This window comes from Micromonospora sp. CNZ296 (assembly GCF_007827635.1).
On record NZ_VISW01000023.1, the window covers coordinates 1 to 56,264 of the forward strand.

The window sequence follows — 56,264 nt, forward strand, 5'->3', positions numbered from 1 at the left end:
GAATCCCCACCCGGCCCAACATGTCCACCGCCCGCGTCCGCGCCTCCCGCCGACCGGCCCTCGGATGATGCACCCGGTACGCCTCAGCGATCTGCTTCCCCACCGAGTAGTAGGGGTGCAACGCCGACAACGGATCCTGGAAGACCATCGCCATGTCCCGGCCCCGCAGCCGCCGCACCTCCTCCTCACCCAACCCGACGAGCTGACGCCCACCCACCGAGATCTCCCCGGAGATGGTCGTGCGCCTAGCGTTGTGCAAACCGAGGATCGCCAGCGACGTCACGCTCTTACCGGAACCGGACTCACCCACGATCCCGAGCGTGCGACCCCGCTCCACGGCGAACGACACACCATCCACGGCCCGCACCACACCGTCCTCGGTGTCGAACCGCACCCGCAGATCCCTGACCCGCAGGTACGGGCCCTCGCCGCGACGCGGCGCCGGAAGCTCCACCATGTCCGTCTCCTCCCGTCAGCTCAGCCGGACCCGTGGGTCGATCACCGCGTACAGCACGTCGACGACGATGTTGGCGACCACGATGAACACCGCCGCCAGCAGCACCGTCGCCATCACCACCGGCAGGTTGAGGAACTGCACCGCCTCCACTGTCGCCTTGCCGAGACCCTGGAGGCCGAAGATCGTCTCGGTGATGAAGGTGCCGCCGAGGCTGGTGCCGATGTCCAGCCCGGCGATCGTGACGATCGGTGTGATCGCCGCCCGCAGCGCGTGCCGGGTGTGCACCTTCCGGGCGGGCAGCCCCTTCGCCCGGGCGGTGCGGACGAAGTCCTCCGACAGCGTCTCCACCATCTGCGCCCGGGACAGCCGGGCGTACAACGCCGAGTTGAGGAAGCCGAGCGTCATCCAGGGCAGAATCAGCCCGGCCGCCCAGCGGAACGGGTTCTCGGTCAGCGGGGTGTAGCTGGGGAACGGCAGCAGCCCGGTGGAGTAGACGAGCAGGTAGAGCAGGATCAGCCCGAAGAAGTAGACCTGCATCGACGCCCCGGCCAGTGTGACGCCGATCGCGGCGCGGTCGAACGCCGTACCCCGGCGTAGTGCCGACACCATGCCGAGCGAGATGCCGAGGCCGAGCCAGAGCACGGCGCCGCCGAGGACGATGCTGAACGTCACCGGGGCGCGCTGGGCGACGATCTCGGTGACGGGCTGGTTGTTGCGGAATGAGTAGCCGAGGCAGGGTGCCGGGCAGTCCTGCCGGAAGTCGCCCTCGCCGTAGGTACGGCCGGCGAAGACGCCGCTGACGAAGTCGGCGTACTGCCGGGGCAGCGGCTGGTCGATGCCGAGGCGGCGCTCGACCTGGGCGATGTCCTCGGCCGTGCAGTTCTTGCCGCACATCACCTTCGCCGGGCTGCTCGGCACCGCGAAGAAGAGACCGAACGTGACCAGGCTGATGACGACCAGGGTCAGGGCGGCGACGAGCAGCCGCCGTACGACGAAACGGAGCACGGGAGCACCTCCCCCGGGTGGGCGCGGGGGCGGCCGCCGTGGCAGCCGCCCTCCGCGCGGCTGTCACTTCTTCACGTAGATGCCGTTGAGCGAGATGATCCCGAACGCGTCGCTGAGGAAGGCGTTGCCGACCTTCGAGCCGTGCAGCTCGTAGGTGGCGTCGTAGTAGCAGGGCACCACCGGGGCGTACTTGTCCATGATCATGCGGTCGAGCGCCATCCAGCCGGCGTCCTGCTCGGCGGCCGGCAGGTCGCGGACCCGGTCGATCTCCGCGCTGACCGACGGTTCATTGAGGTACGACAGGTTCTGGTTGCCCTCGGCCACGATCTCCCGTCCGTCGTAGACCGGCGGGATCACAGTCGAGCCGGTGGGCCAGTCCGAGCCCCAGCCGGTGAGGTAGAGGTCGTACGGGTTGTCCTTGCGGCCGACCTCGTCGTAGTAGCTGCTGTTGTCGATCGGCTTCATCACGATGTCGAATCCCATGTCGGTGAGGTTCTTGCGCAGCGCCTCGGCCTGCTGGGTGCGCAGTTCCAGGTTGGAGTGGGCGAGCACCAGCTTCGGCCGCTTGCCGGCGAGCAGCTCGGCGGTCTTGGCCTTGTCGCCGGTGACCGGGGCGTTGTACAGGTCGTACGGGACGAATCCGGCGGTGGTGGGCGACATGAGCGTGGTGGCGGGTGAGCCGGCGGCCTGCCCGCCGAGCACCTTGAGCAGGGCGTCCTTGTCGACGGCGTAGTTCAGCGCCCGCCGGACGCTCAGGTCGGTGACCCGCTGGGTGTTGATGCTCAGCACCCAGTTGTACTGCGTCGGGCCGCGTACCACGCGGTCGGAGACGCCGGATCCGGTGGTGCGGGGCAGCACCGACGGCGGCACGTCCGACCAGCTCAGCGCCGCCTGGTCGGCCGGCCCGTCGGCGACCAGGCGCTCGGCGATCTGGGCCTGCTCCAGGCCGAACGTCATCCGGATCGCGTCCGGGTACGCGTTGCGGATCGGGTCGGTCGCCGGATCCCAGTTCGGGTTGCGTTCCAGCTCCAGCGACACGTCGCGCTGGTAGGTCTTCACCCGGTACGGTCCGGACGAGAACGGCCGCAGGTCGTAGTTCGCGCGGGTGTCCTTCGCGGCGGGCACGGGCGCGCTGGTCGGCAGCGCCGCCGCGTACGGCAGGTCGCAGTGCGGCTGCGGGAAGGTGAACCGGATGGTCCGGTCGTCGGGTGTGGCGACGCCGTCGGGCACCGGCTTGCCCCCGTCGTACGGTCCCTTGTAGGTGGCGTTGTACGCCCCGCCCGGGTAGAGCCACTGCTGGATGTAGTGCGGGCCCTCGTTGAGGTTCGCCGCGAACGACCGGGCGATGCCGTGGGCGACGTCCTTGCTGGACACGGGCGTGCCGTCCTCGTACTTCACGCCGTCGCGCAGGGTGAACTCCCAGACCTTGCAGTCGCCGTTCACGTCCTTGCCGGGGTTGGTGGCCAGGTCGCCGACGAGCAGCAGCTTGCCGCTGCCGTCCTCCTTGTAGCCGTTGAGCGCGCGGTACAGCAGCCCACCGGCGACCTGCTGCACGTTGACGTAGTTGCGGGCCGGGTCGAGGTGCTCGAAGTCGGCCGGCTGCATCACGGTGAGGGTGCCGCCGCGGGTCGCCCCGTCGACGTCCTTCGCCGGGCCCTGGTTGTCGGCGGCCTCGTACGAGATCGATCCGCTCTGGGTCTTGGTCTTCTGGTCGTCGCCGCCGCCGTCGTCGGTGGTGGGGCTGCAGCCGGCGGCGGCCAGCGCCGCCGCGGCGAGGACACCTGTCAGTGTCCGGGTTCGTGCGCGCACGGTGTGCTCCTTCCTGCCCGGCGGCCCCCGCCGGCCGGGCACTGATGGCCGTGGGACTACCGGGTGGAGCGGGGGTCCAGCGAGTCGCGCAGCGCGTCGCCGAGCAGGTTGAACGCCAGGACCAGCAGGAAGACCGTCAACCCGGGGAACAGGGTGTACCAGGGGTCGCTCGCGACGTAGCCGATGCTGTTGAAGATCATGCGGCCCAGGTCGGGCGTGGGTTCGGTGACGCCGATGTTGACGAACGCCAGCGCCGCCTCGATGGCGATGAACTGCGGCACCATCAGCGAGACGGTGACCAGGATCGGCGCCCAGATGTTTGGCAGCAGCTGCCGCAGCAGGATGTGCGTGGTGCCGGCGCCGGCCGCACGGGCCGCCTCGACGAACTCCCGCTCGCGCAGCGAGATCACCTGCCCGCGGACCAGCCGCGCGGTGTACGTCCAGCTGAACAGGCCGAAGGTCGCGACGATCAGGGCCACCCGGAAGGCCGGCGACGGCGCCTCCCGGTCGGAGTAGAAGCGGTCCTGGAGGATCGGGATGACCGCGAGCGCGAAGATGAGGAACGGGAACGCCAGCGTGAGGTCGATCAGCCAGTTGACGACGCTGTCCAGCCAGCCTCTGGCCCACCCGGCCAGCACCCCGACAGCGACACCGATGCCGGATGCCAGCAGGGCCGAGGTGAACGCGATGAACAGGGACGTCCGCAGGCCGTAGACCAGTTGCATCAGGATGTCCCGGCCGCTGCCGGGTTCGAGCCCTAGCCAATGGTCGGAGCTGATTCCGCCGGCGTACCCGATCGGCATTCCGAAATCGTTGAGGCGGTCCACGAACTTGTCGGTCGGGTCGATTCCGGTGAGCCGTCCCAGCAGAGGCGCGCCGAGCGCCACCAGGGCGGCGACGGCGAGCGTGACGGCGCTGGCCTTGGCCGTACGGTCGCGTTTGAGCCGTAGCCAGGCGAGCCGGCCGGGCGACCGGCCGACGAATTCGCCGGGCTGGCCGGCGGGGCCGGGAACGGCCTCGACATCGGGGCCGGGAGCGGCCGGTGGGTGCGACAGTTCGCTCATGAGCAGTCCTCCCGACGGGGACGAAAACGCCCTGCCACCCGACGGTAATGCGCTATGAGGTGCTCAAAAGAATCGTTCCGGTAACGGCCGTTCCGGTTGCCGTGCATTGACAACGATCCGGCGTACGGAATGCATCGGCGCAATAACGGCCCGATTCGGTTGTCAGCCTTTCAGGTGGCCGTACCGCCAATTCGGAATGCGCTCCCGCGAGGCACTCGGGCGGTTGTCAGCCGTTCGGGCATTCCCGTGCGCCGATGTAACACCGGACCGGCGGCGGGGTCGACTGGCGTAACACTTCGTGACTCTTCGCGTTCACACCGTCCACCTAGGGTTCTCGGCGGTCCGGTTCGCACGACGTGCCGGGCCGTCCACCGGCCCTCACCCGGGGCCCCGACGGAAGGACCACCCATGCCCTTCGCCCGACGTACCGCCGCTCTGGCCCTGGCCGCCGCGCTCGGCGGCCTCGCCGCGCCGGCCTCTCCCGCGCAGGCCGCACCGCGCCCCGGCCCGGAGACCCCCTCGGTGCTGCTGCTCACCGTCGACGACGGCGCCGGCCTGCGCGCCACGGTGCTGACCTGCGGGCCCACCGGTGGCCTGCACCCCGATCCGATCACCGCCTGCCGGCTCGTCGCCCGCGTCGACGGCGACCTGGACGCGCTCGACGTGGACGGTGCGCCGTGCACCTCGCAGTACGACCCGGTCGTCGCGCGTGCCGTGGGCATCTGGCAGGACCGCCCGGTCTCCTACACCCGGACGTTCGGCAACGCCTGCCTGATGCAGCGCACCACCGCCTCCCTCTTCACCTTCTGACCCCGCCTCACCTTGTCGCGTTGATCATGAGGTTGGCGGCGGTTCCGGTCCGTTTTGTCGCCGTCAACTTCATGATCGACGGGGTGGGTCGGGAGGTGGGTGGGGTGGGTGCGGAGAATGGGGGCGGGGTGTTCGGAGGGGAGACTGTGCGGGTGGACGGGCCGGTGGCGGGCGGGGGCGGCGGGCGGGAGTTGCGGGCGGACTGCTCGCGCTGCGCCGGGGTGTGCTGCGTCGCTCCCGCGTTCACCGCGTCGGCCGACTTCGCCATCGACAAGCCCGCCGGGCGGCCCTGCCCGAACCTGGGCGCCGACTTCCGCTGCGGCATCCACACCGAGCTGCGGCAACGCGGCTTCCCCGGCTGCACCGTGTTCGACTGCTTCGGCGCCGGTCAGCACCTCACCCAGCACACGTTTGCCGGCCGCGACTGGCGGGCCGACCCGGCCACCGCCCAGCGGATGTTCGACAGCTTCGCCGTACTTCGGCCGCTGCACGAGCTGCTGTGGTACCTGACCGAGGCGGTACGCCTCACCCCGGCCGGACCGCTGCGCGACGAGCTGACCGCCGCGCTCGACGAGACCGGCCGGCTCACCGACGGCACCCCCGACGACCTGCTCGCCCTCGACGTCGACGCGCACCGGGACCGCGCCAACCGCCTGCTGTCCCGCGCCGCCGAACAGGCCCGCGCCGGGAAGGCCGGGCCGGACCGCCGGGGCGCGATGCTGATCGGGGTGGACCTGCGCCGTACCCCGCTGGCCGGGGCGAACCTGCGCGGCGCCTGCCTGATCGGGGCCGACCTGCGGGGCGTACGCCTCGGCGCCGCCGACCTGACCGGCGCGGACCTGCGCGGGGCCGACCTGCGCGGCGCGGACCTGGGCGAGTGCCTGTTCACGCACCAGTCGCAGCTCGACGCCGCACGCGGCGACCACCGCACGGTGCTGCCGCCCGGACTACGCCGCCCATCCCACTGGTCCCTGACGCTGACCCCGACGCGCCCTCAGCCGCGCCAGCGCCGCCCCCGACCCCGCTGACGCCACCCCGCCCGCACCCGCACTCGCGCCCGCGCTCGCGCTCGCACAGCGGTGATCAAGGAGTTTGTGTCCGCTTCGGGGCCGGATCGGGACACGAACTCCTTGATCACCGCGAGACGGGCCGGGGCCGCGTTTGGTGGGGGTGGGGTGGGGTAGGCGGCGCGGACGACTGTTGACCGACAGGAGGGCCACCGGTGGGGTATCGGGCACGCGACGGTGAGGAGCCGGTCGACCCGGCGCACGCCGAGGACGAGGCCGGGCAGGTGCCGCTGGTGCAGACGGCCGCGGACACCGACGTGCCGGCCCCCGCTCCCGGTGCGCCGAAACCGGACGAGGTGACCGAGGACGACGGATCCGGCATGGCGGGCGGCGCCTCCGGCAGCAGCTCGGGCGGCTCCTCGATGCCGACCCACCCGGACGCGGCCCGCGGACGGGACGCCGCCCGCTGAACGTTTGCCGTCACCCGCTGCGGGCAGGAGTGCGACATGACCAGTGAAGAGTCCTTCGGCCGCGCGGCCGGCGACGAACCCGACGGCGCGACCGCGTACGAGGCGTCCCTGCGCCCGCCGGGCAAATCCCTGCACACCACCGACGACACCGGTGACGACTTCGCCGACCTGCCCGCCGAGGACCGGCGCTCGGCACGGGAGGTCAGCCGCGCCGGTTACGACGTCGATGCGGTCTCCGGCACCGGCGACCCGTCCGAGGAGCCGGAGGAGATCGAGGAGGGCCGGCCGCTGCGCTGAGCCGTACGCGGGGCGGCCGCCGCGCCGCTCCGCGCCTCGGTCATGCCCCGGTTCGCCAGCGCGTCGGCGCGCTCGTTCTCCGGGTGCCCGTTGTGGCCCTTCACCCACAGCCACGTCACGTCGTGCCTGGCGCACGCCGCCTCCAGCGCCTGCCACAGGTCGGCGTTCTTCACCGGCTGCTTCGCCGCGGTCAGCCAGCCGTTGCGCTTCCACGCGTTCAGCCAGCCGGTGATGCCGTTGCGCACGTACGTGCTGTCGGTGTGCAGCCGTACCGTCACCGGTCGGGTGAGGCTCTCCAGCGCCCGGATCGCGGCGGTCAGCTCCATCCGGTTGTTGGTGGTCGGGGTGGCCTCGCCGCCGCACAGCTCCCGCTCGTGCCCGCCCCAGCGCAGCACCGCACCCCACCCGCCGGGCCCGGGATTGCCGCTGCACGCGCCGTCGGTCCAGATCTCCACGACCCGGCCGGTCTCCGCCTCCGCCATGCCCGGCAACCTACCGGGTACGCGAGCACGCGGGACCACCCGACCCGCCGCTCCCGGCTAGCGTGCCGGTGTGACCACTCCCCCGGACTTCGCCACGCTCTGCAACTTCCGTGACCTCGGCGGCTGGCGGACCGGCGACGGCCGCACCGTCGCCCGGGGCCGCCTCTACCGCTCCGACTCGCTGGCCAAGCTCGCCGGTGAGGATCTGGAACGGTTCGCGGCGCTCGGCGTCCGCACCGTGATCGACCTGCGGTACCCGTGGGAGATCGCCGACCGCGGCCGGGCCCCGGAGAGCCTCGGCGTGACCTGGCTCAACCTGAGCATCGAGCACCGGCCGTACGTGCAGGCCGACATCGACCCCGACGTGGACCCGTGGCGCTACCTGGCCGACCGGTACGCCGAGGTGGCCGAGGACGGCGTGGCCGAGCTGCGCCAGGCGATCGAGGTGATCGCGGACGGCGAGCACCCGCTTGTGTTCCACTGCGCGTCCGGGAAGGACCGCACCGGGCTGCTCGCCGCGCTGGTGCTGTCCCTGCTCGGCGTGGACGACGACCAGATCGCAGCGGACTTCGCGCTCACCGAGCAGGCCACCGACCGGCTGGTCGCCGAGTGGCGGGACCGCAACGGCGGCGCCACGCCGGGCTGGCCGGCGTACGGGCGGGCGCCGGCCGAGATCATCCGGCTGGTGCTCGCCGAGCTGCGGGCCGCCCACGGTTCGGTGCACGGGTACGTGACCGGCCGGCTCGGCGTCGGCCAGGAGACGATCGCCGCGCTACGCGCCCGGCTGCTGACCGGCGACTCCATCCCGCTGCCCACCCAGGGCACCACCGGCAGTACGCCGACGCCGGCCGCCCGGTAGAGCACCGCCGGCCGCCGTCGCCGTCCCCCACGAAAAGCGGACGACGCCGATGCCACGGTCTGGCACGCTGCGGGATCGTGGACACGCGGTGGGACGGCCTGCGGGCCGAGGTACGGGCGACGATCGACGAGCTGGTCTCCTCCGGGCGGGAGGCCGGTGTGCAGGTGGCCGCCTACCTGGACGGGGTCGCGATCGTCACCGAACAGGCCGGGCTCGCCGACACCACCACCGGCCGGCCGATGACGGCCGACACGCCCGTGCACGCGGTCTCCACCGGCAAGGGCCTCACCGCCACAGTGGTGCACGTGCTGGCCGAGCGGGGACGGCTCGACTACGACCTGCCGCTGGCGCGGGTGTGGCCGGAGTTCGCCCGGCACGGCAAGGACGGCATCACGCTGCGGCACGTGCTCACCCACACCGCCGGTCTGCCCGCGCTGCCGGCCGACGTCACGCCGGAGGACTTCACCGACTGGACGCGCATGTGCGAGCTGCTCGCCGACGCGCGGCCGCTGTGGGCACCGGGCGAGCGGCTCGCGTACCACGCCTGGACGTGGGGCTGGCTGCTCGGCGAGGTGATCAGGCGGGTCACCGGCGCCCCGGTGTCGCAGGTGCTCGCCGAGGAGGTGGCCGGGCCGCTCGGCGTGGACCGGGAACTGTTCCTCGGCGTACCGGAGGCGGACCTGCCCCGCCTGGCCCGGCTGGAGGACGCCGGCCTGTCCGCGCTGATGACCTGGGCCGGGGTCAACCTGCCGCACTTCGACGCGGTCGCCCCGCCCGCGGTACGCCCGGACACCGTCATCGGCTCCCGCCCCGACGTGCTGCGCGCCGACGTGCCGTCGGTCGGCACGATGAGCGCCCGCGCGGTGGCCCGGATGTACGCGGCGCTGCTCGGTCCGGTCGACGGGGTACGGCTGATCTCCGCCGAGCGGATGCGGGAGGTGTCCGCCCCGGCGGTACGCGCCCAGGAGTGGGTGTTCGGGCAGGAGAGCACGTTCGGGCTCGGGTACGCGGTCGACGACGACGGATCGTTCGGCACCGCCGGTAGCGGCGGCAGCCTCGCGTTCGCGTACCCGGAACTGGGGTTGACGGTGGCGGCGGTGCGCAACCGGCTCGGCGCGGGCGACGGCGACCCGATGGAGCAACTGCGGACGCTGGTGCGCGACCGCGTCGCCGCGGCGACCGGCCACCGAGGCTAGCGGCGCAGGCGGGCGCGCAGCCGGCCGGCCGCGTCGCCGAGCACCGCGCCGGTCATCGGCAGCAGCGGGCTGGACCGCATCACCGCCAGATCCTCGGCGGGGCTGGTCACGCCGTCGAGGAACCGCAGCACCCGCTCCGGCGGGTTGCGGTCGAACAGCCGCTCGAAGAACTCCACCCCGCCGACGTGCCCCCGGTCCAGCGCGCGCAACGCCACCGCGTCCATCCACAGATGCCGGCCCGGGTACGCGGACGCGGGCACCGGCGGACGGCCGGCGGCGAGCGCCCCGGCCACCTGGTCGGCCTGGCGCAGCATCGCCGAGAACGTGAACCCGGTGGACGGGCGCGTCGCCCCGCCGGCGGTGCCCAGCCGCACCACGCGCGGGCTCGGGCGGGACTCGAACGGCCCGTCGGTCATCGGGATCACGCCGTCCTCGACCTCCCGCACCTGCAGCGCGGTCAGGTCCAGGCCGAGCAGGTCCGCGTACCCGCGCAGCGCCGCGTCGTAGCCCGCGTCGTCGAGCAGGGCCGGCCCGAACTCGGTGTACTCGACGAGCGCGAACCGGTCGTCGACCGGCAGCACGTACCCGAAGGAGACGCCGCGCTGCGGCTGGGGCGTGCGGAAGTCCATCAGCACCGCCCGCTGCGGATCGAACGTCGGCCGGTCGGCGGCCAGCCACCAGCCGCGGAAGTGCTGCAACCAGCTGGTCCGTCCCGGCCGCTTCGGCCGCCGGGGCCGGGAGTCGAGCACCCACCCGGCCCGCACGAGATCCCGGCCGTCCGGGTCGCGGACCGTGACCCGCTCACCGTCGTCATGCAGCTTCCCCGCCGGGGCGCTGATCCGGACCGCGTCCAGCCGCCGCTCGGCCTCGGCAGCCCGGTCGTAGACCGGGGCGGAGCGGAGCATGGCGTACCGCAGGGGGTCGAGCGACAGGACACGGCGGCCGGCCGGCGTGACCACGTCGACCTGCGACCAGCTCGCGCTCAGCATCGGGTCGAGGTCGTCGCCGGGCAGGCCCCAGAACGCCCAGGTGCGGTCCTGGCCGCGCTTGTGCACCGGGTCGACCACCGCGACCCGCAGCCCGGTCACGTCGTGGCGGTCCAGCGCGGCCAGGACCAGGGACGCGGCGCCGCCGCCGCCGACCAGCGCGAGGTCGACGTCGACCGGGAAGGATGCGTGCATCCGGCCACGCTGCCACATCGGCGGAGGCGGCCACCGGCCGACCCGCGCTCAGGCCACCGGCGCGGGCTTCTGCGGGGCCGGCTCGGCGTAGGCGGCGGCCACCGTCGCCCGGTCGAAGACCCGCCACGTCGCGGCGATCACCGCGACCGCCACCACGAAACCCACCCAGTACGGCGCGGTGATGCCGAACCGGGCCGCCACCACGCCGCCGAGCAGCGCGCCGACGCAGTTGCCGCCCGCCGCGACGAACAACGTGGTGCTGCCGACCCGGCCCATCAACGCGGGCGGGGTGAGGCGCTGCCGCAGCGAGTTCGCCACGATGTTCCACAGCGCGCTGTGCGCCCCGAACGCGAACAGCGCGAACCCGACCACGGCCGCGCTGCGGGACGCGGCGAGCGCCAGGTGCAGTCCCGCCTCGACCAGCAGCCCGGTCCGCACCGTCCAGGTGGGTGTGATGGCGGCGATCAGCCGGTCCCCCACCAGCGAGCCGAGCACCCCGCCGACCGCCATGCAGGTGAACAACGCGCCGTAGCCGACCGAGCCGAGACCGAGCCGCTCGGTGGCGAGCAGCACGAGCACCGCCACGGCCGCGGTGAGCGTGACGTTCAGCAGGCCGATCAGCACGGTCATGGTGCGCAGCAGCCGTTGCCGCCACAGCCAGCGGAATCCCTCGGCGACCTCCGCCCGTACCGAGCGCCGCTCGTCCGGCGCCGCCCCGCCGCGGTACGTCCCGGCGAGCAGTCCGACCAGCACGGCGCTCAGCGCGTACGTGCCGGCGTTGAGGGCGAACGGCAGCGACGCCGCCAGCACGAACAGGAACCCGCCGAGCGGGCCGGCGATCATGTTCTGCATCACCTGGGTGCCGCCGCCCAGCCAGCCGTTTGCGCGTTCCAGCAGGGAGCGCGGCACCACCGCCGGCAGCACCGCCTGCGCGGCGGTCCGGAACACCACCTCGCCGGTGTTCACCACGAACAGCACCGCGTAGAGCAGCGCGATCCCGGCCCGGTCGGCCAGCATCGCCGCGGCGAGTACCGCGAGCGCGCCGACGCGTACCCAGTCGATGAGCACCATCAGCCGCCGCCGGTCCACCCGGTCCGCCAGCACGCCACCGGGCAGCGCGAACAGCAGCCACGGCAGCCACGACACCGCCGCCCCGGCCGACACCACCAGCGGATCGTCGGTGATCGACGCCACGTACAGCGGCGCGGCCACCGTCGCCGTCCCGCTACCCAGCGCGGACAGCGTGCTCGCCGTCCACAGTCGGGCGAAGCGCCCGCCGAGCCGTTCCCCCGTCACGGCGAGGCAACCTACCAGCGGCGACGCGCGCCGCCGACCGGTTTATCCGGGGCGGCGGGTGTTGAGGCGGGCCGCCTGCCGGTTCAGGTGGTCGCGTTCGGCCAGGCTGGACGCGCGGCGGGCCGCCTCCGCGTACAGCCGGGCCGCCCGGTCCTGGTCGCCGTCGCGTTCGTGCAGGTACGCGGCCACCGCCGTGTACCGGGGCAGCGAGTCGTCGAGCGCCGCGAGCGCCGCCAGCCCGGCGCGCGGGCCGTCCGCCTCGCCGACCGCCACCGCCCGGTTGAGCCGGGCGATCGGGCTGCCGGTCAGGCGCACGAGTTCGTCGTACCACTCGACGATCTGCACCCAGTCGGTCTCGGCCGCCGTACGCGCGTCGGCGTGCAGCGCCGCGACGGCGGCCTGGGCCTGGAACTCGCCCAGCCGGTCGCGGGACAGGGCGGTCTGGAGGATGCTCACGCCCTCGGCGATCAGCGTGGTGTCCCACCGGCCGCGGTCCTGCTCAGCCAGCGGCACCAGGCTGCCGTCCGGCGCGGTCCGCCCGGCCCGGCGGGCGTGGTGCAGCAGCATGAGCGCGAGCAGCCCGGCCACCTCGGGGTGGTCGATCGCGGCGGCGAGCTGCCGGGTGAGCCGGATCGCCTCGGCGGCCAGGTCCACGTCGCCGGAGTAGCCCTCGTTGAACACCAGGTACAGCACGCGCAGCACGGTGGCGACGTCACCGGGCTGATCGAACCGCACCCCGGACACGGTGCGCTTGGCCCGGCTGATCCGCTGCGCCATGGTGGCCTCCGGCACCAGGTACGCCTGCGCGATCTGCCGGGTGGTGAGCCCGCCGACGGCGCGCAGCGTCAACGCGACGGCCGACGACGGGCTCAGCGACGGATGCGCGCAGAGGAAGTAGAGCCGCAGCGTGTCGTCGACCGCCGGCACCGGGCCGGGCGGCGGTTCCTCGTCCACGAGGTCCTCGCGCCGGCGCCGGGCGGCGTCGGCGCGCACCACGTCCAGGAACCGCCGCCAGGCCACGGTCACCAGCCAGCCCCGCGGATCGCGGGGCTGGTCGGCCGGCCAGACGCGCAGCGCCTCGATGAGCGCGTCCTGCACGGCGTCTTCGGCCGCCGCGAAGTCGGCTCCGCGGCGGACGAGGACACCGAGCACGCCCGGGATGAGGCTGCGGAGCGCGACCTCGTCCATCGGACGGATCACTCGGTGATGGTCGGCGGCGCGGTCAGGAACGGGCGCAGCTCCAGCCACTCGTGGATCGGCTTGCCGCCCTGCCCCGGCGCGGCCGACAGCTCGGCGGCCAGTTCGAGCGCGCGCTCGTAGCTGTCCACGTCGATCACCATCCAGCCGGCGATGAGGTCCTTCGTCTCGGCGAACGGGCCGTCGGTGACAGGCGGGCGTCCCTCGCCGTCGTAGCGGACGAACGTGCCCTCCGGGGCGAGCGCCTGGCCGTCGACGTACTCGCCGCTCTCCTGCAGCTTCGCCGCGAACTCCTGCATGTAGTGCACGTGCGCGGAGATCTCCTCCGGCGTCCACTTGTCGATCATCGGCATGTCGGACACCGGGGTCGGGCCGCCGCGGTAGTGCTTCAGGAGCAGGTACTTCATGAGTGTCTCCTCGTGGAGGGTGCGACCCATTCTGGCCGCGTTCACTCCGGAGACGAAGCCGGCGCTGCGTTCTCGACATCGGTGGCGGAGGAATCTTGGGGCGTCACATCGCGTAAGCCATCCTAGGAGGCTAGTTCTGATGGTCCGGGCCGCCTGCCCCCGTCGCGGCGGTCCGGACCCGTCAGCGGATCGCCCGGCCGTCAGCGGGCGGCGGTCCGGCGCAGGCCGGTGATCAGCACCGCGCCCGCGACCAGGTGCAACGCCACCAGCGTCAGCGTCGCCGCACCCCCCACTCCCCCGCCCAGCGGCCCGAGCAGGGACACCAGCAGCACGAGGCCCGCGACCACCGTCCAGACGGTGCGGGCACGGGCGGTGAGCCGTTCCAGCAGGGCCAGCAGCGCCCAGCCGGCCAGCCCGGCGAGCAGCGTGCTCACCACCACGGCCACCGGCGTCACCCGCTGGTCCGTAGAGCCGCTGCGCGCGATCAGCTCCACCCCCGCGACCGGTACCGCTACCACCCAGCCCAGCAGCGCGGCGGCGGTCGCCGCGGACACCGTGAGCAGGCGGTCCCGGCGGCGGTTCGGGCGGGCGGTGACTGTCGGGATCGTGGTCTCCATCGGTGACTCCTCCACATCGGGACGACTGCCGGAAACGCTAGGTCCGGCGGGCCGCCGCGCGGATCGGGCCGCGGAGCGGTTCCCGGCTCCGTCGCCCGAACGACCACCGGCCCGGATCTCCGTCTGGCGACCGATGAGAAGCGGTGGACCGGCGGCCTAGCATCCGGACATGAGGTGCGCGTCCCGGTCCCGGTTCCTGCTGCTGCTCGACGGCGGCATCGCCACCGTGAGCATCGCCGTGTGCCTGCTCGCGCTGCTGGCCTCCGACGCCGGCCCGGACACGCCCGGCGCGACCGCCGTCGCGGTCGGCCTCGCCGTGGCGCAGGCGAGCTGTCTGCTGTGGATCCGGCGCCACCCGGGGTACGCCCTCACCGTCGCCGCGCTGGCAGGCGTCGGCCTGGAGGCGCTCTGCCCGCAGCTCGGCTGGCTCGGCCTGGTCGCGGTGCCGATGGCGTACGTGGCCCGGCTGCGCCCGCCCCGGTACTCGCTCGTCGCGCTCGGGCTGCTGCTGGCACCCACGCCGTGGAAACTGGTCACCGGCGGCTGGCGGGACCTGCTGCTGGCGGTGACCGCGCTGGCCCTGAGCTGGACGCTCGGCGAGCTGCAACGAGGCCAGGCGCAACGGCGCTGCGCGTGGGAACGGCAGGTGCTGGCGGCCGAGCGGGAACGCATCTCCCGGGAACTGCACGACGTGGTGGCGCACCACGTCGCGGTCATCGCCGTTCAGGCCGCCGCCGCCGAGGACGTGTTCGACGAGCATCCGGCGCAGGCGCGTGCCGCGCTCGCCGCGATCGACACGGCAGCCCGGTCGGCGCTGACCGAACTACGGTCCATGCTGCACGCGCTCGCCGTCGACGACGGGTCCGAGCAGGGCGGGCCACAGCCGGGGCTGGCGCAGCTCGACGCGCTCGCCGACGCGGTCCGGGCGGTCGGCCTTCCGGTGACGCTGCACCGGGAGGGCGACGGCGAGGCGCTACCCGGCGGGGTACAGCTGTCGGCGTACCGGATCGTGCAGGAGTCACTGACGAACGCGCTGCGCCACGGGCACGCCACCCGCGCCGACGTGGACGTCCACTATCGCGACGGCGTACTGCGGCTGGAGGTCGTCAACGACGGCCCGGCGCCCGCCCGCCGGCCCGGTACGCCCACCGGGCGCGGCATCGTCGGCATGCGGGAGCGGGCCCGGCTGCTCGGCGGCACGCTCGACGCCGGCCCGCTGCCGGCCGGCGGGTTCCGGGTCCACGCGCGACTGCGGGTCGGGGCGGGCCGGTGACCGTGCGGGTGGTGGTCGCCGACGACCAGGAGTTGATCCGCGCCGGGCTGCGTACCGTCCTCGACGCGCGGCCCGACCTGAGCGTCGTCGGGGAGGCGGCCGACGGTGTCGAGGCGGTCGCGGTGGCGACGCGGACGAGGCCGGACGTGGTGCTGATGGACGTGCGGATGCCCCGGCGCGACGGCATCGCCGCCACCCGGGACCTGGTGGCCGCCGGCAACCCGGCCCGGGTGGTCATGCTGACCACGTTCGACCTGGACGAACACGTCTACGCCGCGCTGCGCGCCGGGGCGAGCGCGTTCCTGCTCAAGGACACCCGCCCGGCCGACCTCGCCGAGGCGGTACGCGTGGTGGCCAGGGGCGAGGCCCTACTCGCGCCCACTGTGACCCGGCGGCTGCTGGACCGGTACGCCGACCGGCTGCCCGCGCCCGCGCCCGCCGGCGACGTGCTCGCCGTGCTGACCGCCCGTGAGCGGGAGGTGCTGACGCTCACCGCGCGGGCACTGTCCAATGCGGAGATCGCCGCCCGGCTGCACCTGAGCACCGCCACCGTGAAGACCCACGTCTCGGCGATCCTCACCAAGCTGGGCCTGCGCGACCGGATCCAGGCGGTGGTGCTCGCGTACGACACCGGACTGGTCCGGCCGGAGCCGCCGGTCCGCTAGGCGCGAACCGGACACCAGACCCCAGACACGGCGAACCGGTACGGTTCGCCGTCCGGGCTGGCCCGGCATGTCCGCCGTGTCGCGGCGGCAGGGAGCACACCGGACGGCAACGAAGATTTCTCAATTACCCCCAGTGACCGCCGCAACCCTCCTAGTGTTGGCCACACCGGTGCTCGTCACGGAGTTGGCCACCCGAACGACGTCCCACGCCTACAGCGGACGAAAAGTGAGGGAAGACGCGGATGAAGGCACAGTCATTTCTCGGATCGGCGGCGTTCGGCGTGGGCCTCGGCGCACTGCTGCTCCCGGCCGCCGCGCTGGCGGACACCAGAGTCTCACCCGCCACCACCCCGGTCGGCGGCACCGTCGTGCTGACCACGACGTGCAACCCGAACGCCGGTGACGCGATCTTCCGGGTCACCGGCCCGGACCGGGACCAGAACGTCCGGTCCACCACGGCCGCCGCGGGCGGTGGCCTGAGCGCCGAACTGTTCACCGCCGGGTTCACGCTCGGCACGTACACGGTCGCCACCACGTGCGGCGACGGCAGCGACGGCGGCAGCGCCACGTTCACCGTCACCCCGATCGGCGGCGCGCAGGCCGGTGGCGGCGGACGCGACGGCGACACCGGAGTGCTGATCGCCGGCGGCGTGCTGGCCGCCGGGGCGCTCGCCGGAGGCGCGTACGCGGTCATCCGCCGGCGCCGCGCGGACGCCGCCGCCTGACCGGCTCGCCGAGCGGTCCGCCCGCGCCGGATGCTCCGGCGCGGGCGCCGCGTCCCTGTCGGACGGAGGTGGGATGCTGGCCTCGTCGCCGCACGGCGGCCGGTCGCGACTGCGCACCGCCGCCGTGGTCACCGCCGTCACGGTCGCCGCCGCCGCGGGCGCCGGCCTGGTCTCGGCCGGGCTCGGCACCACGTCGGCGGCACCACCGCAGCCCGGCGTCTCCGCCGCGCCCGCCACCGAACGACCGGGTACGGCCGGCCCGGCACTCCCCCGGTCCACGCCGGTCCGGGTCACCATCCCCCGCATCGGCGTCGACGCCGAGATCGTCCCGGTCGCCACCGACGCGGACGGCGCGCTGGAGGTGCCGCCGCTGGAACGCCCGGAGGTCACCGGCTGGTACCACCCCGGTCCCGCACCCGGCCAGGCCGGCAACGCGGTGCTCGTCGGGCACGTCGACTCGCAGCACGGCCCGGCGGTCTTCTTCGACCTCGGGCGGCTGCGCAGCGGCGACACCATTCGCGTGCTGCGCGCCGACGGCCGGACCGCGACGTTCACTGTGGACGGCGTCGGGGCGTACCCGAAGGAGCGCTTCCCCACCGCGCGCGTCTACGGCGGCGACGCGGCGGCGCGGCTGCGGTTGATCACGTGCGGCGGGCGGTTCGACCCGCGGACCGGCAGCTACCCGGACAACATCGTCGTCTTCGCCACCGCGACCCGGTGACGCTCAGTCCGCCAGGTCGGCCAGTTCCGCGCCGAGGAGTTCCGCCAGCAGCTCCACCCGGCCCGGGTCGTTGTCGGCGGTGATGTTCCGGCTGGGCATCTCGACAGTCATCAGCAGGTAGAGGTACAGCCGGTAGAGCCCCAGCCGCCGCCGCGCCCCGGCGTCGAACGGGAACGGCGCCGCCGCCCGGTAGGCGCGTACCAGCGGGTCGTCCGGCTCGTCCTCGGCGCGGCGGAACAGCAGCGGCGACACGAGGTCCATCAGCGGGTCGCCCCACAGGTACCGCTCGCCGTCGACCAGGCCGGTGAGCCGGGGCGTGCCGTCCGGCCCGTCCACTGCCAGCACGTTCCCGGCCCAGCCGTCGAAGTGCAGCAGCGCCGGGCGGCGTACCGCGTCGAGCACTTCCGCGTGCCGCGCCACCAGCTCCCGGATCCGGGCCGCGGGCGCCGGCAGCGGCACCGCCCAGTCCGCGGCGTCGGCGAGCATGTCGTCCACCATGGCCGTGTAGGCGTCCCGCCACGTCGCCCCGGAGGCCCGGCCACCGTCGTAGCCGTACCGCTCGCCGGTGACGCCGTGCAGCGCGGCGAGCGCGCGGCCGAACTCCGCGCGCAGCGGCCCGACGTCCGCGCCCGCCCGGCTCAGGTCCCAGAGGGTACGACCTGGTAGCCGCGCCATGAGCAGCCAGTCACCGAGGTCGGGGTCGGTGCCGTGGTGCAGCAGCGCAGGCGTCGGCACCCCCGGTGCGCGGTCGGCCACCAGGCGCAGGTAGTGCGCCTCCGCGCCGATCATGTCGCGCTCGTAGCGCAGCAGCGGCACGTGCGGCGCCGGACCGGCCTTGAGCACCACGTCCCGGCCGTCGGTGAGGCGTACCCACCAGACGGCGGCGAAGCCGCCACCGGTCAGCGGCCCGCAGTCGGCCACCTCGGCGCCGGATCCGAACGAGGCGGTGAGGTGGCGGCGGACCTGATCCGGGTCGAGGGCACGCTGAGTCGGGCTCACGCTCATGGTCCGGGGAGCGTAGCGCCTGCGGCTGCATCGTGGGCGCAGCGATTGCGAAGACGTGCGGTACCGGCCGGTGGCACGACCGTGTCAGGCAAGCACCCCCCGCAGGGCCTCCAGCTCGGCCTCGGTGGCGCCGGCAGCCTGGAGATAGGCGGAGACCGAGCCGTGGTGGCTGCGGATCCAGACCATGGCATGAAGCAGGTGCGCTGCGGTCACCGGGCGGGTGCCGTGTCCGATCGTCGCGCCGGCCGGTGATCCGGTGAGGTCCAGCGCGGCGTTCGAACGCAGGAAGTCCTGGGTGACCTCCGCATCGGAGGCGTTCAGGAGGGTCTGGATGACGGCGACGACGACTCCGGTGCGGTCCTTGCCGGAGGCGCAGTGGACCAGGGCAGGTAGCGCGCCGGGGGTGATGAGCTGCCGGATGATCGCGACGGTGGCACGACCCGCCTGCTCAGCCAGGTACGGGTACAGCGCCACCTGGTCGTCCGGCCAGCTCTGCTCGGTGAACACCGGAAAGTGCCGGTGCTCGACGTCGAGACCCGCACACCGGTCCGGCCGGTCGGCCACCTCTCGGTTGCTGCGGAGGTCGATGACCGTGCGTAGCCCGAGAGCCTCCAGCTCCCGGGCACCCTCGGGCGTCAGGAGATGCAGGGCGCCGGAGCGATACAGGACTCCACGGCGCAACGATCCGACGCCGCCTGCGTCGCGGAGGTTCCGAACGCCGGAACCGCCGGTGGTGGCGTCGGCCGTGGCCCCACGAGTGATCATGGAGGCGACTATACGAGGTCGGTCAGCCGACGCTGGTGGCCTCAGCCGCCTCGCCGGCGACTGCCCCTCTCCACCGTCCTCGCCATCGAACAGTGCGCCCTCTCATCCTGTCCCGTCCGGGATTCCCCGGCCTACCGGCGGCGAGGGCGGTCGTGGTGTGGGAGAGAATCGCCGGGTGGCGAGACGGAAGGCGCGCGAGGGCGCGGGTGAACGTCCGGCGGCCTGCCCGTGCGGCACCGGCCGGCCGTACGCGGACTGCTGCGCCCCGGTGCACCGGGGCGAGGCGACGGCGGCGACAGCGGAGGCGCTGATGCGGTCCCGGTTCAGCGCGTTCGCGCTCGGCGACGCGGCCTACCTGCGGCACAGCTGGCACTCCACCACCCGCCCCGAGCGGCTGGAGCTGGACCCGGGCACCCGCTGGACCCGGCTGGAGATCGTGGAGACCGGTCAGGGCGGCCTGTTCGACAGCGCCGGTACGGTGCGGTTCCGGGCGCACTACCGCGAGGGCGGCCGGGCGGGCGTCCTGGCCGAGCACAGCCGCTTCGCCCGCGAGGACGGCCGCTGGGTCTACCTGGACGCGCTGCCCGAGTGACGCCTCCCCCGGCGCCGACGCTGGCGGCCCGTGGCGGCGGGTGTTAACAAGGGGCCCTTCCTCTACCGGAGGCGTTAATAAGGGGCCCTTCCTTTCGCCTAAGCGGGGCGTGGGGCGGGCTGGGCCAGCTCGGCGATCTCGCGGGGCAGCTGGGACAGCGCGCGGTTGAACTGGGCCGGCCCGATCACCCGGTGCAGCGCCTGCAACACCGCCCGGGCGCCGCGCTCGGCGTCGGACGGTGTGGCGCCGGAGCGCTCGGCGACCCGGCGCAGGAATTCGTCGTACCCGAAGACCTCGGGGTCCTCGACGCGGGCGCGTGCCAGCAGCGGACGCAGCTCGTGCGCGACGTGCGCGGACAGGTCGTCGGCCTCGCCGCCGCTGATCCGTTCGGCGAGCGTGCGCAGTGTCGCCTCGGTCAGCGCGCGGGCCGTCTCCACCGGCACGCCGGCACGGGCGGAGACCCGCGCGTAGAACTCCGGTTCGGCCATCGTCTGTCCTCCCGTCGCAACGGCAGCGTGGCTACCCGCCGCCGGTCCGGGCAAACACCGCCGCGCCGCGGGCCGCGGCGGTACGGCTCAGGCCAGGGCCCGCGCCGCCGAGACGATCGCGCCGACGCCGATGCCGGCCCGGTCGAGCTGCTGGGCGGGGGTGCCGGAGCCGGGCAGCCCGCGTACCGCCAGGTGGTTGACCCGGGCCGGTTCGCCCAGGTCGGCGAGCGCCTCCAGCACCGCGGAGCCCAGCCCGCCCTCCGGGTAGTGGTCCTCGACCACCACCAGCCGTCCGCCGGTCTCCACGACGGTCTCGGCCAGGCGCTGCCGGTCCACCGGTTTGATCGAGTACAGGTCGATCACCCGGGCGTCGATGCCCTCGCGGGTCAGCTCGTCGGCGGCGGCGAGGCAGAGGTGCACCGTGACGCCGGTGCCGAGCAGCGCCACGTCCCCGCCGTCGCGCACCATCCGGCTGCCGCCGATCGGGAACGGCTCGGCGTCGTCGTAGAGCACCGGGTACGCGCCGCGCGTCGTCCGCAGGTAGCTGACGCCCGGCTGGTCGGGCATCTGGGCGACGAGGGCCGCGCAGGAGACCGCGTCGGCTGGGCACAGCACCGTGGAGCCGGGCACCGCCCGCAGCGCGGCGATGTCCTCCAGCCCCATCTGGGACGGGCCGTCCGGGCCGATCTCCACCCCGGCGTGCGAGCCGACGAGCGCGATGTCGGCCCGGGAGACGCCCGCCATCCGGATGAAGTCGTACGCCCGGGACCAGAACGCGGCGAACGTAGCCGCGAAGGGCCGGTAGCCGCGCACCGCCAGGCCCACCGCCGCGGCGGCGAGCTGCTGCTCGGCGATGAACATCTGGAAGAACCGGTCCGGGTACGCGGTGGCGAAGCGCTCCGCCCGGGTGGAGTCGCTGACCTCGCCGTCGAGCGCGACCACGTCGGGCCGGGCCGCGCCGAGGGCGCGCAGCGCGTCGCCGTACGCGTCCCGGGTGGCGACCTTCGCGCCGCGCTCGTACGTCGGCAGTTCCGGTTGCCGGATCTCCGGCGCGGCGGCCCGGGGCGCGGGCGGTGGCTTCGGTCCGGCGACCCGGATGCGCCGGGGGCCGCCGAGCGCCCGCACGGCGCGCTCGGCCAGCTCCGGGTCGAACGGCTTGCCGTGCCAGGACGGGTTGTTCTCCACCTCGGGCACGCCCTTGCCCTTGACCGTGCGGGCCAGCACCACTGTCGGCCCGGTGGCGTCGCGTGCCTGCCCGTACGCCTCGTCGATCGCGCCCGGGTCGTGGCCGTCGACCACGATCGCCCGGCAGCCGAACGCCTCGACGCGCCGCCGGTAGGTGTCCAGGTCCCACTCCAGTTCGGTGGGGCCGCGCTGCCCGAACCGGTTGACGTCCACGATCGTGGTGAGGTTGCGCAGCCCGTAGTGGCCGGCCTTGTCCAGCGCCTCCCACACCGAGCCCTCGGCGGTCTCGCTGTCGCCGCAGAGCACCCAGACGTGGGCGGGCGACCGGTCCAGGTACTGGGCGGCGAGCGCCACCCCGACGCCGACCGGCAGGCCCTGCCCGAGCGAGCCGGTGGCGACGTCCACCCAGGGCAGCACCGGCGTGGGGTGGCCCTGCAGGCGCGACCCGGATCGCCGGTACGTCTCCAGCAGCTCCTGCTCGCTGATCGCGCCGGTGGCCCGGAACACCGCGTACAGCAGCGGGGAGGCGTGCCCCTTGGAGAAGATCAGGTGGTCGTTGCCGGGGTTGCCCGGGTAGGACCAGTCGTAGCGCAGGTGCCGGGCGACGAGCACGGCGAGCAGGTCGGCGGCGGAGAGGCTGGACGTGGGGTGCCCGGAGCCGGCCATCGTGCTGCACCTGATCGCGTCCACCCGCAGCTGGGCGGCCAGGTCCGCCAGCCCGGTCAGGTCCTCGTCGCGCAGTGTGCGCTCTGCTTCCAACGTCACCGCGATCGTCCCCCGGGGTCGCCGAATTTCCGGACCAACGCTAGGCCGCGAACGCGACCATTGGTCCCTTTTCTAGCGATTCATGCTCGACCGGTGAGCAGCCAGAGCGCCACCAGCAGGTACGGCAGCACCGCGACCGCGAAGGCAGCCGGGTTGCCCATCGCACCGGCGAGCAGCCCGTACCCGGCGTAGAAGGCGACGATGGTCAGGTCGGTGGCCATTCCGGCGAGCGAGGTGACGGTGGCCCGCGCCGACCCGGTGATCCGGGCCTGGAGCCGCACGTCGGCGAGCACGGTGGCCAGCTGGAACGCGGCGAACGCCGCCGCCAGCAGCACGAACCCCGCCGGGTGCCGCAGCAGCGCCCCGGCCGCCGTCGCCGCGGCCGCGAACACGAGCAGACCGGCGTACCCGCTGTGGGACAGCCGCTCGCCCAGCGGCGCGAGCAGCCCGCCCACAGTCATCCCGGCCCACACCAGCAGGAGCAGCAGCGGTACGCCGACCTCGGCCATGCCGGTGTCGGCGGCCAGCAGCCCGGTGTACTCGTCCAGCCCACCCCAGATCGCTGTGACCGCCGCGACCAGCAGCACGGCGGCGCGGACGCGGCGGTCGGCCCGCACCTCGCGCAGGCCCAGGCGCAGGCTGTCCAGCCAGCCGGGCTCGTCGTCACCCCCGCTCGGGACAGGCGCGGCCGGCGGCTGGCGGTGCTCCGGGAAGCGGGCCGCGACGGCAGCCGCCAGCAGGCACGTGACCACGCTCGCCGCGCCGACAGCGAGGTAGCCGCCGAGCGCGAACACCGGCCCGGCGAGCACCCCTGATCCGACCGCGCCGAGCACCTCGGCGGTGCGGGTCCGGCCGATCAGCCGGGCGTACCGGTCGGCCGCGCCGAGGCGTTCCAACTCGGTGAAGACGAGCGCCTCCAGCGCGCCGGAGCGCAGTGCGCCGCCGGCACCCCAGAGCAGGAAGCCCACGGCGAACGCCGGATACGACGGCAGCAGCACCCAGAGCGCGAACCCGGCGGCGGCCAGCAGCGGCGCGAGGCAGAGCAGCAGGCGGCGCGACACCGCGTCGGCCCACACGCCGGAGGGCACCTCCAGCACGATGCCGGCGGCCGCCCAGAGCACGAACAGCGAGGAGATCTGCCCGACCGACAACCCGGTGTCGGCGAACAGCAGCACGTAGAGCGGGTAGAGCAGGACGAGGTCGGTGAGGAACGCGTACCCGTAGAGCGTCGCCGCCAGGCGGCGGGTCGCTGGTACGCGGGCAGGAGCGACGAGCATGGAACCTTCCCACGGGACGTGACGGACACCGGTCGGAATGCACGGCGTCCGCGGCGGCCCGCGGCCTCGTCGCTCAGGAAGGCATCAACATCGCCAGGTCATGCCGGGATCCTATCCGCCGCGAGGCGCCCGGGTGGTCCCCGGCGGGCACGAATTCGGGGCGGGACCGTGTGGTCCCGCCCCGGTTCGTCTCCGCTGTTCGGGTCAGCGGCGGAACTTCTCCACGTCGGCCTGCGGAATGACCATGGTGGCCTCGTTGTCCGCGGCCTGCTCGGCGGTCGGCTGGCGCGGCGTGGTCGGCTGGGTGCGCTCGGAGTCCGCGTACGCCGGAATGTGCTGCGTGGCCTCCGCGCCCGCCTGCGACGGCACCGGCTCGGTGGGGTCCTCACTTGCGGCGGCCGTGGTCGACGGGGTGGCCGGGTACGCCGGCACCGGCTGCGTGCGGTCCGCCTCGGCGTCGCGGCTCACCGGCTGGGTCAGCTCGGACTCCGCGTACGGGCCGGTCGCGGCGAGCCGGGCCTCGACGTCGCGCCGGCCGGCCTGGTATGCGCGGGCGTGCGTGGCGATGGTGCGCGACTCCTCCTCGGCCCGGGTCAGCCAGTTCTCCCAGCGGCTCTGCATCGGCCGGACCAGCCCGCCGCCGACGCCGACGACCAGGATGCCGCCCACGGTGGCGAGCACCGCGATCAGCACCGGGGTGGTGACCGTGGTGGCGACGCCGATCTGGTTGAGCGCGGCGATGACGCCGAGGCCCAGGATGAACACCGAGGCGAGGTTCGCCAGCACCCGGCCGTACGAGAGGCCACCGAGCGCACTGGAGATGATGTCCTTCACCGCGCGGGCGATGGCCGCGGCGACCACCACGATGACGATGGCGACGAACGCCCGGGGCAGCCAGGCGATCACGCCGGCGATCAGGTCGGAGATGGGGTTCGGGCCCCAGATGCCGAACGCGAGCTGGAGCGTGACCAGCAGCACCCCGTAGTAGGCCAGCTTCGCGACGATGTCGCTGGCGTCGTACTTCGAGCGGGCCAGCGCGGTCTTGATCCCGCCGCGCTCGACGGCCCGGTCGAAGTGGACCCGCTCCAGCACCTTGTCCACGAGCTTCAGCACGGCCTTGGCGATCAGCCAGCCGACGACCAGGATCGCGACGAACGCGACCGCCTTGGGCAGGAACAGCATCACCGAACGGAACGCGTCGCCCACCGCGTCCCCGAAGTTGTCTCTCATCGAAGGGCCTCCACGTGCGTGGTCCAGGTTTGTGCGGGTGGGGCTACCCGGATCCGCGCGCGCGGAAACGCGGTCAGCCTCCGGGGCAGCGGTAGACGACGCGGGTGCTGGCCTGCGCCGTCGTCGGTTCGACGATGTTGACGGTGGCGATGCCGGTGGTCGTACCGACCCCGGTGAACGTCCACTTGAGGGTGAGCGCGGCGGTCTGCTGCCCGCTGCCGACCCGTTCGGTGAGCACGGCGCCGGGCGGCGCGTCGGAGCGGAACCACTGGTACCGGATCGTTCCGCCGCGCCCGTTGGTGCGCACGGTGGCCACCACGTCGACAGTCACGTCGCAGGCGACACCGGCCGGCCGGGGCACCGCGACGGTGACCCCCTCGACCTCCAGCGGGCGCAGCCGCTGCCACAGGTAGAGGCCGACAGCCAGCAGCAGCACCACGGTGAGCAGCGTGGACAGCACCGAGACGACGCGACGCCAGGCCGGACGCGGCCGGATCGGCGGCGCGGTGGGCCAGGGCGGCGCGGGCGGCGGCGTCGCCGGCACGCCCGGCCCGAAGCGCAGCTCACCGCCCGGGGCCGGCACGCCACTCACCGCCCGCGCGTGGCCGGTCCGATCCGGGTACGCCCCGGCGCCGGTCACCGCCGTCCCGGTGGTGTGACCCTGATGCGGTACGCCGGCGGGCTGCCAGGAGGCGGTGGGCTGCCACGATGCGGTCGGTTCCGCGCCGGGGCGCTGGGGCGGTTCCGCGCTCGGACGCGGGTAGACGGTGGCCTGTCCAGTCGCGTCCGCCGGTGCTGGGCGCATATGGACCGTCGCCTCGCCCGCCGGATCAACCGGAGCCGACCGCAGGCTCACTGTCCGCTCCCCCGCCCTGCTGTCCGGAGCCGCCACGAAGTGAACGGTCGCCTCACCTGTGTCGTCTGCCCGGCCTGGGCGGATGTGCACGGTCGGCTCGGCATCGGGCGGTGTCGCCGTGGCCGAGGCGGCGAGGTCTGCGGTGCGGTCGTCCCCGCCGGGGATCGCCGTCAGGTGGACTGTGGGTTCGGCGGTGGGTGGCTGGGCGGCCCCCGCCCCGGGGAGGTGGACGGTGGGCTCCGACCTGCCGGTCGCCGCCGGGGTGTCGACGGCGAGCCGGACGGTCGGCTCCGCGCTCTCGATGACCAGTGCCGTCGTCGGTTCCCCACCCTCGGCAGCCGGCTCCGCCTGCATGACGGCGAGTGGCACCGTCGAGTCGGCGTCGGCTCGGGGCCGGGTGAGATGAACGGTGGGCTCGGCGGCGTCCGCGCCGCCGGTGAGCGGCAGGGCGCGGGTGGGCAGCGCCTCGGTGGGCTCGTCGGGGCGGGTCACGCCGACCGTCCCCGGGACGGGCTGCGGTGCGGGGCAGCGGGCACTGTCGTACTCCTAGCCGGGGGTGCAGTCGTGGTAGAGCGTCACGTACACCGGTGACGTCGAGGTGGTCGTGTTGCCGGCGGCGTCGGCGGCGGTGACCCGGATGGGGATGCGGGCGCTGCGCTTGGGCGTGGACAGCGGGCCGAGCGTGCCGGTGAACACGCCGCGCCCGGCGGCGGCCATCCGGATCGTGCCGGTGGCGCCGTCGACGGTGTAGCCGAAGGTGACCGTGAGCGCGGCCGGGCCGCTGCGGTCGTCGGTGACGGTGGCGGTGACGGTGCTGCTCTTGGCGCCGTAGGGGCAGCCCTTCGGGTCCAGCTCGCCCGGGTCGGCGCTCACGCCGTCCACGACCGGCGCTGTCACGTCCGGTGGCGGCGGGCTGGTGGTGCGCGACGCGCTGGGGGTGGGTGTGCCTGTTCGGGTCGGCGTCCCCGTCGGATCGGGGGTGGCCGACGGCGCGGGAGGCGGCGGTGCGGCGGACACGGTGGACGGGCCGGGTGTCGGTGACGGGCTGGGTGTCTCGGCGCCGGTCGGGTCCGGTACGGGTGCGCCGGTGGTGGCGGGGGCGGCGCTCGCCGGGCCGGTCGGGCCGGCGGCGGACGTGTCGTCGTGGGCGGCGTAGCTGTAGCCTGCGCCGCCGGCCAGGACGGCGGCGGCCAGGGCACCGGCGGCGAGGACGGTACGGGTGCGGCCCTTACGGAACCGTCCGCCCCGGCCGGTGGTGGTCGTGCCGAGTTCGGTGTGCGCGACGGCGGTGGCGCCCTCGGCCCGGTCCGGGAACGGCCACAGCGCGGCCAGCAGCAATGCCCGCCGAGCCAGCTCGCGCAGCCCGCGTTCCTCCCATTCCGGGCCGTAGCCGGTGCCGGCGACCCGTTCGAGCAGCTCCAGGAACGCCTCGGCGGACGGCGGGCGCTCGTCGGGGCGCTTGGCCATGCCGTGGCGCAGCAGTTCGTGCACCGGCGGGGGTGCCGCCTCGGCGGGGATCGGCGCGCTGGCGTGCTGGTCGCGCAGGGAGAGCAGGTCCGGTCCCTGGTACGGGGGGCGGCCGGTGAGGCACTCGAAGAACGTTGCGGTGGCGGCGTAGACGTCGCACGCGGGGCCGGCCGGGGCGCCGGTCCACTGCTCGGGGGCCATGTAGCGGGGCGTGCCGGACACTGTGGTGTCGGAGCCCTGGCCGATCGGCATGGCGATGCCGAAGTCGGCGAGCTTGCTCAGCCCGGCGCCGGTGACCAGCACGTTCTCCGGTTTGTAGTCGCGGTGCACGACACCGTGGGTGTGTGCGGCGGCCAGACCGGCGAGTGAGCCCTTGAGGACGCAGAGCGCGGCCTCGGGTGTGGTCGGGCCGTGTTCGCGCAGCATCTGGCGCAGTGAGACGCCGTCGACCAGTTCCATCACGATGGCGGCGCCGTGCGGGCTCTCCACGTACTCGTAGAGGCGGCTGACGTGCGGGTCGTCGATCTCGCCGAGGAGCCGGGCCTCGGTGCGGAACGCGGTCCGGAACGCCGAGTCCTCGCCCAGGTCGCGGATCAGGTACTTGATCGCGACGGGGGTGCCGGTCGCGTCGTGGGTGGCGAGCACGACGCTGCCCGACGCGCCGGCACCGAGCCGGCGGACCGGGGTGTATCCGGACAGTTCCCAGCCGCTCATGCGACAGACTCCACGGCGTCCCACGGGCGGATGTCGGACGCCGCCTCGCTCGTCATTCTCACCGTGGCGCAGCCGACGGCCATCGCCGCAACGGCTGTTTCCGGACGCCGGTCGGCGCCCGGTTCCCCGCGCGGCGCTGCGCCGCGCGGCAGGTGGTCGGTATCGGACACACCGTCACGATTACCAGACCCCGGCAACAGCCGTCACCTCGTCGATCATGAAGTTGACAGGGACAAAGAGGACGGATCCCGCCGTCAACTTCATGATCGACGGAGAGGGGGCACGGCGGGAGCGGGCGGGAGAGGGGGCGCGGGTCAGAAGCGGCGGGGCGCGGGGATGCCTGCGGGCGGCGGGGTGCGGAGCAGCCAGAGGGGGTTGCTCGCGCCCACTATCTCGCCGTCGCGGTCGCGGACCTGGGTGCGGACGTACGTGCCGGCGCCGACGCGCACCGGCAGGTCGTACCAGCCCTGCCGCAACTGCCGCCACGGGACCTGCCCGACCCGGACCGCCGGTGTCGGGTCCGCGACACCGGCCCGGTCGACGTCGCCGGTGACCGTCTCCAGCGTGGCCCCGGCCGGCAGGTCGGTGGCGCGCAGCCGCACCGTGACGGTGTCCTCGGCGAGCACGGCGAGCGCGCCCATCGCGCTGCGGCCACCCAGTTCCAGGTCCAGCGCGCCCCGGTAGCCGGTCAGGTCGGCGAACCACGCCTGCCCGGCGCGCAGCGCCGCGACCAGGTCGTCCCGGCCGGTCGAGGCAGCCCACACGGATGTGACGTTGCGGTCCCGGCCAGCCCGCCAGTCGGTGCCGTCGTGGTCGTCGGTGACCCCGACGGCGGTGAGCGGGATCGCGTTGCGGGCCGCCACGTCGTACGCCCAGAGGTGGTCCTCGACCGGCCGGCGTCCGATCTCGATCAGGTCGACGCCGAGCGCGTCGCGGCTGACCAGCAGGCGGGCCAGTGATTCGCGGCGTTCGGTGTCCAGCGGGTGGTTCCAGCACACCACCCCGCCGTGCGCGTGCAGGAACTCCACCATCCGTTCGGTGGCGTCGACGTCGTTGTCCCGGTACGGCGGGGACGGGAAGCGCGGCAGTGTGCCGTCGCCGCCGAACCAGTTGAGGTGCCGCACCATCGACACCTCGTACGCCCGGTGGTGGGTGACGCCGGGGTACGCGCCGTCGTAGCCGCGCAGCACCTCGGCGCGCATCTCCTCGCCCGCCTGGCCGGCGCGGCGGGCGCGGTCGAAGACGAGCCGGTCCACCAGGTACGCGCCGCGCCCACCGCCGGCCGCAGTCACGCCGAGGCGCAGCCCGCGCAGCGAGTTGTCCCCGGCGACCAGGTCGGGCCAGAGCCGCCGCACGTCGGCGAGCAGATCGAACGTGTGCCGCCGCCAGGCGCCGGGCGGGGCGGGCAGCTCGACGGTGCCGTGCCGGCCGTCCACCGTGTGCCGGACCGTGTCCACGCCGCCGAGGCGGTAGCGCAGCACGAGCTGCCCGGCGGGCCGGCCGGGTCCGGCCGGGTGATGCGACAGCGCGAGCTCCACGGTGAGCGTGGCGTCCCGCCCCGCCGCTTCGGGGCGTACGTCGAGGTGCAGTGTGGTGTCGGAGATGTTGGCGGTGTGCGTCCAGTTCCACGCCTTGCCCGCGTACCAGAGGGTGCCGGAACCGGCGGCGGTGAGGCGCAGCGCGCGGCCCGGGCCGTCGGGGGCGTCCGGCGCGTCCACGAAGTCGGCGGCCGAGGCGGTCAGCCGTCCCTCGGTGGCGGGCTGCCAGGTCCAGGCGAGGCCGCCCTCACGTTCCTCCGGGCCGTCGAAGTGGACGACCCGGCGGTGGTCGTGGGCGGCCACCCGGAAGTCGTGGTCGGTCCACCACAGCACGTCGACGCCGTTGCGGCGGGCCTGGTCGAGGTGGGCAGCGTAGCTGGCCACGCCCTCGCTGAACGAGGCGTGCAGGTGCATCGCCATGCTGACCGGCCGCCGGCCGCGCGGCGGGGGCGGCGGCCCGTCGTTCGTGGCGGCCAGCCCGATCGGCACGCCGAGCCCGGCGACCGCCAGCCCGCCCGCGGCGACGAGCACGCTGCGCCGGTCCAGCCGCCCCCGACCCGCCATGCCACTCCCCCGTCCGCCCGGGCCAGCGTACGGGCGGAACCTCAGCGCGGGGGCACCGCCACCCGGGCGGCGAGCGGGCGTCCGGCCAGCCGCCGGATCGTCAGGTACGCCTCGCAGCCGAGGCAGAGCCCGAACGCGGCGTTGAGGAAGGCGGCGGCCAGCGCCGCGCCGGTGGCGACCAGGCCGAGCGCGGGCAGCCCGGCGAACCAGCCGGCCGCGCCGACGACGCTGAAGACCAGGCCGACGACCTGGGCGAAGCGCACCGGCGCGACCGGCTCCAGCTCCGCCGGCGGGTCCAGGCGGGGCGCCACCAGGGCGCGGAACAGCAGGCCGTACGGGCCGACGCGCGGGTTCAGGGCGGTGAGCGCGAACACGACGGCCTGGGCGAGCAGGAGCAGCCCGGAGCCGGTGACGAGGACGATCGCGAGGACGACTGTGGTGAGGACGGCGGCGAAGCGCGGTCCCCGGGGGTCGAGCAGCATGGGGTGGGTCCGTTCGTGCGGGGGGCGGTCGGTCAGGCGGGACGCGCCGCCGCACAGAGGCTCGTGGCGAGCCGGCCGTGGTCCACCACCCGGCGGCGGGTCAGCCGTACGCCGGTCATCGCGCCGCCCCGGCCGTGAGCGCGGCGATCAGGTCGTCGCGGTCGGGCACGCCGGCGGCCCGGCGCACCACGCGGCCTACGGCGTCCACCACCAGCACCGTCGGGGTACGCCACACGTCCAGTTCCCGGGCCGCGTCGAGGTGTTCGTCCACGCCCACCTCCAGCACCGCGATCCCGTCGAGGCGGGTGGCGACGTCGGCGAGCACCCGGCGGGCGGCCCGGCAGGGCGCGCAGACCGGGGCGGAGAACTGCACCAGCGTGACCTCGCCGGGGCGTACCCCGAGGGCGGTGAGGGTGGCCCGGTGCGGCGCGTCGGCGGCCGATGGGCGCTTCCGGACGGCGCGCAGCCGCCCGTCGTGGCCGCGGCGCCACCAGCCGAACGCGGTGGCGGCCGCGAGCACCGCGACGAGCACGACGATCCCGGTCGGGCTGGGCGACTGCACGGGCCCAGGCTGCCACGGCGGGTCGCGGAAGGCCATGGTCCGTCCCGGTCAGCGGACGTGAGATCGCCTACTCCGGTGGTAGGAGCAACCGGCTCACCGGCCGATGAACGTCGCTTTTGTCCTCTGGCGCACCGCGCGAGCTTGGCAATATTCTCCACCACGCGCGCAGTCGTTGCAGTTCCTTTACATCGCCCGGCGCCGGCCGGGCCATCGAGGAGGCGAGATGCACTTCGACCACCCCGAGCTGGACCGCCGTACGCTGCTGCGGGCCGGCCTCGGCGCCGCCGCGGTCGCGGTCGTCGGCAGTGAGCTCGCCCTGCCGGGCACCGCGCAGGCCGCGCCGGGCGCGGACCTCGACTGGATCATCAGCTGCGACGAGTGGGCCGCCCGCCCGCCGGCCGACCCGCTGTCGGTGAGCGCGATCCCGACCAACAAGATCATCGTGCACCACATGGCGTTCCCGAACGTCACCGACTACTCCGAGGAGCACGCCAAGCAGCTCGCCCGTGACTGCCAGGACCTGCACATGGACGGCAACGGCTGGTCCGACACCGGGCAGCACTTCACCGTGAGCCGCGGCGGTCACGTCCTGGAGGGACGCCACGGCAGCCTGGACCGGCTGCGCGCCGGCGACCGGCAGATGATCGCCGCGCACTGCCCGGGCGAGAACGGGCGGGCCATCGGCATCGAGAACGAGGGCACCTACGTCACCGAGACGCCGCCGGAGGAGCTGCTCGACTCCCTCGCCCGGCTGTGCACAGCGATCTGCCGGCAGTACGGGCTGCACGCCCACGACATCTTCGGTCACTGGGACTTCCGCGCCACGCTCTGCCCGGGCGCGATGTTCTACCGGGAGTTCCCGGCGCTGCGCCGCGCGGTGTTCAAGAAGCTCGGCACGAAGCTGGGCGACGTACCGGCCCGCCGCTGGCCTGACATCTGGCGCTTCGTCGGCGGCCCGGTGGTCCGGGTCGCGCAGTACCTGCTCACGTTCCGCGGCTACACCGTGCCGGTGACGGGCGTGTTCGACGCGGCAACGGTCGCGGCCGTGCAGGACTGGCAGGCGCGCAACGGCATCCCGGTCGACGTCGACGCCACGCTCACGGCGCCGACGTGGGAGACCCTGGCCCCGGAGCTGGACCAGAAGTCGTCGGGCGTCCCGGTGGTGGCCGCGCAGTTCATGCTCGCCTCCAAGGGCTACGCCGAGGTCACCCCGACCGGCGAGTACGACCACGCCACCCGCACTGCGGTGAAGGACCTCCAGCGCCTGCACGGACTACCGCCCAACGGCAAGATCAGCACCACTACCTGGTGCGCGCTCGTGGGGGGTGTGGTGCGCCAGTCGTTCCGCAAGCACTGACGGCGCACCGGCGGGGAGAGCGGTGGGGGTGGCAACGGCGCCACCCCCACCGCGTCGTTGCGGGATGGAACGCGACGAAACGTCGGCATTGACGACTGGCGAACGACGGCTATCCCGGACGGCGGTGGTACGCCGATCATTGCCCGCAGATAGATATGAGTCATTCTCACCTCCGGGCAGAACGCCCGGGCGCGGAGGCCGAGACGCCGTCAGCCGGGCGTACCGAACGGCCCTACTCCGCGTCCCCCGGAGGATCGCCATGCCATTACCCGCCATCCGTGCCCGCCTCGCGGCGCTCACCGCCGCCGCCCTCACCGCGAGCGTCCTGACGGTCATCGCGCCGGCACCGGCGCTCGCCGCCACCACGTTCACCCCCGACGACTACTGCCTCGGCCAGTGCGCCGACATCCTGCCCCCCGGGCAGAACGGCAACGCCACACTCGCCGGCATCCTGGCTCACCAGGCGCTCGGCACCCGTCCCGCGCACTCCAGCGACCAGCTCGACGAGTACGCCAACCTGGTCTACAACTACGCCGGGCTGACCGACGAGCAGATCGCCCACTTCTACAACGACGCCTCGTTCGGCGTCCCCGACGCCCAGGTCGAGAGCAGGATCTCGCCACGCTCGGACGTCACCATCGTGCGGGACAAGGCCACCGGCGTCCCGCACGTCACCGGCACCACCCGCGCCGGCACCATGTTCGGCGCCGGGTACGCCGGCGCCCAGGACCGGCTCTGGGTGATGGACCTGCTGCGGCACGTCGGCCGCGGCAACGTCAGCTCGTTCGCCGGCGGCGCCCCCGGCAACCGGGAGCTGGAGCAGAGCGTCTGGGCCAACTCGCCCTACACCGAGGCGGACCTCCAGGCCCAGGTCGACGCGCTGCGCCTCAAGGGCACCCGGGGCCAGCAGCTCTACACCGACGTCGTCGACTACATCGCCGGCATCAACGCCTACATCGACAAGTCGATCGCCGACGACAACTACCCCGGCGAGTACGTGCTCACCGGCGCCGGGAAGCCGAAGCACTTCACCATGACCGACCTGATCGCCACCGCCGGTGTCATCGGCGGGCTGTTCGGCGGGGGCGGCGGCAGCGAGATGCAGTCCGCGCTGGTCCGGGTGGCCGCCCGGGCCAAGTACGGCCCGACCGAGGGCGACCGGGTCTGGACGGCGTTCCGCTCGCAGAACGACCCGGAGACCGTGCTGACGCTACACGACGGGCAGAGCTTCCCGTACGGCGCGACGCCGCCCGGCGCCACCAGCGCGGTGCTGCCGGACGCCGGGACGGTGGTCGCCGAGCCGCTCGCGTACGACGCCACCGGCGGAGCCGCCGCCCGCACCGGCAGCAGCGCCGCCACCAAGGACCTGGTCGGTGGCCTGTCCAACCTGCGGGCGCACGGCATGTCCAACGCGGTAGTGGTCTCCGGCCGGCACACCACCACCGGCAACCCGGTGGCCGTGTTCGGCCCGCAGACCGGCTACTTCGCGCCGCAACTGCTCATGCTCCAGGAACTCCAGGGGCCGGGCATCAGCGCACGTGGCGCGGCGTTCGCCGGGCTGAACCTCTACGTGCTGCTCGGCCGCGGCCAGGACTACGCGTGGAGCGCCACCTCCGCCTCCCAGGACCTGACCGACACGTACGCCGTGCCGCTGTGCACCACCGACGGCAGCGCGCCGACACTGCGCTCCAACCGCTACCTCTACCGCGGCCAGTGCCTCGCCATGGAGGTGCTGGAGAAGCGCAACTCCTGGTCGCCGACGCTCGCCGACTCCACCCCGGCCGGCGCGTACACGCTGCGCTCGCTGCGCACCAAGTACGGGCTGGTGGCCTACCGGGGGCTGGTGAACGGGCAGCCCACCGCGTTCACCAAGCTGCGCTCCACCTACCGGCACGAGGCCGACTCGGCGATCGGCTTCCAGGCGTACAACGACCCGGCGGCGATGGGCAGCGCGGCGGCGTTCCAGGCGTCCGCGGCCAGCGTCGGGTACGCGTTCAACTGGTTCTACGTCAACTCGACCGAGGCGGCGTACTACAACTCCGGCTCCAACCCGGTCCGCCCGTCCGGGCTCGACCCGAACCTGCCCGCGAAGGCGGAGCCGGCGTACGAGTGGGCCGGCTGGAACCCGGACACCAACGACGCCACGTACGCCCCGGCGTCGGCCCACCCGCAGTCGGTCAACCAGGACTACTACGTCAGCTGGAACAACAAGCAGGCGCGTGACTTCGGCGCGGCCGACGGCAACTTCAGCTACGGCGCGGTGCACCGGGGTCAGCTGCTCGACGGTCCGGTGCGCGCGGCGATCGCCCAGCGCAAGGTCGGCCGCGCCGACATCGTGCGGATCACCGCCGAGGCGGCGGTGACCGACCTGCGCGGCCAGCAGGTCCTCGGCGAACTGCTGCGGGTGCTCGACAGCACGCCGGTTACCGACCCGGCGCTGGCCGCCGCGGTGACCAAGCTGCGGGCCTGGCAGCAGGCCGGTTCGCGGCGGGTGGAGACGTCACCCGGCTCGAAGGTCTACCAGCACGCCGAGGCCATCCGGATCTTCGACGCCTGGTGGCCGCTGCTCGCCTCGGCGCAGTTCCGTCCCGGCCTCGGCCCCGACCTGTACGGCGCGCTCGTCGGCGCCCTCCAGGTCAACGAGGCGCCCTCGGGCGGCCAGAACGGCGCCCGCGACGGCACCGTGCACTGGGCGGCGCAGGGCCAGGCCCACAAGGGCTCGGCGTTCCAGTACGGCTGGTGGGGTTACGTCGACAAGGACCTGCGGGCCGTGCTCGGCGACCCGGTGGCCGGCGGGCTCGGGCGCACGTACTGCGGCAACGGCAACCTGGGCGCGTGCCGGCAGTCGCTGCTCGACACGCTCGGTCAGGCCGCGGCGGCGCCGGCGACCACCGTCTACCCGGGCGACTCGTCCTGCGGGGCGGGCGACCAGTGGTGCGCGGACTCGATCGCCCAGTCCGGGCTCGGCGGCATCACCCACCCGCTGATCGCCTGGCAGAACCGGCCCACGTACCAGCAGGTCGTCTCGTTCCCGGCGCGCCGGGGCGACGCGGTGACCAACCTGGCGCAGGGCCGTACCGCCACCGCGTCCAGCACGCAGTTCCTGACCAGCAACACCCCGGCGAAGGCGGTGGACGGCAGTCTCGGCACCCGGTGGGCCAGCAGCTACAACGACAACCAGTGGCTGCGGGTGGATCTCGGATCGGCCCGGACGATCAGCCGGGCGGTGCTGCGGTGGGAGGCCGCGTACGCCACCGGCTACCGGATCGAGGTCTCCGGTGACGGCAACTCCTGGCAGCCGGTGTTCAGCACCACCGCCGGCAACGGCGGCGTCGACAACGTGACGTTCGCCCCGGTCAGCGCACGCTACGTGCGGATGTACGGCGTCACGCGGGCCACCTCGTACGGCTTCTCGCTCTACGAGTTCGAGGTCTACGGACGGTGACCGCACGCGACCGGCCGGCGGGGACTCCCGCCGGCCGGTCGTCGTGTCCAGGCAGGTCAACGCCGTCGATTCGAACATGTGTGCGAAGATGGCGGGGTGTCGAGCGAGGCCACCATCCTGCACGCCGACCTGGACGCGTTCTACGCCTCGGTCGAGCAGCGCGACGACCCCCGGCTGCGCGGCCGGCCGGTGATCGTCGGCGGCGGCGTGGTGCTCGCGTGCAGCTACGAGGCCAAGGCCCGGGGCGTGCGCAGCGCGATGGGCGGCCGGCAGGCGCGGCGGCTCTGCCCGGACGCGATCGTGGTGCCGCCCCGGATGGCCGCGTACACGGCCGCCAGCCGGGCGGTATTCGAGATCTTCCGGCACACCACCCCGCTCGTCGAAGGGCTCAGCATCGACGAGGCGTTCCTCGACGTGGGTGGGCTGCGGCGGCTTGCCGGAGCGCCGGCCGCCGTCGCGGCCACGCTGCGGGAACGGGTACGCCGCGAGGTCGGCCTGCCGATCACCGTCGGCGTGGCCCGGACGAAGTTCCTGGCGAAGGTGGCCAGCGGCGTGGCGAAGCCGGACGGGCTGCTGGTGATCGAGCCGGACCGGGAACTGGCGTTCCTGCACCCGCTGCCTGTCGAACGGCTGTGGGGCGTCGGCCCGGTCACCGCCGCGCGGCTGCGCGACCGCGGCATCCGTACCGTCGGGCAGGTGGCCCGGCTGGACGAGCCGGCGCTGGTGTCGCTGCTCGGCGCGGGCGCCGGGCGGCACCTGCACGCCCTGGCGCACAACCGCGACCCCCGGGCGGTGCAGGTGGGCCGCCGCCGCTCCTCGATGGGCGCGCAGCACGCGCTGGGACGCGGCCCGCACTCCCCCGCCGACCTGGACGCGGTGCTGGCCGGGCTGGTCGACCGGGTCACCGGCCGGATGCGCGCGGCCCGGCGCACCGGCCGCACGGTGACGCTGCGGCTGCGCTTCGCCGACTACACACGGGCCACCCGGTCGCACACCATCGACGAGCCGACCGCGCAGACCGGGCCGCTGCGGGCCGCCGCCCGTGACCTGCTGCGCGCCGCGCTGCCGCAGATCGCGGAACGGGGCGTCACGCTTCTCGGCGTGTCGGTGGGCAACCTGGGCAGCGGGCACACCCAGCTCACCCTGCCGTTCACCGCCGAACCCGGTCCGGCGCTGGACGCCGCCGTCGACGCGGTGCGGGACCGCTTCGGCTCGCGGGCGCTGACCCGCGGCGTGCTGCTCGGCCGCGACCCGGGCGTCGAGATGCCCCGGCTGCCGGACTGACCGCCCGGCCTCCTCCCGGAGTAGGAGACGGGCTCCGACCCGTGGCCGCGGGTGCGGCCTCCGGGCGGGCGCGACCGGCCCGGCCCGTCACGAGCATCTCCAGGCATGACTACCCTGCGGAACCGGGCGGCCGGATGGCACCGCCCCCTGATGCTCCTCGTGTCCGCGATGGCGGTGCTCACCGTCGTCGCCGCGGTCGGCGTCGTGGCCGACCCGCGCGTGCTCACCGGCGCGCCCATCTGGCTCAAGCCGCTGAAGTTCGCGATCTCGTTCGTGCTCTACGGCGTCACGCTCGCCTGGATGCTGTCCCTGCTGCCCCGCCGCAGCCGGGCGGCCGAGCGGGCCGCCACCGTGATCGTGGCCATGTCCGTGCTGGAGATGGTCGTCATCGTGGGTCAGGTGCTCCGGGGCACCACCAGTCACTTCAACGGGACCACGACGCTGAACGCGGTGCTGTTCGACGTCATGGGCGTGGCGATCACCGTGTTGTTCGCGGCCCAGTTCGTGCTGGCGGTCGTGCTGGCCCGCCGGTCCCTTCCGGACCGGGCCGGTGGGTACGCGGTCCGGCTCGGTCTCGCCGTGTCCCTGCTCGGCATGCTCGTCGCGTTCCCGATGGTGGTGCAGCGCCCGGCCGGCGCGGCCGCCGGGATCAGCGGCGCGCACAGCGTCGGTGTGCCCGACGGCGGCCCGGGGCTGCCGCTGCTCGGATGGAGCACCACCGGCGGTGACCTGCGCGTCGGGCACTTCGTCGGGATGCACGCGTTGCAGGCGCTGCCGCTGCTGGCGATCCTGCTCGACCGGTTCCTCGGCGCGCGGCTGGACGAGCTGACCCGGGCCCGGCTGGTGCTCGTCGGCGGCGCCGCGTACGCCGGGCTCACCCTGCTGGTGACCGGGCAGGCGTTGCGCGGGCAGCCGCTGGTGGCCCCGGACGCGCTCACGCTCGCCGCGGCGGGGGTGCTGGTGGCGGCCACGGCGACGGCCACCACGCTGGTGCTGGCCCGCCGCAGCCCGCGTACCGGTGTGGTGCTGGTCGGATGAGCACCACGGTCTCCGGCCCGCTCGGCCCGGCGGTCCACCTCGGACCGCCGGGCGGGTGGCGGCGGCCGGTGAACGCGGTGGCCTCCGGCCGCACCGGTTGCCTAGGCTGACGCCGTGGCCTGGGTCGGTCGGCTGTTCGACGCGCGCGACACGCTCGCGCGGATTCTGCTGCTGGACCTCAGCGGCATCGGCTACCTGGTCTTCGGCGCGCACGGCGGCCCGGCCGCCACCGGTACGCAGTGGGCGCTGGCGGTCCCGGCGTTCGTGCTGGCGCTGCTGTGCCACCGCCGTCCGCTGCTGAACCTGCTGATCCAGGCGGTCCTGCTGGTCGCCGCGCTCGTCCTGGTCGACGACGTGATGATCAACCAGGTCGGTGCGAGCTGGGCGCTGCTGGAGCTGACGATGCGGGCCACCCGGCCCCGCACCGTCTGGCTGGGCGCCGGGCTGCTCGCCGTCGTCGACCTGACCAGCCTGATCGGCGAACCGGTCCGCGCGGCGCTCACCGGCCTGTTCGGGCTGGCCGTCACCGTCGGCCTGCCGCTGCTGCTCGGGCTGGTCGTGCGGACCACCCGGGAACTCGGGCGGCAGGCCGAGGAGCGGGCCGAGGCGGAACGGCGACGGCGCGAGTCGGAGAGCCGGGCGGCCCGTGCCGACGAGCGCGGCGCCATCGCCCGGGAACTGCACGACGTGCTCGCGCACCACGTCGCGTCGATGGTGCTACGGGTCGGCGTGGCCCGGCACGTGCTGCCGGACCTGGACCCCCGGGTCGGCGAGGTGTTCGACGACGTGCACGCCACCGGCACGGCCGCCCTGACCGACCTGCGGCGGCTGGTGGCGGTGCTGCGCGACCCGGACGGCCTCCGCGGCGACGCCGCCCTGACCGCGATCGAGCCGACGGCGCTGCCGGCCGCGCTCGGCGCGGCGGTCGACCGGGCCCGGCAGGCAGGCGTCGTGGTGGAGGCCGACATCGACCCCGCGGTCGGCACGCTCGACGCGGTACGCGGCCAGGCGGTGCTGCGACTGACCCAGGAGGCGTTGACGAACGTGGCGAAACACGCCGGCGCGGCGGCCCGCGCACACCTGACCGTGTCGGTCGAGGACGGCGCGGTGCACTGGACGGTGACCGACGACGGGCGGGGCGCCGCGCCGGCCGGGGTGCCCACCGGCGGCGGCCACGGCATCGTCGGGATGCGGGAGCGGGTCGAGGTGCTCGGCGGGCGGCTGGAGGCCGGGCCCACCGGGTCCGGCTGGCGGGTCCGGACCGTGCTGCCCCCGGCCGAGTCCGCCCACCGGGCGCCCCGGCCCCGGGCGGGCACGCCGGAGCCGGCGTGATCCGGGTGCTGCTGGTCGACGACCAGCACCTCATCCGGGCCGGCCTGCGGATGCTCTGCGACGCTCAGCCCGACCTCGAGGTCGTCGGCGAGGCCGACAACGGCCGGGACGCGGTCGCCCTCGCCGCGCGGCTGCGACCCGACGTGGTGGTGATGGACCTGCGGATGCCCGGCGTCGACGGGATCACCGCGACCAGCCGGATCCTCGCCGACCGGCCCGCCACCCGGATCATGGTGCTCACCACGTTCGGCGACGACGACCACCTCTACCCCGCGCTCACCGCCGGTGCCTGCGGGTTCCTGCTCAAGGACGCGCCCCCGGCCGACCTGCTCGACGGCGTCCGCCGCGCCGCCGCCGGGGACAGCCCGTTCAGCCCGGACGTCCTGCGCCGGCTGGTCGAACGCGCGGTGCACGCCCGCGCCGGCGCGCCCCGGCGGACGGCCGACCTGACCGCGCGCGAGCAGGACGTGCTGGACCTGGTCGCCGACGGGCTGTCGAACACCGAGATCGCCGACCGGCTGCACATCGGGGTGACCACGGTGAAGACGCACATCACCAGCCTGATGACCAAGACCGGCAGCGCCAACCGGGTACGCCTGGCACTGTGGGCGCGCGGCGGCTGACCCGGTCACTCCTCGATCGCGCCGCCCACCGCCCGCAGGTGCGCCCGGAACGTCAGCGCCGGGTCCGCCTCCCGGGCCGCCAGGTACGCGCCGAACCCGACCTGCGCGCGCAGCGACTCCCCGGCCCGGATCCGGTCGGCCTGCCGCCGCTCGGTGTCCCGGATGGACTCGGCCAGGTCGAACAGTTCCCCGGCCCGATCGGCGGGTACGAACAGCACACCGTCGTCGTCGGCCAGCGCCAGATCCTGCGGGCCGACGGTGAACGGCCCGACCATGGCGTGCGCCAGCGCCCCGTCCGGACGCGGGTCCAGCTCCAGGGGCCCGCTCGGGGTGGCGCCGAGGCTGAACACCGGCAGCCCGACCGCGACCAGGTCCGCGGTGTCCCGGTGCGCGCCCCACACCACCAGCCCGGCCAGGCCGGCCGCCCGCGCCTCCAGCACCACCAGGTCGCCGACGCAGGCCCGGTCGGTGCGCCCGCCGTCGTCGACGACGAGCACGTCCCCCTCGGCGGCCTGCTCGATCGCCTCCAGGAAGACGTCCACGCTGCCGGCGTGCCGGGCCGGGCGGACCCGGCCGGCCAGGCGCCGCCCGGGCAGCACCGGGACGACGGCGGCCGGGGCGCAGCGGACGGGGACACCGGCGCGCAGGCAGGCGTCGGCGACGTGCGCGGTGGTGAGCGCGGCGAAGCGGGCGGCCGGTGCGTCCTGACGGATGTCCATGCGCCGACGCTAACCAGCCGGACCGGCTCGGGCAGGTGCCAGTTCACGCCCGGTGGCCTTCGGCTGGTGCCGTCCGGCGGGCCGGCGCGGGACCGGCCGGCTCATCCGGGCCCGGACCGGCGGGCGCGCCTCCGCCTCCCCCGCCCCGGCGGCCCGGCGCACTGTGCCGTTGGCGTCCTCGGGCCGGCAGCCGGTGGCCCGCAGCAGCTCGCTCTGCCCGGTCCGCAGGTCGCTGATCATCGCCTCGCCGTAGGTGCGCACGCCCTGCGACCAGGCGCGCCCGGCCAGCTCGGCGCCCTGCCGGACCAGCTCCCGGGTGCGTTCCAGATCCTCTCCGGACTTGCAGGCCCGCTTCAGCTCCCGCACCGCCTCGCCGAGGCGGGCCACCGCGTCGGGCAGCGCGGGCGGGATCGGCTCGTCGTACTGCAACGCGGTGGCGGAGCGGCGGGCGATCGAGCGGGCGTACAGGAGCAGCCGTTCGAGGTGCTGGGTCGCGTCGGCGTACCTGTGGAACTGGGCGCGGCGGTGCCAGCGAGCCGGCGCGATGGTGACCACCTCCTCGGCCCCGCTGAGCGCGTCGTTGAGCCGCCCGATGTCCGGTTCGAGCCCGCGCAGGTCCTCCAGGGCGCGCTGGGCCGCGTCGGCGTCCCGCCGGGTCAGCGCGTGGGCGACGGCGTCGAGCTGCTCGGTGAGCCGGGCGACCACCGGTTCCACCGCCCGGTCCAGCACGCGGATCGGGTTGACCGGCAGCAGCAGCGCCACCACGAACAGACCGACCAGGCCGCCGACCAGCGCGTCGAAGATGCGGGGCAGCTCCAGGCCGGGCTGCACCGGCGCGAGCGTGGCGATCAGCACCGCCGTGCCGCCGGCCTGGCCGACGAGCGCGCCGCCGCGCCCGGCCACCAGCAGGGCGGTGGCGATGGCGAGCGTGACCACCAGGCCGGTCTGCCAGGAGCCGCTGCCGAGCAGCGCGCGCAGCAGGTCACCGACCACGATGCCGAGGCCGACGCCGACGAGCAGCTCGAACGTGCGACGGGCGCGCTGGCCGATGGCGGTGGCGATGGTGCCGACCGCGGCGGCGGGAGCGAAGACGTGCGCGCCGGAGCCGAGCAGCTCCTGGGCGAGCAGCGCGGCGAGCGCCGCGGCCAGCCCGGCCTGCGCGGAGATCACCACGGTGATCTCCAGCTGGCGCAGCCGGTTCCGGCCGGCCGCGCCGCCCTGGGCGCGGGCCCGGGAGAGCGCGAGACCGCCCCGCTCGACCGCCCGGTCCAGGGGCGAGCGGACGGTGTCGGCGCGGCGGTCGGTCATGACGGCGGTTACCCGGCTCCGGGCCGGTGAATCGTCTCCCGGCCGTGCCCCGCGCGCCGTGGGCGGGTCAGCGGCGGTACGTGCGGTCGAGCAGGTCGAACAGCGCCGTCCAGTGCCGCTGCGTGGCCTGCTCGTCGTACATCGGGGTGTCCGACTGGGTGTAGCCGTGGCGGGCGCCGGCGTACACCTCGGAGCGGTAGGTCACCCCGGACGCGTCCAGCGTCTTCTCCAGCGTGGCGATCTGCTCGGCGGTCATCGACGGGTCGGCGTCGGCGTGCCCGAAGTAGAGTTCGCCGGTCACCGCGCCGACGGCCAGGTGCGGGCTGTCCGGGGCGTCGGTGACCACCCGGCCGGCGTGGAACGCGGCCACCGCGGCGATCCGGTCCGGCAGCGCCTCGATCGCACGCAGCGCGTTCGTGCCGCCCATGCAGTAGCCGGTGATCGCCGCCGGTCCCGGCGCGACGTCCGGCCGGGCGGCGAGGAAGTCCAGGTAGGCGGCGGTGTCGCGGGCCACCGCGTCCGGCGTCAACGCGGCCATCATCGGCCCGATGCTCTCGAACAGGGCGGCCCGGCGGCTGTCGTCGGCGAGCGCGCCGAGGTCGATCAGCGGGGCGCGCCCGGCGCGGTGGAACAGGTTGGGGGCGAGCACCACGTACCCGCGCTCGGCGATCGTGGCGGCCATCTCCGCGACCCGGGGCCGCAGCCCGAACGCGTCCATGAACAGCAGCACGGCCGGAAAGGGTCCGCCGGTCCCCGGCGTGGCCAGGTAGGCGTCGGCAGTTCCGTCGGGGGTGGGCACGTCCACGATCGTCGGCTGCACTGCCGGGCCTCCTCGCTGCGGGTTCCGCGCTGCAGGCTACCCCCCGGCCCGGCGGCCGTTTGCGGAGGTCCAGCGTGGGAATCCGGCGATCCCGGCGGAGGAAGGCGGCGAGATGGACCAGGACCAGTTCATCGGCGCGGTGGCCCAGCGGTGCGGCGCGTCCGCGGAGCAGGCCACCGCGATCACCCGGGCGACGTTGACCACGCTGGCCGAGCGCATCGACGGCGGGGAGGCCCGCGACCTCGCCGACCGGCTGCCGGAGGCGCTGCGGGCGTACGCGTTCGGCCCGGCCGAGGACGCCGAGCCGTTCGGGCTCGACGTGTTCGTGGAGCGGGTGAGCGGACGCGCCGACGTGGACGTGGACGCCGCCCGGGACGGGGTCACGGCGGTCTTCGACGTACTGCGCGACGCCGTCGACCCGGCCGTCTACGCCCAGGTCGTCGGGCAGCTCCCGGCCGAGTACGGCGACGTGGCCGACCAGAGCGCCCCGTACGTACGGCGCTCGGCGTGACGGGCACGCGATGAGCGAGGACGCGCTGCGCCGCCCGCCCGCGGCCGACGCGCAGGAGCAGCGGCAGGACGAGACGCTCGTCGGGCCGCCCGACACGGTCGACGCGGCGGTGCCCGAGGCGAGCGAGGCGGACCTGGCCGAGCAGGGCGTGCTGCGCCCGCCGAGCGACCGGGCCGGCCTGGGCGAGTCGGTGCGCGACGACCTCACCGCCGCCGACGCGGTGGAGCAGAACACGGAGATCCCGCTGCCCGACGAGGAGCACTGGGCCTGACGGTCAGTGATCCGGGCTGTCCGCCCGGGCCATCAGCCGCAACGCGTTCGGGTCCAGGCCGATGCGGACCGGCGTCTGCCCGTACGGCTCGCCGTCGACCTCGATGCGGGCCGGCCGGTCGGTGTCCAGCCACAGCTGGCGTACCGCCAGGAACGGCTCGTCGCCGAGGGTGCGGCGGTGGCCGGCCGCCGCGTTGCGCGCCGTCTCGCGCAGCAGCCCGCGCCGGGTCGGCCCACCCACCGGGTACGCGACCAGCAGCCGGTCGTCGGCGGTGGCGTCGGCGGTGATCGGCCGGCCGGCGTGGAAGCCGCCGTTGGCCACGTACACCTGGTGGGTGGTGAACGTGTGCTCGCGGCCCTCGGCTCGGACCGTCACGGCCAGCGGCCGGTGCCGGGCGAGCAGCCCCAGCCCGGTCAGCGGGTACGCGAGCCGCCCGACGACCCGCTTCAGCCCCGGCGGCGCGGCCTGCATGATGTCGGCGGACAGCCCGATCCCGACGTGGTTGGTGAACCGGGTGTCACCGATCAGGCCCAGGTCGACGTCGATCACCTTGCCGTCGGTGAGCACCGCGATCGCCGCGTCCAGGTCGAGCGGGACGCCGACGGTGCGGGCGAAGTTGTTAGTGGTGCCCAGCGGCAGCAGGCCCATCGCGACGTCCCGGTGGGCGAGCAGCCGGGCCGCCGCGCCGACGGTGCCGTCGCCGCCGCCGATGACCAGCAGGTCCGGCCCGAGGTCGGCGGCCTCGGCGAGTACCCGGTCCAGCTCGCCGGGCCGGTCCACCGGGTACGCGCCGAGCAGCGTGAAACCGGCCGCCCGCAGGCGTGCGTGGACGGTGTCGTACAGCCGGCGGCCGCGGCGGGAGTGGGCGTTGACCACGAGCGCCGCCCGCCGTCGTTCCCGGATCGCCGTCGACAGCTCCTGCTTGGTCCGCACGGTTGCGACCCTATCCGCCGCGGCGGCGACGGATCGGCGCACGGGTGGACGACATCGGTTATCGTCGCGACGGCCATGATCGTCGATCTTCGAGGGTGGATGTCCAGATGAGTCAGCCGGCCGCGCCGCAGGCGACAGCACCAGTGCCCCCGCCCACGCCGCCGTACCGGCCGTCGCGAGTCCTGATCGGGCTGGCGCTGACCGTTCCGGCGGTGATCGCCTGGGTCTGGTCGTACGTCCTGCCCACGCTGTCCACTGCGGCCCGCAGCTTCCAGGCGGACGGGCCGCGCCGCTCGGGCGAGTCGGTCGGCACGGCGAACTACGAGGCCGCCTTCACCGACGGGGTGGTCGGGCAGATCGGGTTCGCGGTGCTGCTCGGCCTGGTCCCGCTTGCGGTGGCGCTAGTCGCGGCGCCGCTGCTCGCGGTCCTCGCCGACCGGGCCGGCCGGGCCGCCCGCCTGGTGACACGGGGCGTGCTCGCGCTGCCGCTCGCCGCGTACGCGCCGGTCGCCGTGCTCCTCGGCCTGCGCGCCGAGGGCATCGAGGACGGCACCCTCGCCCGGGACCTGCAGTCCCCCCGGCTGTTCCTCACCTCGGCGCTGGCGCAGGTGACGTTCGGGCTGGTCGTCGCGGTGGCCGCGACGCTGTACCTGAGCGCGCTGCGCCGCCGCGAGCCCGGCGACCGGCCCGCGTCCGCCGTGCTCGCCGTCGGCGGGCTGCTCACCCTGGGCGTTCTCGCCACCGCCCTGCAGACGTACGCCGCCCCGGCGCTGCTGACCGCCGGCGGGCCGCGCGGGGACTCGGCCACCCCGGTGTTCGCCACCGTGCAGGGCGCCTTCAGGACGATGCGCTTCGGTCTCGGATCCGCCACGTCGACGCTGCTGCTGGTGCTGCTCGGGCTGCTCGGGCTGGCCGCGGCAGGGCTCGTCCTGGCCACCCGGCTGCGGATCGAGTTCGACGGCTGGCGGGACCGGCCGGCCGTCGGGGCGGCGGAGTCCTCCCCCGGCCGCCGGCCGCTGTTCGCCGCGCTGGTCGCGGTCGCGCTCCTGGTCGTCGTCGGCGTGACCGTCTGGGCGTCGCTGCCGTGGCTGCGGAACTCCTCCTCCGGCACCGGGCGTCTGCCGGCCGCGGTCGAGACCTCGACGGTGCTCGTCAACACCTGGCTGCCGCCGCTGCTGTCCACGCTCGTCGCGGTGGGCGTCGCGGCGCTCGCCGGGTTCGGCATCGGCGCGCTGCGCCCGCTGGGGCGCTTCAGCGAGCTGCTGCTGGTGCCGTTCGCGCCGTGGCTGTTCGTCGGCGTCGGCCCGCTGGCGATCGCCGGCTACGAGCGCACCCAGGAGTCCGGGCAGCTGGGCTCGTTCCTCGGCCTGGTCCCGCCGGTCTGGCTGTCGGTGCCCGCGCTGTTCGCGTTCACGCTGCTCTTCCGGGGCCAGCACGCCCGGTGGCGCTCCGGCGGCGGCGTCGGCCGTACGCTGCTCCTGCCGGCGCTGCCGATGCTGGCCGTGACCGCGCTGCCGACCTGGCTGGCGCACGCCCAGGCGCCACTGTGGGCGATGCTCGTGAGCCGGGGTCCGGACAGCATGACCGCGCCGGTGCTGGTGCAGATGCTCGCCGACCGCCGCTTCGGCGCCGACGGCGGGCCTCCGCTGGGCCTGGTCATGCCGCTTCCCCTGCTGGTGCTGTTCGTGCTGCTGTTCGCCGCGCTCATGGTCGGCTACCTGGAGCGGCTCGCGATCCGCGTCGGGCGGCCGACCGACGTGCAGCCGACGCCCGCCGGGGCGGATCCGTCCGTCCGCAAGGTCACCGCGTAGGGAAACCCCCGATTACGGCCGGTGACGACGCGCCTAGCGTCGGAGCCATGGCATCTGACGCGCTCACACCGGCCCGGACCGCCCGTACCCACCGCGCCCGCCTGGCGCTGCCCCTGCTGCTGCTCGCCCTGCTCGCGCCGGCCGGGTGCGACTCCGGCGACGGGATCGTCGACGGCGGGTCGGCCGACACGGCGGCGGGCGAGGACGGCGGCGGCGTGGACGCGGGCGCGGTCGACGACGTCCGGCCCCCGTGCCCGTTCACCGCCGCCCAGGTCTCCGAGCTGGTCGACCGGAAGCTGCGCGACGAGGGCAACTGCTCGTTCGGCGACGGCATCGCCCAGCTGGCGGTCACCACCGCCTCCGCCACCGCCGGCAAGGCCACCTACGACTACCAGCACGACCAGGCCGGCCAGCAGTACGAGAAGGTCGTCGACCTGGACCGGGGCGAGCGGGGCTACCTCGCGGTCAAGGACGTCCGCGGCGAGGCGGTGCTGATCGACGGCAAGGGCACGTACACGGTGACCATCAGCAGCTTCGGCGGCGGCACCGCGGGCAACGAACAGATCCTCCGCCGCACGCTCGACGCGATCCCGGCCTGAGCGGGGCAGGCATGCTAACCCGCCGACTGATCGCGCTCGCGCTGGCCGCCACCCTGCTCACCGCGTCCGCCGGCTGCGGCGGCGACGAGCCGCCGGCCCCCGGCGGCGCCGCGCCCGGGGCGGGCGCTCCGGTCGCGGACCCGACCGGGGAGGCGCCGGCCGAGCCGAGCGCCGAACCGGTGGACGACGCCGCCCCGGAGGCGTGCGCGCTGGTGTCGAAGGCCGACGCGGAACGCCTCGCCGGCACGCCACTGGACGAACCGGTGGTGGCCGGGCAGTCGTGCACCTACACCGGACCGGTGAGCGGGCCGACCGCCCAGGTCGAGGTGTTCGTGGGCGAGGGCGCCAAGAAGTACCTCGACATCGAGCGGCAGCTCGGGCACGAGATCCGTGAGCTGGCCGGGACGGCCGACGAGGCGCTGCTCACCGCCGAGGCGTTCTTCCTGCGCAGGGGCGAGCTGTGGGTCGCGGTGCGGCTGGTGCGGCTCAACGACCCGCAGGAGAACCGGGCGCCGCTGGAACGGCTCGCCCGTACCGTCGCCGGCCGGATGTGAGGCGGCCCGTGCGCGGCCGGCGGCTGCTCGCGGCCGGCCTGGTGGTGCTGCTCGCGCTGACCGGCTGCGGCGCGTTCGGGCCGGAGCCGGACCCGGCCGGCGCGGGCGACGGCGAGCAGCCCCGGTACGGGCAGGCCCCGGCGCCGGGGAAGGACGTCACGCTGCAACCGGACGTGGTGCTGGTCGGCGGCGGCAGCCGCACCGTGCGGTCGGTGAGCCCGGACGGCCTGACCTGGCGGCTCGACCCGCGCGCCCGCGACGCCGACCGGCTCGCGCCCGGCCGGGTCATGTTCCTCACCGGACGCGGCGTGGGTCGGGTGCTCGACCTGACCGAGGACGGCGGCGACCTGGTCGTCACGATCGGCCCGGTCACGCTCACCGAGGTGATCCGGGACGGCACGTTCGGCGGGGACGACGTCATCCTCGACCGCCCTACCGTCTACGTGGCGGGTGAACCGTCGTGGACCCGGGAGACCGCGGCGGCCGGCGGCACGCTGGGCCGGTCGCGTCCGCTCGCCGTCGCGCCCGCGCAGCCGCCACCCGCGCCGGGCGGGCAGGCGGGCGCCACCGCCCACGGCTACCGGGTGCAGACGTTCTGCTGCGCCGGTGGCGTCGGCACGCACTTCACGTACGACGACGGCGGGCTCCGGCTGGCCGGCACCGTGACGCTCACCGTCGGCCGCCCGGCCGCGTCGTTCCACCTGGCCGTCGGCGCCGGCCGGGTGAACCGGGCCGAGCTGGAGATCGGCGGCGGCTTCGGCATCAAGGTGGACTTCACCGCCGGCATCGACGGCGGCCAGAACCACCGCCGCACGTTCCCGGTCCCGGTCGACATCGCGTTCCCGATCGGGCTGGTCGCCGGCCTGCCGCTGTCGTTCACGGTGAGCCAGACGCTGGAGGTGGTCACCGCGTTCGGCGCGCGCCGGGGCACGTTCCGCGGCGCCGGCGAGTACGCGCTGGCCGGCAAGCTCGGGTTCGGCTACGCCGACGGCCGGGTTGGCTCGCGCGTGACCGAGGGCTTCGCGCGCCGGACCAGCCTGCTCGACTCGCTCACCGGCGTGCCGGTCGGCGTGATGGGCCTGGTCGTCCGGCACGGCGTGCGGTTCACCATGGGGATCAGCGCGTTCCTGTTCACCGCCGGGATCTGGTTCGAGCTGATCACCTCGTACGGCGCCACCATCGGTTCCGCGCTCGGCGCGCCGTACGCGCTGTGCCGGGGCGTCGGGCTCGGGGTGCGGGCGCGGTTCGGGATCGGCTACCGGATCCTGGAACCCGTCGTCCAGGTGATCAACAAGTTCCTCAGCCTGCTCAGCCCGTCCCGGGCGCCCCGGATCCCGCCGATCGTGGCGTCGGGCGGGCCGAGCTGGAGCGCCGACGTCTACCGCAACCAGGAGGTGATCCCGCCCGTCTCGATATGCGGACAGCTTCCGGGCTAGGCCGCGCCGACGCTGGGTTAGCGGGCGCCGCTGTGCCACCATCCCGCCATGGACGCCGCACTGGTCGGCCGCGACGCGGTCGTCGAGCGGGTGTGGCGTGCCCTGACCTCCGGTACGCCGGTGCTGCTCGACGGCCCGAGCGGCATCGGCAAGACCGCGCTGTGGCGGGCAGTGGTCGCCCACGCCGGGCGGACCGGCTGGCGGGTGCTGTCCGCCGCGCCCACCGAGGCCGAGACCGCGCTGCCGTACGCGGCACTCGCCGATGTGCTCCGCCCGCTCGCGGACGCGCTGCCGGGGCTGCCCGCGCCGCAACGGGTCGCCGCCGACATGGTGCTGCTGACCGGCGAGTACGACGGCGCGGTGGACGAGCGGGCGGTGGGCGCGGCCACCCGTACGCTGCTCGACGCGGCGGTCACCGACGCGCCCCGGGTGCTGCTCGCCGTCGACGATCCGCAGTGGCTGGACCCGCCGAGCGCCCGGGCGCTGCGGTTCGCGCTGCGCCGGCTGACCCGGTGGCCCGCCGTCCTGGCCACCCACCGCACCGGGGACAGCCCGCCGGTGCCGGTGCCGCTCGGGCTGGACGACGACCCGACCGGCCGGCATCCGCTGCTGCGTGCCGACGTACCCCCGCTCTCCCCGCCCGACCTGCACCGCGTCCTCGCCGCCCGGCTCGGCGGCACGCTCAGCCGTCCGCTCACCGACCGGCTGGCCCGCGACGCCGACGGCAACCCGTTGCTCGCGATCGAACTCGCGCGGGCGGTGCTGCGGCTGCCCCGCCCGCCCGCGCACGACGAGGATCTACCCGTACCGTCGTCGCTGCGCCTGCTGCTCGCCGAGACGCTGCGGGCGCTGCCCGGCCCGAGCCGCGACGCGGTGCGGCTGGCCGCGCTGCTGACCGTGCCGACGCTGCGGGACCTGGCGGCGGCGGGAGTGCCGGCCGGGGCGCTGGACGCGGCCGAGGACGCCGGGCTGGTCGTGGCCACGGCGAGCCGGATCGACTTCGCGCACCCCCGGTACGCGGCGGCGGTGCGCGAGAGCATCCCGCCGGGCGCCCGGCGGCGGCTGCACGCGCTGCTCGCCGCCGCTGTCGCCGACCCGGACGAGCGGGCCCGGCACCTGTCCCGCTGCACTGTGGCGCCGGACGCCGCCGTCGCCGCCGACCTGGCCGCCGCGGCGGCCCGGCAGCGGATGCGCGGCGCGTCAGCGCTCGCCGCCGACTGGTACGCCCGGGCGGCCGAGCTGACCCCGCCGTCCGCGACCGCCGACCGGAACCGGCGTCGCCTCGACGCGGTGCAGTGCCGCATCGACAGCGGCGACTACGCGGCGGCCGGGCGGGCCGCCGAGGCGGCGGCCGGCGAGCTGACCGGCGCCGAGCGGGGCGAGGCGCTGCTGTTGCGCGCGCTCGTCGCGTGGTGCGCCGACGACCTGGTCACCGCCGTCCGGGTCGCCGAGCAGGCGCTCGCCGCCGCCGGGCCGGACGGCGACCTGGCCGGGCGGATCCACACCCACCTGACCATGTTCCACGACCAGCCGGAGCCGGCCCGCCGGCATGCGCGGGCCGCGATCGCCCGGCTGTCCGACCGCGACGAGCACCGCCCGCTGCTCACCGCCGCGCTGCTGCTGCTGTTCTTCCACGAGGTACGCGCCGGCGGCCCGGCGCCCACCGAGCTGCTGGACCGGGCACTGTCGCTGGAGGGCGGTGAGCCGTCCTTCCTGGCCGGTTCGGTGCCGGCGATCTGGTGGAAGTCGGTCGACGACCACGACCGGGCGCGGGCCCGGCTGCACGTGATGCTGGACCTGGCGGTGGCACGCGGCGACGACCCGCTGCGGCACGAGGTGCTGACCCACCTCGGCGAGACGGAACTGCTGGCGGGGCGCTTCGCCGAGGCCGGTACGCACATCGCCGCCGCCCGCGACCTGGGTGAGCAGCTGGGCACCGGGCTGGTGGGCGAGAGCTGGCTGGCCGGTGTGCTCGACGCGCACCGGGGACGGCTGGCGCAGGCGGGCACCGCCGCCGCCGGGCTGCGCCGCGACGACGACCTCGGCGACGCCTGGAGCCGGCGGCTGCACCACCAGCTCACCGGGCTGGTGGCGCTGGCCTCCGGGGAGTGGGCCACCGCGGCGACGGCGTACGGCGCGCTCGCCGCCGACCTGGACGGGTCGGGCATCGCCGAACCGCTGGGTCAGCGCTTCGAGCCGGACTGGATCGAGGCGTGCGTGGGCGCCGGTGACCTGGACACCGCGCACGCCGCGCTGGACCGGCTGGCGCGGCGCCACAGCCGGCTGCCGCGCCCGTGGACGACGCTCGGGCTGGCCCGCAGCCGGGTGCTGCTGGCCGGGGCGACCGGGGCGGATCCGGGCGCGGCGCTGGACGCGCTGACGCAGGCCAGGGCGGCAGTGCCGGAGGCGGTGCTGCCGCTGGACCGGGCCCGCTGCCTGCTCGCCGCCGGCCGCACGTACCGGCGGGTGCGGCGGCGGCGGGAGGCGCGGGCGGCGCTCGACGCGGCGGTGGCCGAGTTCGACGCGCTCGGCGCGTCCGGGTTCGCCGACCGGGCGCGGGCGGAGCTGGGCCGCATCGGCGCCCGCACCCCGGCCCCGACGACGCTCACCGCGACCGAGGAGCGGGTCGCCCGGCTCGCCGCCCGAGGCCAGACCAACCGGCTCATCGCCGACGCGCTCTACATCAGCCCGAAGACTGTGGAGGCCAACCTGGCCCGGGTCTACCGCAAGCTGGGCATCGCCAGCCGCGCCGAGCTGGGCGCGGCGATGGGACGTCCGCCGGGCGACTGACCGTCAGGGCGCGGCGAGCGCGTCCAGGTGTGCGCCGAGCAGTTCCCGGGCGCGCCGGGGCGGCATCCGCTCGGGGTGCAGCAGCGCGTGCAGCGCGAGCCCGTCGAGCAGGGCGTGCAGCCCGGCGACCGCCTCGGGGTCGGCGGCCGGTTCCCCGGTGAGCAGGACGACCGCGAACTCGACGGCGCGGCGGATGCCCTCGTCGGCCTCGGTCATCCGGGCGCGCGCGGCCGGGTCGGTCCGGGTACGCGCGGCGAGCAGCAGCCACACCTCGGCCTCGCGGACGCGCTGACGGTCCAGCGGCAGCAGTTGTTCCAGGATCCGCTGGGCGACCTCGCGCGGGCTGCCGGTGCGGTCCCCGGTGGTGATCCGCTCGGCCGCCTCGGCCTGCACGTGCTCCATGGCGAACACCAGCAGCTCGGTCTGGGTGGCGAAGTAGTGCCGCAGCGCGCTCGGTGACCAGCCCGCCTCGGCCGCGATGCTGCGGACGGTGGCGGCGCCGACGCCGTCGCGGTAGACGACCCGCCACATCGCCCGTGCCAGTTCGGCACGGCGCGCGTCGTGGTCGACGATCTTGGGCACGGGCCCCTCCGGAACCTGGTTGACGAGCGCTGTTACGGTTATCGCACAGCGTACTAAAAAAGGAGGGCACATGCTCGTGGCAGTGATCGTCGGATGCGAGGTGGCGTTCTGGGTGGTGCTGCTCGCCGGCCTGATCGCCCGGTACCCGCTGCGACGGCCCCGCCTCGGCGCCGCCCTGCTGATCGCCGTGCCGGTGGTCGACCTCGTGCTGCTGGCCGCCACGATGATCGACCTGCGCCGGGGCGCGACCGCCACGTTCGCCCACGGCCTCGCCGCCGCGTACCTCGGGTTCTCGGTGGCGTTCGGGCACAGCATGGTGCGCTGGGCCGACCAGCGGTTCGCACACCGGTTCGCCGGCGGCCCTCCCCCGAGCCGGCCACCCCGGTACGGAATGGCGCGGGCCCGGCACGAGTGGCGGGAGTGGGGCAAGGGCATGATCGGCTGGGCGGTCGCCTGCGCCGTGCTGCTGGCCGGCATCGCCGTGGTGGGCGACAGCGAGCGCACCGCCGAGCTGTGGGCGTGGACCGGCCGGCTCAGCGTGGTGATGGCGGGCTGGCTGGTGTTCTGGCCGGTCGCGTACACCGTCTTCCCGAAGCGGGCGCCGCGCGACGCGTGAGGATCACCGACCGCGCCGGCGATCCGGCCTCAGAGCGGTCGATGCGCGTCGGTGACCCCCGGCCGTCCGGCGGCGGCCGGCTCACCGAGCCGATCGACGGCGATCGCGGCCAGCAAGAGCCCGGCCAGCGCCGCCAGCGCCAGCGGTGGCGGCAGCACCGTCCCGAGCGCGGCCAGCGGCAGTGCCGCCCCGGCGACGGCGAGCCGGGCCGGTCCGACCGGCTGCCCGGTCAGACGGCGGAACAGCAGCCGCCCGGCCAGGTAGACTGCCGCGCCGCCGAACAGCGCCACCGCGGCGGAGCGGTCCAGCCGGGGCCCGGCCTCCGGGTCCGCGACGTGCTCCAGCACCTGTTCGATACCCAGCGCCAGGTAGATGACGCCGGCGACCAGCAGCAGATGGGTCTGGCTGTAGGCGTCCGCGGCGATCCGGTCCCGCTGCGCCGGCGACGCGGCGGCGAGCGCCCGGGCCGCCGCCGGGGACGTGCGGTGGAAGTACAGCCACCAGAGGCAGGCGGTCACCACGAAACCGACGAGCGCCACGGCGAGGACCGGCGGCTCGGTCACCGCCGAGGCCGCGCCCACCCCCGCGGCCACCACCGACTCCCCCAGCGAGATGATCAGTACCAGGCCGTACCGCTCGGCGAAGTGCGTCGGGCTGCGCAGCGGCCAGGCTCCCCGGCGGGCGTACGACAGCCGTTGACCGGCCACCTCGACGGCGAAGCCCAGCACCCACAGCACCGCGTGTGCGGCCCCGTCCAGCAGCGCGCCGAGCAGCAACGGCACCCAGCCCACGGCGCTGACGAGCGCGAAGAACCGGATCCGGGCGCGCAGCTCCGGGTCGTCCGCGGCGGCCCAGTGGAACAGCGTCAGGTGCACCACGCGCAGCACCACGTACGCCAGCACGACGATCAGCGGCCCGTCCAGCCCCGGACCCGGCGTCCACGCTTCCGGCATGGCGAGCGCGGCCAGGAACAACGCGGCCATCGCGATCAGGAACCCGCCGCGCACCACCCCGACGTCGGCGGGCGTGTGGTTGCCCAACCAGGCGTACGACAGCCACGCCACCCAGAGCAGCACGAGCAGGAGCATGCCCTGGGCCATCGTGGTCAGGGTCGGGTGCGGCTCGATCAGCGCCATGATCCGGGTGAGCGCGAAGACGAAGACCAGGTCGAAGAAGATCTCGAAGGGGGTGACCCGGCGCTGGTCCGGCCCCGGCCGGGGCGGGCGCAGCCGCCCTCGCACCCGTTCGCGTGCCACGTCCGCCGCCCTCCGCCGGTCCACCTCCTGCGCCGACGGTAGGCGGCCCCGGACGGGCGGTCGGGTGTTTCCCGCGATCACGCCCGGCGCGGTCTGCCGGACCGGTGCCCGCTGAGCGGCACGACGAGGCGGCGCGGCCGGGCTGTCAGGCAGGGCGGCGGCGGGCGGCTCAGCCGGCGTCGGCGTCCGGCCAGGCGGCGCGGACAAGCGCGGGCAGCACCTCGCCGGCCGGGCCGCGCAGGTTCACCGCGCAGATCGCGTCCAGCGGCGTCGGCACCGGGTTCACCTGCACCACGGGCGCGCCGAGACGGGCCGCCACGAGCGGGATCTCGGCGGCCGGGTGCACGAGCGCCGAGGTGCCCACCGTCAGCAGCAGGTCGCAGCCGGACGCCGCCTCGACCGCCGCGTCGAGCGCGGCCGACGGCAGCGCCTCGCCGAACCACACCACCCCGGGCCGCACGGGCGCGCCGCATCCGGCGCACGCGGGCGGGGTCAGCGGCCCGTCGTGCGGTTCCGGCGCATGCGGCTCCGGCCCGCCGGGCGGTTCCGGCCCGTCGTGCGGTTCCGCCTCGTCGTGCGCCTCCGGACTGCCGAACGGCACCGGCGCGTCGGAGGGCGGCGGCAGGTCGGACGGCAGCGGCGCGGGCCGGGCGCAGGCCGAACAGCGGGGCGCGAACAGGCTGCCGTGCAGGCGTACCGGGGCCGGCACACCGCCGCGCTCGTGCAGGTCGTCGACGTTCTGCGTGATCACCACGGTCTCCGGGCACCGGGCCCGGATCGCGGCCACCGCCCGGTGCCCCGGGTTCGGCCGGGCCCGGCGCACCCCGTGCCGGCGTGCCTCGTACCAGCCCCAGACCAGCGCCGGGTCGGCCCGGAACGCGGCAGGGGTCGCCAGCTCCTGCGGGTCGTACCGCTGCCAGAGCCCGGTCTGGGCGTCCCGGAACGTCGGCACGCCGCTCTCGGCCGACATGCCGGCCCCGGTGAACACCACCGGCCGCCGGGCGGCGGCGAGCAGCCGGCCCGCCTCGGCCAGCTCCGGCCCGGTCACACGTCCACCGTCAGCCGCACGTCGACCCGGTCGCCCAGCTCGATGCCCTCGGCCCGGCGCGCCGCGACCCGCAGCGGCACCACGTACCGGCCGTCCTTGGGCCACAGCGACGTCCGCCAGCCGGTGTCACCGATGCGGACCGTCACCGGGATCATGCCCCAGCCGTAGGTGACCGACGCCGAGGCGGCCTCGATGGCCGCGCTCTGCTCGTCGGGCACTGTGACGAAGTGGTACGGCGCCGGGCCGCGCCAGAACCACACCTCGCCGCTGAACGCCAGCTCCATCCAGTCAGGATAGGGGCCGGGACCGACGCGACCGCAGCAGCCGCAGCCCGGTCACCGTCACCCAGGCGAACAGCGGGAACACGGCGACGCGTTCCATGCCGCCCACGCCGATGCCGGCGTCCACCCGGGACAGGAACAGCACGGTGCCGGCCAGGCCGAGCAGGCCCAGGAGCGCGCTGACGGTCCGCAGCTCGCGCAGCAGCGGCGACCGGCCGAGCGCGGCGGCGAGCAGCGCCGCGTTGCCGAGCGCGAAGACCAGCAGCGCGCCGAGCACGTGCAGGTTCTCGTCCACGTCGGCCGGGTGGAGGCCGGCCAGCACGTACCCGGATCCGGCGGCCACTGCCGATGCGACGGTGACGGTCGCGGCGCGGCCCGGGCGCAGCGCCCGGTGTGCGAGCAGCGCGCCGAGCGCGAGCAGCAGCCCGGCGCCGACGAACACGGCGTTCATGAGCGGGTGCCACGGCGAGCAGACCGGACGCGGGCGGCTGTTGTCCCACACGCCGCAGGTCACGTTGCCGAGGTCGCTGATGTTGTGCTCGGCCCAGCTGAACCGGGGCTGCTCCCAGGCCAGGCCGACGACCACGTTGGCGACGAGGAACGACACGGCGGCGAGCAGCCA

55 protein-coding genes (1 of these 55 running past the window's edge) are annotated in these 56,264 nt (G+C 74.9%); 25 read left to right on the plus strand and 30 right to left on the minus strand.

The window, feature by feature from the left end:
* The 4 genes from FB455_RS28795 to FB455_RS28810 all read right to left on the minus strand — a co-directional run.
* Window positions 1–457 (minus strand): ATP-binding cassette domain-containing protein (locus tag FB455_RS28795; protein ID WP_145755389.1); only part of this gene is annotated, 457 nt, incomplete at its 3' end.
* Between the two features lie 15 nt (window positions 458–472).
* Window positions 473–1,462, minus strand: a complete 990-nt coding sequence (locus FB455_RS28800; protein WP_030275424.1) for an ABC transporter permease — start codon at window positions 1,460–1,462, stop codon at window positions 473–475.
* 63 nt (window positions 1,463–1,525) lie between these two features.
* Complete coding sequence (locus tag FB455_RS28805; protein WP_013286428.1) at window positions 1,526–3,271, minus strand: ABC transporter substrate-binding protein; 1,746 nt, start codon at window positions 3,269–3,271, stop codon at window positions 1,526–1,528.
* Window positions 3,272–3,327: 56 nt separating this feature from the next.
* Window positions 3,328–4,335: an ABC transporter permease gene (locus FB455_RS28810; protein WP_013286429.1), complete on the minus strand. Its 1,008-nt coding sequence runs from the start codon at window positions 4,333–4,335 to the stop codon at window positions 3,328–3,330.
* Between the two features lie 408 nt (window positions 4,336–4,743).
* Here FB455_RS28810 and FB455_RS28815 point away from each other — a divergent pair, with 408 nt between their 5' ends.
* From FB455_RS28815 to FB455_RS28830, 4 genes are all read left to right on the plus strand, one after another.
* Entirely contained in the window at window positions 4,744–5,145 is a 402-nt protein-coding gene (locus FB455_RS28815; RefSeq protein WP_013286430.1) for an SSI family serine proteinase inhibitor, read from the plus strand.
* 26 nt (window positions 5,146–5,171) lie between these two features.
* The gene (locus tag FB455_RS28820) at window positions 5,172–6,173 is read left to right on the plus strand and encodes a pentapeptide repeat-containing protein (protein ID WP_486481610.1); all 1,002 of its coding nucleotides are present in this window, start codon (window positions 5,172–5,174) and stop codon (window positions 6,171–6,173) included.
* A 194-nt stretch (window positions 6,174–6,367) separates the two neighbouring features.
* A complete protein-coding gene (locus FB455_RS28825) occupies window positions 6,368–6,622 on the plus strand; it encodes a hypothetical protein (protein WP_013286432.1) in 255 nt (84 codons plus the stop codon).
* Window positions 6,623–6,658: 36 nt separating this feature from the next.
* Window positions 6,659–6,919, plus strand: coding sequence for a hypothetical protein (locus tag FB455_RS28830; protein WP_145755390.1), 261 nt, complete (start codon window positions 6,659–6,661; stop codon window positions 6,917–6,919).
* Here the strand turns inward: FB455_RS28830 and rnhA are convergent.
* Window positions 6,838–7,401, minus strand: coding sequence for a ribonuclease HI (gene rnhA, locus FB455_RS28835; protein WP_013286434.1), 564 nt, complete (start codon window positions 7,399–7,401; stop codon window positions 6,838–6,840). The two genes, FB455_RS28830 and rnhA, sit on opposite strands and share 82 nt — an antisense overlap.
* Window positions 7,402–7,471: 70 nt before the next feature.
* Between rnhA and FB455_RS28840 the strand changes: the two genes are divergently transcribed.
* Complete coding sequence (locus FB455_RS28840; RefSeq protein ID WP_145755391.1) at window positions 7,472–8,260, plus strand: tyrosine-protein phosphatase; 789 nt, start codon at window positions 7,472–7,474, stop codon at window positions 8,258–8,260.
* A 77-nt stretch (window positions 8,261–8,337) separates the two neighbouring features.
* Window positions 8,338–9,456, plus strand: coding sequence for a serine hydrolase domain-containing protein (locus FB455_RS28845; protein ID WP_186466455.1), 1,119 nt, complete (start codon window positions 8,338–8,340; stop codon window positions 9,454–9,456).
* On the opposite strand, the gene FB455_RS28850 is transcribed toward FB455_RS28845, so the two are convergent.
* From FB455_RS28850 to FB455_RS28870, 5 genes are all read right to left on the minus strand, one after another.
* Window positions 9,453–10,637 (minus strand): lycopene cyclase family protein, encoded by a 1,185-nt coding sequence (locus FB455_RS28850; protein ID WP_186466456.1) that lies wholly within the window; start codon window positions 10,635–10,637, stop codon window positions 9,453–9,455. The genes FB455_RS28845 and FB455_RS28850 overlap by 4 nt on opposite strands.
* A 48-nt stretch (window positions 10,638–10,685) precedes the next feature.
* On the minus strand, window positions 10,686–11,933 hold the full coding sequence (locus FB455_RS28855) for an MFS transporter (protein ID WP_145755393.1): 1,248 nt from the start codon (window positions 11,931–11,933) through the stop codon (window positions 10,686–10,688).
* Window positions 11,934–11,975: 42 nt separating this feature from the next.
* A complete protein-coding gene (locus FB455_RS28860) occupies window positions 11,976–13,121 on the minus strand; it encodes an RNA polymerase sigma factor (RefSeq protein ID WP_114921274.1) in 1,146 nt (381 codons plus the stop codon).
* Window positions 13,122–13,129: 8 nt separating this feature from the next.
* Complete coding sequence (locus tag FB455_RS28865; protein WP_047893363.1) at window positions 13,130–13,567, minus strand: YciI family protein; 438 nt, start codon at window positions 13,565–13,567, stop codon at window positions 13,130–13,132.
* Between the two features lie 170 nt (window positions 13,568–13,737).
* Window positions 13,738–14,154, minus strand: coding sequence for a DUF6069 family protein (locus tag FB455_RS28870; RefSeq protein ID WP_145755394.1), 417 nt, complete (start codon window positions 14,152–14,154; stop codon window positions 13,738–13,740).
* 169 nt (window positions 14,155–14,323) lie between these two features.
* On the opposite strand from FB455_RS28870, the gene FB455_RS28875 reads away from it, so the two are divergent.
* From FB455_RS28875 to FB455_RS28890, 4 genes are all read left to right on the plus strand, one after another.
* Entirely contained in the window at window positions 14,324–15,427 is a 1,104-nt protein-coding gene (locus tag FB455_RS28875) for a histidine kinase (RefSeq protein WP_145755395.1), read from the plus strand.
* On the plus strand, window positions 15,424–16,092 hold the full coding sequence (locus FB455_RS28880) for a response regulator (protein ID WP_013286443.1): 669 nt from the start codon (window positions 15,424–15,426) through the stop codon (window positions 16,090–16,092). The genes FB455_RS28875 and FB455_RS28880 overlap by 4 nt, the downstream gene beginning before the upstream one ends.
* Window positions 16,093–16,334: 242 nt before the next feature.
* Window positions 16,335–16,817 carry a hypothetical protein gene (locus tag FB455_RS28885; RefSeq protein WP_013286444.1) on the plus strand — a complete coding sequence of 161 codons (483 nt, stop codon included), beginning with the start codon at window positions 16,335–16,337 and terminating at the stop codon, window positions 16,815–16,817.
* A 73-nt stretch (window positions 16,818–16,890) separates the two neighbouring features.
* On the plus strand, window positions 16,891–17,538 hold the full coding sequence (locus FB455_RS28890) for a class F sortase (RefSeq protein ID WP_047893376.1): 648 nt from the start codon (window positions 16,891–16,893) through the stop codon (window positions 17,536–17,538).
* Window positions 17,539–17,541: 3 nt separating this feature from the next.
* On the opposite strand, the gene FB455_RS28895 is transcribed toward FB455_RS28890, so the two are convergent.
* Both FB455_RS28895 and FB455_RS28900 read right to left on the minus strand, forming a co-directional pair.
* On the minus strand, window positions 17,542–18,543 hold the full coding sequence (locus tag FB455_RS28895) for an aminoglycoside phosphotransferase family protein (protein ID WP_145755396.1): 1,002 nt from the start codon (window positions 18,541–18,543) through the stop codon (window positions 17,542–17,544).
* 84 nt (window positions 18,544–18,627) lie between these two features.
* Window positions 18,628–19,308 carry a tyrosine-protein phosphatase gene (locus tag FB455_RS28900; protein WP_145755397.1) on the minus strand — a complete coding sequence of 227 codons (681 nt, stop codon included), beginning with the start codon at window positions 19,306–19,308 and terminating at the stop codon, window positions 18,628–18,630.
* 175 nt (window positions 19,309–19,483) lie between these two features.
* On the opposite strand from FB455_RS28900, the gene FB455_RS28905 reads away from it, so the two are divergent.
* Window positions 19,484–19,900 carry a YchJ family protein gene (locus tag FB455_RS28905; protein WP_145755398.1) on the plus strand — a complete coding sequence of 139 codons (417 nt, stop codon included), beginning with the start codon at window positions 19,484–19,486 and terminating at the stop codon, window positions 19,898–19,900.
* Between the two features lie 98 nt (window positions 19,901–19,998).
* Here FB455_RS28905 and FB455_RS28910 read toward each other — a convergent pair whose 3' ends face one another.
* From FB455_RS28910 to FB455_RS28950, 9 genes are all read right to left on the minus strand, one after another.
* Window positions 19,999–20,388, minus strand: coding sequence for a DUF2267 domain-containing protein (locus FB455_RS28910; RefSeq protein WP_030273179.1), 390 nt, complete (start codon window positions 20,386–20,388; stop codon window positions 19,999–20,001).
* An 87-nt stretch (window positions 20,389–20,475) separates the two neighbouring features.
* Complete coding sequence (locus FB455_RS28915; protein WP_145755399.1) at window positions 20,476–22,338, minus strand: transketolase; 1,863 nt, start codon at window positions 22,336–22,338, stop codon at window positions 20,476–20,478.
* Between the two features lie 80 nt (window positions 22,339–22,418).
* On the minus strand, window positions 22,419–23,615 hold the full coding sequence (locus FB455_RS28920) for an MFS transporter (RefSeq protein ID WP_013476701.1): 1,197 nt from the start codon (window positions 23,613–23,615) through the stop codon (window positions 22,419–22,421).
* 204 nt (window positions 23,616–23,819) lie between these two features.
* A complete protein-coding gene (locus FB455_RS28925) occupies window positions 23,820–24,845 on the minus strand; it encodes a mechanosensitive ion channel family protein (protein WP_030273185.1) in 1,026 nt (341 codons plus the stop codon).
* Between the two features lie 73 nt (window positions 24,846–24,918).
* Window positions 24,919–26,193: a hypothetical protein gene (locus FB455_RS28930; protein WP_145755400.1), complete on the minus strand. Its 1,275-nt coding sequence runs from the start codon at window positions 26,191–26,193 to the stop codon at window positions 24,919–24,921.
* A 54-nt stretch (window positions 26,194–26,247) separates the two neighbouring features.
* Entirely contained in the window at window positions 26,248–27,882 is a 1,635-nt protein-coding gene (locus tag FB455_RS28935; RefSeq protein WP_145755401.1) for a serine/threonine-protein kinase, read from the minus strand.
* Window positions 27,883–28,196: 314 nt separating this feature from the next.
* The gene (locus FB455_RS28940; protein ID WP_013286455.1) at window positions 28,197–29,984 is read right to left on the minus strand and encodes a CehA/McbA family metallohydrolase domain-containing protein; all 1,788 of its coding nucleotides are present in this window, start codon (window positions 29,982–29,984) and stop codon (window positions 28,197–28,199) included.
* Between the two features lie 41 nt (window positions 29,985–30,025).
* Window positions 30,026–30,466, minus strand: a complete 441-nt coding sequence (locus tag FB455_RS28945) for a DUF4395 domain-containing protein (protein ID WP_013286456.1) — start codon at window positions 30,464–30,466, stop codon at window positions 30,026–30,028.
* Between the two features lie 115 nt (window positions 30,467–30,581).
* Window positions 30,582–31,028: a TlpA family protein disulfide reductase gene (locus FB455_RS28950; protein WP_486481607.1), complete on the minus strand. Its 447-nt coding sequence runs from the start codon at window positions 31,026–31,028 to the stop codon at window positions 30,582–30,584.
* 223 nt (window positions 31,029–31,251) lie between these two features.
* Here FB455_RS28950 and FB455_RS28955 point away from each other — a divergent pair, with 223 nt between their 5' ends.
* The 6 genes from FB455_RS28955 (at window position 31,252) to FB455_RS28980 (ending at window position 40,107) form a co-directional block, all read left to right on the plus strand.
* The gene (locus tag FB455_RS28955) at window positions 31,252–32,385 is read left to right on the plus strand and encodes a peptidoglycan recognition protein family protein (protein ID WP_114920462.1); all 1,134 of its coding nucleotides are present in this window, start codon (window positions 31,252–31,254) and stop codon (window positions 32,383–32,385) included.
* Between the two features lie 259 nt (window positions 32,386–32,644).
* On the plus strand, window positions 32,645–35,830 hold the full coding sequence (locus tag FB455_RS28960; RefSeq protein ID WP_145755403.1) for a penicillin acylase family protein: 3,186 nt from the start codon (window positions 32,645–32,647) through the stop codon (window positions 35,828–35,830).
* Window positions 35,831–35,926: 96 nt separating this feature from the next.
* Window positions 35,927–37,114 (plus strand): DNA polymerase IV, encoded by a 1,188-nt coding sequence (gene dinB / locus FB455_RS28965; RefSeq protein WP_145755404.1) that lies wholly within the window; start codon window positions 35,927–35,929, stop codon window positions 37,112–37,114.
* A 105-nt stretch (window positions 37,115–37,219) separates the two neighbouring features.
* Window positions 37,220–38,152 (plus strand): hypothetical protein, encoded by a 933-nt coding sequence (locus FB455_RS28970; RefSeq protein ID WP_091327578.1) that lies wholly within the window; start codon window positions 37,220–37,222, stop codon window positions 38,150–38,152.
* Window positions 38,153–38,266: 114 nt separating this feature from the next.
* Window positions 38,267–39,484, plus strand: coding sequence for a sensor histidine kinase (locus FB455_RS28975; RefSeq protein ID WP_013286462.1), 1,218 nt, complete (start codon window positions 38,267–38,269; stop codon window positions 39,482–39,484).
* Window positions 39,481–40,107, plus strand: a complete 627-nt coding sequence (locus FB455_RS28980; protein WP_013286463.1) for a response regulator — start codon at window positions 39,481–39,483, stop codon at window positions 40,105–40,107. The genes FB455_RS28975 and FB455_RS28980 overlap by 4 nt, the downstream gene beginning before the upstream one ends.
* A gap of 5 nt (window positions 40,108–40,112) precedes the next feature.
* Here FB455_RS28980 and FB455_RS28985 read toward each other — a convergent pair whose 3' ends face one another.
* The 3 genes from FB455_RS28985 to FB455_RS28995 all read right to left on the minus strand — a co-directional run bounded on the left by FB455_RS28985 (window position 40,113) and on the right by FB455_RS28995 (window position 42,954).
* Entirely contained in the window at window positions 40,113–40,826 is a 714-nt protein-coding gene (locus tag FB455_RS28985; protein ID WP_030273205.1) for an RraA family protein, read from the minus strand.
* Window positions 40,827–40,835: 9 nt separating this feature from the next.
* The gene (locus FB455_RS28990) at window positions 40,836–42,134 is read right to left on the minus strand and encodes an FUSC family protein (protein ID WP_013286465.1); all 1,299 of its coding nucleotides are present in this window, start codon (window positions 42,132–42,134) and stop codon (window positions 40,836–40,838) included.
* A gap of 67 nt (window positions 42,135–42,201) precedes the next feature.
* The gene (locus tag FB455_RS28995; protein WP_145755405.1) at window positions 42,202–42,954 is read right to left on the minus strand and encodes a dienelactone hydrolase family protein; all 753 of its coding nucleotides are present in this window, start codon (window positions 42,952–42,954) and stop codon (window positions 42,202–42,204) included.
* 112 nt (window positions 42,955–43,066) lie between these two features.
* Here FB455_RS28995 and FB455_RS29000 point away from each other — a divergent pair, with 112 nt between their 5' ends.
* Window positions 43,067–43,465, plus strand: coding sequence for a DUF2267 domain-containing protein (locus FB455_RS29000; protein ID WP_013286467.1), 399 nt, complete (start codon window positions 43,067–43,069; stop codon window positions 43,463–43,465).
* A 10-nt stretch (window positions 43,466–43,475) separates the two neighbouring features.
* The gene (locus FB455_RS29005) at window positions 43,476–43,736 is read left to right on the plus strand and encodes a hypothetical protein (protein WP_071094915.1); all 261 of its coding nucleotides are present in this window, start codon (window positions 43,476–43,478) and stop codon (window positions 43,734–43,736) included.
* A 3-nt stretch (window positions 43,737–43,739) separates the two neighbouring features.
* Here FB455_RS29005 and FB455_RS29010 read toward each other — a convergent pair whose 3' ends face one another.
* Window positions 43,740–44,669, minus strand: coding sequence for a diacylglycerol kinase family protein (locus tag FB455_RS29010; protein ID WP_145755406.1), 930 nt, complete (start codon window positions 44,667–44,669; stop codon window positions 43,740–43,742).
* A gap of 107 nt (window positions 44,670–44,776) precedes the next feature.
* On the opposite strand from FB455_RS29010, the gene FB455_RS29015 reads away from it, so the two are divergent.
* From FB455_RS29015 to FB455_RS29035, 5 genes are read left to right on the plus strand one after another with little or no spacing between them, the layout of a single operon-like run.
* Entirely contained in the window at window positions 44,777–46,480 is a 1,704-nt protein-coding gene (locus FB455_RS29015) for an ABC transporter permease (protein WP_145755407.1), read from the plus strand.
* A 47-nt stretch (window positions 46,481–46,527) separates the two neighbouring features.
* Complete coding sequence (locus tag FB455_RS29020) at window positions 46,528–47,079, plus strand: hypothetical protein (protein WP_145755408.1); 552 nt, start codon at window positions 46,528–46,530, stop codon at window positions 47,077–47,079.
* 11 nt (window positions 47,080–47,090) lie between these two features.
* Entirely contained in the window at window positions 47,091–47,633 is a 543-nt protein-coding gene (locus tag FB455_RS29025; RefSeq protein WP_145755409.1) for a hypothetical protein, read from the plus strand.
* The gene (locus FB455_RS29030) at window positions 47,630–49,069 is read left to right on the plus strand and encodes a hypothetical protein (protein WP_486481608.1); all 1,440 of its coding nucleotides are present in this window, start codon (window positions 47,630–47,632) and stop codon (window positions 49,067–49,069) included. Before FB455_RS29025 ends, FB455_RS29030 begins: the two co-directional genes overlap by 4 nt.
* Before the next feature lie 48 nt (window positions 49,070–49,117).
* Window positions 49,118–51,859 carry a helix-turn-helix transcriptional regulator gene (locus FB455_RS29035; RefSeq protein WP_145755410.1) on the plus strand — a complete coding sequence of 914 codons (2,742 nt, stop codon included), beginning with the start codon at window positions 49,118–49,120 and terminating at the stop codon, window positions 51,857–51,859.
* Window positions 51,860–51,862: 3 nt separating this feature from the next.
* Here the strand turns inward: FB455_RS29035 and FB455_RS29040 are convergent, their stop codons facing one another.
* On the minus strand, window positions 51,863–52,441 hold the full coding sequence (locus tag FB455_RS29040; protein WP_013286475.1) for a TetR/AcrR family transcriptional regulator: 579 nt from the start codon (window positions 52,439–52,441) through the stop codon (window positions 51,863–51,865).
* 70 nt (window positions 52,442–52,511) lie between these two features.
* On the opposite strand from FB455_RS29040, the gene FB455_RS29045 reads away from it, so the two are divergent.
* Window positions 52,512–53,057, plus strand: a complete 546-nt coding sequence (locus FB455_RS29045; protein WP_013286476.1) for a hypothetical protein — start codon at window positions 52,512–52,514, stop codon at window positions 53,055–53,057.
* 29 nt (window positions 53,058–53,086) lie between these two features.
* On the opposite strand, the gene FB455_RS29050 is transcribed toward FB455_RS29045, so the two are convergent.
* The 4 genes from FB455_RS29050 to FB455_RS29065 all read right to left on the minus strand — a co-directional run.
* The gene (locus FB455_RS29050) at window positions 53,087–54,313 is read right to left on the minus strand and encodes a low temperature requirement protein A (RefSeq protein ID WP_013476680.1); all 1,227 of its coding nucleotides are present in this window, start codon (window positions 54,311–54,313) and stop codon (window positions 53,087–53,089) included.
* Between the two features lie 169 nt (window positions 54,314–54,482).
* Window positions 54,483–55,361, minus strand: a complete 879-nt coding sequence (locus FB455_RS29055; RefSeq protein WP_145755411.1) for a Sir2 family NAD-dependent protein deacetylase — start codon at window positions 55,359–55,361, stop codon at window positions 54,483–54,485.
* Entirely contained in the window at window positions 55,358–55,645 is a 288-nt protein-coding gene (locus FB455_RS29060) for a DUF1905 domain-containing protein (RefSeq protein WP_013476678.1), read from the minus strand. Before FB455_RS29060 ends, FB455_RS29055 begins: the two co-directional genes overlap by 4 nt.
* 4 nt (window positions 55,646–55,649) lie before the next feature.
* Window positions 55,650–56,264 carry the 3' portion of a DUF998 domain-containing protein gene (locus FB455_RS29065; protein WP_145755412.1) on the minus strand. It continues 27 nt past the right edge of the window, so the window shows 615 of its 642 coding nt (coding positions 28–642); the start codon falls outside the window, past its right edge; its stop codon occupies window positions 55,650–55,652.

What these genes read in the sequence shown, in the direction of transcription:
- FB455_RS28870 (WP_145755394.1), bottom strand. Translation starts at nt 14,154, where the DNA reads ATGGAGACCACGATCCCGACAGTCACCGCCCGCCCGAACCGCCGCCGG.
- rnhA (WP_013286434.1), bottom strand. Translation starts at nt 7,401, where the DNA reads ATGGCGGAGGCGGAGACCGGCCGGGTCGTGGAGATCTGGACCGACGGC.
- FB455_RS29000 (WP_013286467.1), top strand. Translation starts at nt 43,067, where the DNA reads ATGGACCAGGACCAGTTCATCGGCGCGGTGGCCCAGCGGTGCGGCGCG.
- FB455_RS28865 (WP_047893363.1), bottom strand. Translation starts at nt 13,567, where the DNA reads ATGGGTCGCACCCTCCACGAGGAGACACTCATGAAGTACCTGCTCCTG.
- FB455_RS28900 (WP_145755397.1), bottom strand. Translation starts at nt 19,308, where the DNA reads ATGATCACTCGTGGGGCCACGGCCGACGCCACCACCGGCGGTTCCGGC.
- FB455_RS29035 (WP_145755410.1), top strand. Translation starts at nt 49,118, where the DNA reads ATGGACGCCGCACTGGTCGGCCGCGACGCGGTCGTCGAGCGGGTGTGG.
- FB455_RS28890 (WP_047893376.1), top strand. Translation starts at nt 16,891, where the DNA reads ATGCTGGCCTCGTCGCCGCACGGCGGCCGGTCGCGACTGCGCACCGCC.
- FB455_RS28830 (WP_145755390.1), top strand. Translation starts at nt 6,659, where the DNA reads ATGACCAGTGAAGAGTCCTTCGGCCGCGCGGCCGGCGACGAACCCGAC.
- FB455_RS28815 (WP_013286430.1), top strand. Translation starts at nt 4,744, where the DNA reads ATGCCCTTCGCCCGACGTACCGCCGCTCTGGCCCTGGCCGCCGCGCTC.
- FB455_RS28960 (WP_145755403.1), top strand. Translation starts at nt 32,645, where the DNA reads ATGCCATTACCCGCCATCCGTGCCCGCCTCGCGGCGCTCACCGCCGCC.
- FB455_RS28990 (WP_013286465.1), bottom strand. Translation starts at nt 42,134, where the DNA reads ATGACCGACCGCCGCGCCGACACCGTCCGCTCGCCCCTGGACCGGGCG.
- FB455_RS28875 (WP_145755395.1), top strand. Translation starts at nt 14,324, where the DNA reads ATGAGGTGCGCGTCCCGGTCCCGGTTCCTGCTGCTGCTCGACGGCGGC.
- FB455_RS28860 (WP_114921274.1), bottom strand. Translation starts at nt 13,121, where the DNA reads ATGGACGAGGTCGCGCTCCGCAGCCTCATCCCGGGCGTGCTCGGTGTC.
- FB455_RS28850 (WP_186466456.1), bottom strand. Translation starts at nt 10,637, where the DNA reads ATGCACGCATCCTTCCCGGTCGACGTCGACCTCGCGCTGGTCGGCGGC.
- FB455_RS29025 (WP_145755409.1), top strand. Translation starts at nt 47,091, where the DNA reads ATGCTAACCCGCCGACTGATCGCGCTCGCGCTGGCCGCCACCCTGCTC.
- FB455_RS29020 (WP_145755408.1), top strand. Translation starts at nt 46,528, where the DNA reads ATGGCATCTGACGCGCTCACACCGGCCCGGACCGCCCGTACCCACCGC.
- FB455_RS29045 (WP_013286476.1), top strand. Translation starts at nt 52,512, where the DNA reads ATGCTCGTGGCAGTGATCGTCGGATGCGAGGTGGCGTTCTGGGTGGTG.
- FB455_RS28810 (WP_013286429.1), bottom strand. Translation starts at nt 4,335, where the DNA reads ATGAGCGAACTGTCGCACCCACCGGCCGCTCCCGGCCCCGATGTCGAG.
- FB455_RS29015 (WP_145755407.1), top strand. Translation starts at nt 44,777, where the DNA reads ATGAGTCAGCCGGCCGCGCCGCAGGCGACAGCACCAGTGCCCCCGCCC.
- FB455_RS28895 (WP_145755396.1), bottom strand. Translation starts at nt 18,543, where the DNA reads ATGAGCGTGAGCCCGACTCAGCGTGCCCTCGACCCGGATCAGGTCCGC.
- FB455_RS28820 (WP_486481610.1), top strand. Translation starts at nt 5,172, where the DNA reads ATGAGGTTGGCGGCGGTTCCGGTCCGTTTTGTCGCCGTCAACTTCATG.
- FB455_RS29005 (WP_071094915.1), top strand. Translation starts at nt 43,476, where the DNA reads ATGAGCGAGGACGCGCTGCGCCGCCCGCCCGCGGCCGACGCGCAGGAG.
- FB455_RS28970 (WP_091327578.1), top strand. Translation starts at nt 37,220, where the DNA reads ATGACTACCCTGCGGAACCGGGCGGCCGGATGGCACCGCCCCCTGATG.
- FB455_RS28940 (WP_013286455.1), bottom strand. Translation starts at nt 29,984, where the DNA reads ATGGCGGGTCGGGGGCGGCTGGACCGGCGCAGCGTGCTCGTCGCCGCG.
- FB455_RS28925 (WP_030273185.1), bottom strand. Translation starts at nt 24,845, where the DNA reads ATGAGAGACAACTTCGGGGACGCGGTGGGCGACGCGTTCCGTTCGGTG.
- FB455_RS28955 (WP_114920462.1), top strand. Translation starts at nt 31,252, where the DNA reads ATGCACTTCGACCACCCCGAGCTGGACCGCCGTACGCTGCTGCGGGCC.
- FB455_RS28910 (WP_030273179.1), bottom strand. Translation starts at nt 20,388, where the DNA reads ATGGCCGAACCGGAGTTCTACGCGCGGGTCTCCGCCCGTGCCGGCGTG.
- FB455_RS28935 (WP_145755401.1), bottom strand. Translation starts at nt 27,882, where the DNA reads ATGAGCGGCTGGGAACTGTCCGGATACACCCCGGTCCGCCGGCTCGGT.
- FB455_RS28985 (WP_030273205.1), bottom strand. Translation starts at nt 40,826, where the DNA reads ATGGACATCCGTCAGGACGCACCGGCCGCCCGCTTCGCCGCGCTCACC.
- FB455_RS29060 (WP_013476678.1), bottom strand. Translation starts at nt 55,645, where the DNA reads ATGGAGCTGGCGTTCAGCGGCGAGGTGTGGTTCTGGCGCGGCCCGGCG.
- FB455_RS28885 (WP_013286444.1), top strand. Translation starts at nt 16,335, where the DNA reads ATGAAGGCACAGTCATTTCTCGGATCGGCGGCGTTCGGCGTGGGCCTC.
- FB455_RS28920 (WP_013476701.1), bottom strand. Translation starts at nt 23,615, where the DNA reads ATGCTCGTCGCTCCTGCCCGCGTACCAGCGACCCGCCGCCTGGCGGCG.
- FB455_RS28945 (WP_013286456.1), bottom strand. Translation starts at nt 30,466, where the DNA reads ATGCTGCTCGACCCCCGGGGACCGCGCTTCGCCGCCGTCCTCACCACA.